Below are 57,671 nucleotides of genomic sequence, written 5' to 3'. Positions count from 1 at the left end.
AATTCGGTTAGCAATCTCAATTCCTCGTTTAACACCTAATAAAAGAATTCCTAATATAATGACCCAAACAACGATTAAAGGAATGAAAACATCTGGTACTAAGCTGCCAATTTCTCCTGCACTAGCTACCTGTAGATGATTTAGAAAGAAATTTTTTGTATCACTACCCCATTGTAATTTGAATGAAAATAAAGAATAGGAAATTGCCCAGGCAATAATCACTGAGTAATAAGTAGAAATGACAAATGCGACTAAGACACCCCACCAACCAACAAACTCAGTTTTTTTACTCATTCTGCGAAATGTGAGTGGGGATGAACCACGATATTTATGCCCCAATGTAAATTCCAAAATTAAAATAGGAATACCTGCTGTTAATAGAGCTACTAAGTAAGGAATGAAAAATGCCCCTCCACCATTTTCATAGGCGACAGCTGGAAAACGCCAAATATTACCTAGTCCTACTGCTGATCCAACTGCCGCCAATATAAAACCTGCCCTTGTACCCCATTGTGATCGCTCTTCCATTGCTTCTCCTCCTTTTTATTGTCATATCATACCCGAATAGCGCAATCTTGTAAAACTTAACTATTTTCAGATATATTTGTTTTGTATTATACAAGGACTTATACAAGATGTCAAAGTATTTTTATTGGAAAAAAAGAAACATATTCCTTTGCTATGTTTCTGTAAAGGAATATGTTTTAGCAAATTTTTTTGAATTACGACAATCGCTTACGAAACAGCTGATAGAGAGCTACAATTATTGCTAAGATAAGAATCGATACAAGTAAGCCAAAACCCACTTGATTTGTGAATCCGATAAATAGGTAGCCTAGCCCAGCTGATAATGCAGCAATGATGGCATATGGTAATTGTGTCACGACGTGATCGATATGGTGAACACCCGCTCCGGTTGACGATAGAATTGTTGTATCTGAAATCGGTGTACAATGATCACCAAAGACCGCCCCAGCAAGGACTGCACCTAATGTTGGCAATAATAAACTCATATCCGTTACAACGAGAACATCTACAGCAATCGGTAACATAATTCCGAACGTTCCCCATGACGTTCCCGTTGATAATGACATGATGCTAGCGATAAGAAAGAAAAGAAATGGTAAAAATGCCGTCTGCATCTCCGCTTCTGTAACGAGACTTGCTAAATATTCACCTGTTTGAAGCGTACCAATAACAGATCCTATCATCCAAGCGAGTAGTAAAATAGTAATTGCCGGAACCATTGTAAGCGTCCCTTCTTTTGCGATTTTCACCAATCCAGCTTGGCGTGATGGCAACTTCAAATATAGGCCTAGAGCAACAAGGACAGATAGAATCCCACCTATAAAGAGTGATATATTAACATCCGTATTGGCAAACACCGCCAGTATACTTGTTCCTTCATCGCTTGCCATCCATCCTGTTACAAGCATGCTTGCAATGGTTGTTACTAGTAAAACGACAATCGGAATAAATAAGTGATATGCCTTTCCGTTTGCATTAGCTGTGAATGTATTTGATAAATCTCCAGGTGGCAAACGGTCTTGACTAAGTAACTGACCTTTTTTCAATGCCCGCTCCTCATGTCTTTTCATCGGACCAACTAAAAAGTTTACATAGATAACGACAAAGACGAGAATAAGAGCGATGATCGCATAGAGATTATACGGTATGATTTTAATAAACGCTTCTAACGGTTTATATTCAGTAATTTCTTTAGCAGCGAATAATCCGCCTAATATCCCGATTATATAAGCACCCCAACTTGAAATAGGCGACAACACTGTCACTGGTGACGAGGTGGAGTCTATTAAGTAAGCAAGCTTTGCTCGTGATACTTTATGGCGGTCCGTTAATGGACGTGAAATCTGTCCGACTGCTAAACTACTGAAATAATCATCAATAAAAATAATAAAACCTAAAAGTACGGTCATAAATTGTGAGCCAGTCCGAGTACGAATACGTTTAATCATCCATTCACCAAATGCCCGGCTCCCCCCTGATGCTTGTAAAAATGCAATCATGACACCTAAGAGCACTAAAAAGAGTAATAATAATATATTGCCTGTTTCAATTCCTTCACTACTATAAAAAATAGCAACAAAGACTTGAACAATTTCCTTTAGTGCATCGATTACATTAAATTCATGGATAAATAATGCTCCAATCCCAATCCCTGTTCCAAGCGATAAAAGTACTTTTCGCGTTAATAAAACTAAAACCAGCATGACGAGTGCTGGTATGATTGAATAAAATGTCCCTACCATTTAAACACCCTCCATTATCTCTTTTTACACATTTAGTATGGAGGGTGGAGGATATACTTTCAAAAATAAAAGGCAATGATAGAAAATAACTTGTCATTGCCTGGCAATTAGCGTTATCCTCCATTTCGATCAGTAGTCCTCCATACACAATGTGTATGACAGTGCGCCTCTTATTCAAAGACACCCCAGTAAGTACTAGTTAGACACTTGTATTACTTCGGCAAACAACCCTTTTAGCTATCATCATTGTTGTCATCCTCAGATAGTTTACTCATGTTGCCTGCGCCTCTACCTCACCGACGTGATAAGGTATTATATTTAATTTGTTACCCTTCATTATACACATATTACGGGAGATCTTGCAAGTCTTTTTTTGGAACCGCAATCGATGGCCCCTCCTTTCCACCACCATAGAAATTCGGTACTTGCCCCATGACTAAATGCTTATCAATCATGATCCGTGTTTTTACAGTCGTCACTTCCGTCGTAAAAGGTACAATGATTTGGACATCCGCTTCTACTAAGACATACAGTGTGACAAACACATTATTAATACCAAATTCTTCTCTTTCCTCTTGAATATCCGTGCGAACACTCCCAATCAGTTCTAAATTTACCGGTATCTTGGGGCCTAAATTGGCTAAAATAGCATTTCCTGTTGCTTGACCAATTGGGATTTCTACTACAGTGGGATCTTTTTCAACTAGTTCATCGACCGTATCACCATATATTTCCGGTTCACTTAAGGGATCTTCATAATCTGGTGGTTCCCCACGATTCATACTACGAAAGAATTCTTCAACACGATCAGTTGCCGCCCGATTTATCTTATTAACAACAGACGAATCCCAACCAACAATGGAGACATTACCATTCTGGTCTGTAATCGTTCGGGCAATTTGGTCAAATGTATAATTTTCGGCGAATTTAACAGCCGAATTAATCGCTCTTGTAGCAAATTCGGTTGTCTTTCTTTTAGCAATCTCCATTAGTACTGGTTTAATTTTTGTGTCGATATACCAAATACTAAGAAGTGTACTAATCATCACAAAAAGAAAAGAAATAAATAATAGCTGGCTCATGGGAGGTGGTGTTCGTGATTTAAATCGTGTTCGTTTTCGCATTTTAAAACCCCCTTAACACAAAATTATGCTTGTTTATGGGGGTTTAGAAGGTAACTTATGCAATTTTTAATAACGCTTCTTTTCCGGTCATGCCGACTCTCCAATCATATTCCTTTGAAGCATCAGTAATCATTTCTAACGGTGCATGCAATAAATCATCAATTGTGCGAACACCCGATGCCCTTCCTGCAATCACTTTCCTCTCTTTAAGCCTTTCATTTAGGACGTTAACATCTAAAGCCGCACACATAATATAACCAATTTCATTTGCTATGATTAATAGATTCGTTTTTGGTAATTCAACACGTATAGCCGTAAAGATAATTCCTTCTACATCAAGTGGATTAATTGTAATCATTAAAAAAATCCCCCTTTGTCATAATACACACTATATGACAAAGGGAGATAAACTGTTCAAATACCTATTCATTTGTTCCATAATAAGTCACTAATGTTTCTAAAAGAAGATTTCTTAAAAATTCTGGTAAGAAGTACGTCTTCTGTTTTGCTTGTGATATTTCAGGTAATAACGCACCAAACGTAAACGAATCAGCCGTTGCAATATTGTAAGTTGTATTTTCTTTTAGCGCCCTACCACGAATCGCAACATCTGTTATAATAAGACCTTCTTTTTCATCTGTTATTGGTGTAAATTCGATATCGGAAAAAATCATTTTCCCTAATACTTCACCACGGAAACCAAATCCTTTCAATTTCATCTCAGTAAATGATCGTTTTAATGTTTTCTGGATGACCTTGATTAATTCACTACCATAAATACTGACAATACAAGGATTAATGGGATGTGGACAAATACGGTGTATATCACCATAAGTAATATATCCCGGATTAAAGTCTTCCAACAATAGCCCTGCATTCAACATGGCCCCGTCTGCATTTGTCCATTCTTTTACAGTGTCTGTTAAATATTTCATAATTTCCGTTTCTTTAAACCATCTAACTTCCAAAGGTTCCTCTAAATAAACGACCTTTTTTCCTAAGATATTTTGTGCTTTAAGTTCTAATTGATTAAGCATTTCTTCAGTTGCCAAATCTCTTGGAACATGTGATACGTCGGTAGCGATAGCATCTTTATGGTAAAGCTTTTGTTCTTTATGATCCCAGACAAGATGTAATTCACCAACATAGTAACAGTTTTTTCCAGCTGCCGTTATGAGTGTTTGATGTGCTAACTCTCCTTGTTTAAATAAATGATGGGTATGCCCACCAATAATGACATCAATTTCTGGAAACTGTTTAGCAATTTGTCGATCAACCGTAATGCCAAGATGTGATAATAAGATAATTACATCTACTTCAGACTTTAATTTTTCTATATATTGTTCAAGTGCATCAAACGGTGATGTAATATGCAAATCTAATAAATGATAGAAATCATTGAAGGGCACAGTTAAACCTAGAAAGCCAATTTTCACTCCACCGACTGATTGGACTGTTGTATATCGTCTAAGCCAGTCTGGTTCATCTCCAGCCGTACTATGTAAATTCGCACAAACAACATCAAACTGCGCCTCTTCATATAAATCGAAAAAATCATCCCGTGCTAATGTAATCCCTTCATTGTTACCAAAAGTGACAACATCATAAGCTAAATCATTCAATAATTCTACATTCGCTTTTCCCATACTTGCTTCTGTAATAGGATGAACCCGATCCATATGATCACCGATATCTACAAGATAATAAGAATCACCGTCTATTTGATGCTTTATTTTCTTCCCTTTTAAAAAATTTGCTACACGTGACCATTGTGAAAAATGACTATGAAAGTCATTCGTATAATAGAAATGAATATGTTCTAGCATCTCCTACTCACCTTAGCCCAACCCTTCAAAAATTAATTGTATCCCTACAAGAATTAGTATGATCCGTAAAATCCACTTAACTGCATTTCCTGTTAATTTTTGATTCGTATATGCCCCTAACTTACCACCAATCCATGCCGCTGGAATAAAGACAAGCACATACTGCCAATCAATATGACCTAAAAACACATGTGTCGTTGCACTAAATAAGCTGACAAAGAAGATCATAAACATCGAAGTCGCTGTTGCAATTTGTGGCGGAAAGCCAAACAAGAGAATCATCGTTGGCACCATAATGGCCCCACCACCGATACCGAATAAACCTGATAGTATCCCAACAATAAATGATATGGATATAGCTAGCCACTTATTCACAGCATATTGGTATTCCACTCCATTTAAAGTGAATATCCGTTTTGAACCTGTAGAAATAAATGGCTGTGCCTTTTCTTCACGTTTAATAAATAGTAATAATGACATGACAATCATCAATAGACCGAAATACAATGTAAACTTTTCAGCAGGGACGAATTGATTAAGCCACGATCCTATTATCCCCCCTGGAATACTTCCTAGTAAAAACAGCAATCCAGACTTTTTATCAACACGTTGTTGTTTAATATATGAAATGGTCGATGAGAGCGCTGTAAAGACGATTAACACTAAAGAAATCCCGACAATCGTATGTGGTGTTGCCCAAGAAAAGCTAGGAATGAATTTATGAAGCGCCAGCAAGAGTGGAATTAAAATCATCCCACCGCCTAAACCGACCAAACTTCCGATAAACGAGGCAATCATACCTGCGATTAAACTGATTAAATAAACCAAATGAAAGCTCCTTTTATGAATTTAAGTTACATATCCATAGTAGCATGATTGAAATCTGATTCCTATTAGAATGAGTCTTATTATTGTAAAGAGTCTATGAAGAGAACAAAGAAATTTTATTGTGTTAAAGTAAAGCTTGTATTATGATATATATAACTGATATATGCCTCATTTTATGCTACATGCACTTATATCTTCTACAATAATTCTACTAAAGCCTTATCTTCTTACATCCTAATTCAATGTGAGTGGGGGAATATCTAAAAATATGGAGAAAGGATGGTATTCGTGAGTGAAGCTGTGTTAAATCAAATTTTATCAGGTTTAAAAACGATTAGACAAGATATCCAAACAACGAACAAAAAAATGGATGCCAAGTTCGAACAGATTCATGTGACGTTCGGACACATTGATCAGAAGTTCGGAAAAATCGACCAGAAATTTGAGCAAATTGATCAGAGGTTCGAGCAAATCGATGCGAGATTCGAACAAATGGATCAGCGATTTGATCGCTTAGAAAAGAAGTTGGATGGAATTATGGAACAAGTAGCTACTAATGCTGAAACCTTAAAAACAGTTACAGATCTTCAAGCAAAACAAGATAAGATTATTGAAACGCTTGCCTTTCGTTCCATTGAACACGAAACAGAAATACGTTATTTAAAAGGCGCTGTATTTGCATAACCTTATAAATCGGGTGTCTCATTTTATTTCGAGACACCCGACTTTTTTATGTTTTTTTCATATCATTCTCCGATTCTTTATCAACGTTTTTTAAACCGACAGTTTAAATTTACTGGCTGCTTAGGAGACTATACATTTCCTCCTCAATCCTTTAAAGCATTAATTAATCATGAATTTATCTATGATTTCAGTGCAGGATAAGCATAATAATGTTTATTACATTTTGTTTTAATTAACATTGACTCCTTTATAAGTTAAAAGACTTGTCCATATATTCGTTATATCATCTACAGGAGGAACAAACTTTGAGGAAAATGAGCCCAGTTTTTTTTATCTCAATTACACTTGCCATTTTATTCATTTTGTGGGGAGCATTCATCCCAGAAAACCTTGAAAAAGTCTCATCAGCAATCCAGACATTTTTGCAAGAAAAGTTTGGTTGGCTTTACTTAATCACTGCAAGTGCCATTCTTTTATTCGCTATTTTCCTTGCATTTTCAAAATATGGCAATGTTAAACTAGGCAAAGAAGATGACGAACCAGAATATAGTACATTTAGTTGGTTTGCGATGCTTTTTAGTGCTGGTATGGGAATTGGGCTTGTATTTTGGAGCATAGCTGAACCAATTTCTCATTTTAATATTCCACCATATAGTGTGGGTAATGGTCCTGAATCAGCAGAGACAGCACTCAGATTTTCTTTTTTTCATTGGGGTTTACATCCATGGGGTATTTATGCTGTTATCGCCTTAGCACTAGCTTTTTTCAAATTTAGAAAAGAGGCTCCTGGAACAATCAGTGCTATTTTTTATCCTTTACTCGGAGATCGTATCAACGGTCCGATCGGTAAAATAATTGATACGATTGCCGTTTTTGCAACGGTGTTTGGTGTTGCTACTTCCTTAGGTCTTGGGGCAATTCAAATAAATGGTGGCTTTCATTTTCTAAACGAAAACATTCCGAATGGATTCATAGCCCAATTGATTATCATTGTAGCAGTGACCATTTTATTCATGTTATCGGTTATTTCAGGACTTGGGAGAGGAATTAAGTGGTTAAGTAATGCCAATATTGTTTTGGCTATCTTGCTTATGCTTTTCTTCCTATTCATGGGACCGACGACGTTTTTATTGAACCTTTTTACAACATCCTTAGGTAATTATGTAGAATACTTGCCACGGATGAGCTTCCGGCTATCACCTTTTGATCAAGAAAACAGTGAGTGGATTCAAGGTTGGACCATTTTTTATTGGGCTTGGTGGATTGCTTGGTCTCCATTTGTTGGTACATTTATTGCTCGAGTGTCAAAAGGACGGACTATTCGAGAATTTGTTTTCGGTGTATTAGCCGTTCCTACGTTATTCTGTGCGCTTTGGTTTTCAATCTTTGGTGGTACAGGTATTCATATTGAAATGTTTGGTGAAGGTGGTATTTGGGAAGCAATGAATTTTGGAGAAAACACGGAAATTGCACTATTTGCGACATTACAGCATTTACCTCTAAGTACAATCGCTACAATTGTATCCATTATACTAATCGCTTCCTTTTTCGTTACATCAGCGGATTCTGCAACGTTTGTAATCGGCATGCAGACAACAAATGGCATGCTAAATCCTCCTTTACACGTTAAAATCATTTGGGGATTAGTCCAAGCCGCAGCTGCTGCGGTTCTACTATGGTCAGGTGGTTTGAATGCTTTACAAACAGCATCCATTGTATCTGCATTTCCGTTTGTGTTTATTTTAATATTCATCATGATCTCTCTTCATAAAGGATTAAAAGACGAACAAATTATAAAGAAAAATAGGAAAGTATTTTAAATGGAGGGAACATCACAATGAAACTGATTAATGTCAGAAAAGGACAATTTGTATATTATCAAAACAAATTACACAAAGTTTACTCAGTGAAACCCTTTTATAGACAATCCGTTCACCTTATTCGACTGGAAGATTTAGAGCAACAACTCGCGACAGCTAAGGAAATTGATTTATATAAGCCAAAACATCTCGACAGTTTTGTATGTAATCATACGCGCTATACTCTAAACAAGGATGTACGTGCAAAAGTTGGGGACTATATTTTAGTCATTCAACCACGCCCTGATTCACTTGACCGCCATTATCTCCATGCGATTGAAATGGTTTCTATCATTGAAGAAGAAGGAATCGTCAGTCATAAATCAAATGGCATTAAGCATCATGAATATTGGGTGATGGAACCTGGACTAGCCGAAAATGCTACGATTATTGATAAACAGGTTCCTGATTCTGATGACGCTCATCAAGAGCGTACAAAAGAAACATTTATGCCTGAAACACGAACACCGAAAATCGGTGATATATACCAAAAAAATGATAGTGACCCTGTCATGCAAGCCATGGTTATTGCTATGGAGGGAAATACCGTCTATCTAGGTGGAAATTTAGAAGTTACAATCGACGAACTCATCGATTCAAACAACTGGACGTATATGCATCAAGCCCATCACTGATTCCGCTCACAGAACGGGGTGCTTTTCTGGTGACAATGCGGACATAGGGGCAAGCAATTTCCCTGACAAAACAAGTTCATTCATACTCCTCTTTATCTGTGAATACAGCTTAAAAGAAGTCATAAATAGGGAAGATATTGAGATATGCAATTTTATTATGGAAATCAGATGCCTTTAAGGGTATTAGATGAGTGTGAGTTTTGGAAGCATCAAGAAGAACATACCGTTGCCAATCGGAAATTAGTAAAAAACTTAGAAAAAACATGTAACCGCCTTACATGAATGGCAAAAAGCACTAAATGAGACTCAGCAACGAGTCGTACGCTTTATTGAAACAGTGATTCGTTCAGGAAATGTTATCACACCATCTTTGTATGAGGATGTTTTAAGATTAGTCTCCTTTTGCTTAGATCAAAGTCAAAAATTCATTGATCTGTGTAGACAAATAAAGAATGAAAGTGAAGTCATCAAAAATAATATGACTGCCAAAGTTGTTTTAAATCACATTATCGTAGAATCTGAATATTATATGGGGATTGCCCAGACAATTCTATATGACAAAGCTTAAGTAATGAGCTGTCCAATAAGCTAACTGACAAATGGACGCTCTTATTTTTTGTCTTGTTTAAGGTTTACACTATTATCCGCTGAAATATGTTAACCAACTATGATTGAAATAGCTAATACGATATAACTCATTAATGAAGGACAGACTTATACCTCATTGAAACATCTAATGTGATGTAACTTATTGCTGAAGGTTAGACTTATAACGCATTGAAGCTTCCAATGTGATGTAACTCATTGTTGAAAGAGAGACTTATAACGCATTGAAGCTCCTAATGTGATGTAACTTATTGCTGAAGGCCAGACTTATAACGCATTGAAGCTCCAATCCGATGTAACTCACGCCGATAGATCAGACTTGTATATAATTGATGGTGCCCTCATTGGACAAAACATAAAACACCGTCAGATCTATAAAAATATAAGGAAACAAAACAGCGGAGATTCTCCAAACTTTCTCCGCGTATTTCATTTCAGATGCCTTTCAACATCCCGCTTCCATCTATATAGAGAAATAAAATCACTTGCTATGCTATTCAAGAAATTGATTTCCGAAAAAATGTAAGTAACCCAAGAGCAAAGAATATAATAAAACTTCCACAAGTAACCAATAAAAACTGTGTCAACGGCACGAAAAACATTCCCGACTCATCATTCACATACATCATAAAAAATGCTTGTGCCCAAGGGTAATACGGACCGAATCGTTCTGAGTTAATTGCTAAAATAGATGGCAAAGTCAATACAACATTTATCGTAAACGCAACAGCAAAACTACGCCAGTTCATCGCGGCCCACAATTGAATCGCGATCATCGGAAATGTTGCTAACCAACCACCTATAATCATCTTCAATACAACTAGCAACGGAAACGCTTCTTCATAGCCATTGATTGTTCCAGCAAGATAAACAACGATTCCATATGTTAATTGAATGGCTAGGACGATTAATGCGATCATAATAAATTTCACAACGTAAATATTTGCACGATTCACAGGCAGTGTAGCGAGTTGTTTCCATCCTCCAGCCTGATGTTCATAACGGCAGATTATTCCTGCAATAACACCTGTTACAAGTGGTAAAAATAAAAGCGCATAAGGCAAGTTCATAAACAAAAGTAACATATACCAAGGGTCGGCTTCATCGATTTCTTTAAACATCGGATTCATAATCCCAATCAATAATGATAATAATGGCCCTACCAAAAGCAAACCATAAACTTGCGTCCTTCTCAGCTTATGCCATTCTGCTTGTAAAAGAGAATACATCATTTACTTCACATCCCTTCTGTAAAAATCGTAAATTCCAATAATAAAAATAATTAAACCAAACATCATCCCTAATCCGACATTCAGCCGTGGTTCTGGTAATAATACCCATTTCCATGGTGTCCAGTCTGGTAACGAATAAGCGGAATATGTTAATAAAAACTGGACAATGCCAGCAGTAGTTGGAATCGACGGTGTTCTACATACGAGTGATAGCCAAAGCTGAAAAGCCAAAATTGGCATCACAGCAAACATAGGATAAAAGCTCTGCCGAAGTAACTCTTTGATTGGAACAGCCTGAGTGAAATCAAGCGTCAGCCCATATATAAAAGTAAAAATTGCCAGAAGAAACGAGGCAACAGCAAGAAAAAAACTTACCGTTAAAAACTTAGCCGTGTATAATCCTATCTTTGAAATCGGCAATGCTAATTGTTGTTTCCACGCATTCGTTTCATCTTCTATATTCGCAATTTGATACGTTAAAATCGTAACACCAAGAACAATCGCTATCGGAATAAAGGATTGTACATTGAGTAAATAATAACTCCAATCATCTTCACTTAAGGACAATAAATAATCCTTGCGAACGCCATAGTTCACCATTTGTAAAGCGACAACACCAAATGCACCAAGACATGCTAGGAATAGAAACCCTTTACGACGGATTTTTATAAATTCTGCCCGCATTAATGTCATCATTGTTTATTCGCCCCATTCACCATTTGTAAATATATGGACTCAAGAGAGCGTTTTTCCTCCTCAACACGATATATACTTATATCATGTTGAACAAGCTTAGCAATTAGCTGGGCAACTTCTTGATCCGTTTGACTTTTCGTATATAGCCATTCATCCTTAACCATGCCTCTGATTAGTTTTTGGGCTTGAAACATATCACTTACGCGTAAACGGATACGACTTTTAGCAAGTTTTCGTAACTCCGACATATTATTTTGATAAATTAATTTTCCTTTCACAATGACCCCTATTGTTGTGGCAACTTGTTCAATTTCTGATAGCATATGGCTTGAAACAAGAATCGTTATGCCTTGATTTGCTAGATTTTTCATCAATGTACGGATTTCAATAATACCTTCTGGGTCGAGACCATTTGTAGGTTCATCTAAAATTAACAATTTAGGTTGATGCAATAAAGCCGCAGCAATCCCGAGACGCTGTTTCATCCCAAGCGAGAAACCTTTCACTTTCTTATCTGCGACATGCTTTAAACGGACCAACTGTAACACAGCAGAAATTCTCTCTTTCGGTACTTGTAATACTTTACGTACAACTTCTAAATTTTCATAAGCTGTTAAATGTGGATAGTACGACGGATTTTCAACGAGTGAACCAACATGATGTAATATTTTGATACGATTTTGTTTTAAGTCCTGACCGAAAATGCGAATGTCCCCGCTTGTCGGATATGTTAACCCTAATAACATCCGGATTGTTGTTGATTTTCCTGCACCATTAGGCCCAAGAAATCCGTATATGTCTCCCTTTTGAATATTTAAATGAACATTTTCTACCGCTTTATGTTTATTAAAAGCTTTTGTTAAATGTTTTGTTTCTACAATATATCCCATGAATTGTCACCTCATAGTTAACTATACGGAATAGAGGTTAAATTCACGGTATGCTTTGTTTAAATTTCGTTTAAAATAAAAAATAAGCCACCAGAGTGACTTATTTTCCAATACGGACTGTTGTCCCTTCTTTAGAACTAGCTATTTCCACTTGTAAATCCATTTTATCAGCCATTAAACGAACAATTGACAAACCTATTCCTGCACCTTTTGTTTGCGCATTGGTCTGAATCCCTTCTCCGTTATCTTGAATAATAACAGCATCTACACTAACTCTGATTCCAACATATTTACCTTTGTCTGCATGCCTTAATACATTTTGTAATAAATTATCAATGATTCGCTCGAACCATATGGCATCAACTGTCCACATTGCTTGTGTTGTTTTAAGTTCAACATAAAATCCGGCTTGCTCAAAGGCAGGATACCATGATGCTACAATTCGATTAACTAACCGATCAATGCGTACGTCTTCTGGTTTATAAAGCATTTTATCAGCCGTTAGTAACGTATAGGCCATTAAATTCTCTATTAAAGCACTCATCTGATCAATCGACGCATCAATTTCCTTTGTTTCTTTCTTATCAAAGTGACGTAGCTGTGCGCGCATTTTTGTAAGTGGTGTTTTCAAATCATGTGATAAATTAGCAATTAATTCTCGGCGAAGTTGTTCCTCACGTCGCTCTTGTTTTTTTGCCTCTCGCAACTCATCAACCATCTGATTAAACGCTAGTTCCACTGCACCAATTTCATCTTTTTTCTTCACTTCGATTTTAATGGGTAATCCGTCTACTTCACGAACCGTCATTGCATTTTCCAGTTGAACGAGACGTTTTAAAATACGTAAAAAGAAAAGGATTGATACAAAGATAAATACAATGAATAAGACAATCGCAATAATGATAAATCGGTCATCAAGTTTATTCGTTTCAAAAATCGCACGATCGATTTCCAGTACTGCAAAACCATTATCTAAATCGTCGCCAATAAATTGGATCACTGTAAACGGATCACTGTCATATCGTGATTTAATAAATTTTGTTGTGCGCATCGCATCCCACTGTTTTGGTAAGTCATCACCGTCTTTTCGGTACCATTGCTTTTTTAACATACCACCTCCATCTACATAAAAGAAGCTTGCTGATGGATACTCATGATGCCATTGCGTTACAACATTTTCTAATGTTTCCGGAGATGCATGTTTCATATCTTTAGCCCAACGTTCCTCAATATCTACACTTGTTGGTTGCTCTTTGAATAATCGATCGACATTTATCGTGAGCATATACAACATAACTACTATTTGAATAAAACCGATGGCAAAGAGAAATAAGAATATATATTTTAATAAGAGAGAACGTCTTATTTTTTTCATGTTCTTACCCGATAGCCAATCCCACGCACTGTCTCAATAATCGTTGGGTGGGAAGGATCCTTTTCAATTTTCTCACGTAAATAACGGATATGAACCATCAACGTTTTATCCCCATCTATGTACGGCTCTTTCCATACCGCTTCATATAATTGTTCCTTCGTTAATATTTGCTTTAAGTGCGTAATAAAATATTGAAGCAGTCCATACTGTGTCTGTGTTAAAACGATTTCTTCACCAGCATCCATATCAACAACTTGAAAGTCTTTTAAATCGATTTTTAGATGTTGTAAATAAAGTACATCATCTTTTTTATTAAAACGTCTGAGCAATACTTCAATTCGTGCTATGACTTCAGCGGGGTGAAATGGTTTCGTCACATAATCATCTGCTATCTGTAAACCATCCAATTTATCATCTAACATCGATCGAGCTGACAATAATAAAATCGGAAGTTCAGTGTGTTTTCGCTTTAATTTTCTTGCAATCGAAAAACCGTCTAACCCCGGTAACATAATATCAAGAATGACAGCATCGAATTCAACACTTTCCCCACTTTCTTCAAATGCTTCAAATGATTCATACGCATAGACGTCATACCCATATTCAACCATTTCCTCTTTTAACCAAGAGGCAATCTCTGGCTCATCTTCAATATATAAAATTCGTGTCATTGAATCACTTCCTACTTGCATGCTATTATTTAATACTTTCGGTTATATCGTATCATATTTAGTTTAGTGCACTATTTATTAAATCATGGTAAATATAAAAAAAGAATTATATCTGAACATTGATATAATTCTTAACACCCTCTTGCATGTTCCTCCTTAAAATAACTTATCTCAAATAGGATTCAAGCTATTAAATAATAAAGCGGGCTACATGACTTATTTCGGTTTTTTAAAGTTAATTTAATTTTTATATATCATTATCATTTCCACTTTCTAGCTGTTCAACTAATTCATATTCAACAGAGATGGATTTGCTTTTTGGTTGAATTTGCATGAGTTTTTCCATGATTTGTTTCCGTTCTTGAGATGATAAAGAATCTATTAATTGAAGTTCGACTATAATAACACCGTTTCCGATATTATAATGGCTACTAACATCTACAATGTTATCAAGCTGATAAACCTTATCGTGAATAGTATCGCGTTCTTTTTCCAATTCCGATTCAGAATAACCAATTCGACCTACGACCTCGCTATTACCAGGTAATTGATTCACTAAATCAATGGCTGCTTTAGGAATCTCTCCTTTAAATCCGAACCATGCTCCTCTATTTTCATTGAAAGTAGCTCCAGTAAATGTATCAGGATAAGTTTCTTCAAGTTCATTCGCTACACGGACAAAATCACTCTGCCAACCGAAACGCTCAATCGCTTCCTCCAAAGTAATCCCTTCACTTTCAGCTATTAATGTCAGATCTTCTAGCTCTTCATTCGTGATTTCTTGATGTTTATCTGCTTTATCATTTGATATAACGATCCTCTGTGTGTCTAATTCAGTTTGTTTATCCGATTCTTCGGCATAATAGGAAGGCAATTTCAGCGCAGTAGCGATTAAAGCAATAACTAAAACAGTTAAAAGCTTTTTATTCATTTTTCGATTCCTCCCCCTAATGTTATAATATTCCGAAAACTAACTCAAGATATCATCCTTTGCTTTTATCTCACCTCTTTACTCAAATATTCACTATAGGAATTTATATGACTTTTCTTTGTTGAATATAGCTTAATATCATTATACATTTTTCTGAAATGTTTTTCATCTAAGAAGCAGCTTAGTAATCATGCTTCTCGATATATTGTTTTGGAAGCTTTTTTAGATGGTGTTGAAGGTATAGTTTCTATAGTTGAAGTATTTCATTTATCCTAGTGAGGCGCTACCAATTCAACTTTTATTCGATCTGGGTCTTCAAAATAAACCGCATAGTGTTCCTCTCCACCTGCAAAAGGATGCTTTTCTGTGTAAAGAATTTGAACGTCTTTTTCTTTTAATTTACTAGTTATGTCATCAACGTGTTGACGTGATTTTGCATAAAAGGCTAAATGATTTAAGCCTACTCTTTTCCTATGGTATGGAATATCTAAAAAACTTTCATCTGCTTGAACAAAAACGATATATGTTCCCCCCTTTTAAAGCTTTGTCCACTTTTCCATTGCTGATAAGGGTTGTAACCTAACTCTCCTAAAAACCAGCTCCAAAAATCACATGACTTTTTTATATTCGAAACGTACAATTCTATATGATGAATCAGTCTGTATGACAATGAAAGCCCACCTGCTTCAATACGATATTGTTATAGTTTTCGAATAAAAATTTCACCATTCTATTTACACATCTTCTAACCGTTTCTCTCCCAATATATTTCTATCATTAGCATTGTGATTTTTAAATTCTTCAAATATTTGCTGTAACACCTATAATTGTATCTCATTATATGTACTGAAAATTTAAATATCAAGGCTCTTTATTCATTTTTAAAATTAAATTGAACGTTTCTTCTCCGTCGTTTGTATAGTTAGTGAAGGCAAGAATAGAAAGGAGACAATTAATCATGCTGCAAATAGAAAATCTTGTAAAAAGATATGACACCAATACTGTCTTGGACGAAGTTTCAGCAACATTTGAAGAAGGAAAATGTTATTTACTACTCGGAGCAAATGGTGCTGGGAAATCTACTTTAGCAAAATGTATTGCAGGTGATGAGGGATATGAAAGTGGTTCAATTCAGTGGCATAACTCATCCACTAATGTATCGGACATCGTCGCTTTACAATATCAATTTTTTAATAGTTATCCACATTTAAAAGTACGAGAGGTCATCCAATTATTCCAACGTCTAATTGTAAATGCATACGATATCAATGAACTTTACACATTATTGGATGTTTCATCATTTGAACAAACACTAATAAAAAATATATCAGGCGGACAACAAAAAACACTCTCTATTATTCTGGCATTTTTATTAAATAAAAAAATCATCATTCTTGATGAACCTTTTGCAACTTTAGACTTGCAACGAAAAAAAGTCTTTGCTGAATTTATAAAAAATCAAATACACCAAGATCGTTTATTCATTATCATTAGCCATGAAATTGCAGGTTTTGAAGATTTGTTTGATTCCATACTGATTTTACACAATGGAAAAATCACGGAACAAGGAACAATGAATGATTTGAGAAAGAAGTATAAGGAGACTACTTTTCCAGGAATCGAAGGTATTTATTTTGAAGTAACGGGGCAAGTGTTAGGAGGGTATAAGAAATGACCAATCAAATTGCACGAAGTTTTATCTTAGAACAAGTTCGAAATAGAGGAGTACTTTTTGGAAACTTGTTTCCAGCATTCATATTTATTATTTGTTCATGGATATCCAAAATCAGTTTAATAAATAATCCAGATACGGTAGACTATTTGATAAAAGGACAATTCTTACCCATTTCATTGATGATGCTTCTTTTCACATTTTCTCTGTCAGGAGCAACAATCTATTTAGCGGATTTGAAAGCCAACAAAACATACCATTGGTTAAAACGAACGAATGTGTCTCCATTTACCTATTACTTCGGTATGGGGATTGGTGTTTTCCTATTAATGAATGTTTCATTAGTTTTTATTTTATTAGCATATGCCATCATCATTCACATTTCATTACCATCCTTTTTCATTATTCTATTAATATGTAACTTTGTATTTCTAGCATTCTATCCAACCAGTTTTATCTTAGCTGGTATCTTCAAGAATGGAAAAATTGCACAAAGCATGCTTGTTCCGGTTTTAATTACATTCATATTTTCAATTACAATGCCATCCATGTTTTTAACAATTAGTGGGAAAAACCCACAAGACTATTATATTTTTCTTAGTTGGAATCCAATGCTGTATTTAAATGATATGTTACAATATCAACTCAATATAATACATGATATGTGGCTATCCTACGGCAAATATGCAGTTATTTTATTATTCTTTAGCTTTGTACTCAGTCTATTAGCGAAAAAAACATATCAAAAGTAGGTGGAAACAATGGATATAGGTTGGATTATATCCTTAATTGTTACGGGAATTTGGATAATCTTGATACTAATGATTGCCATTCCAATGAATCGAAAGTATATTGTCCGAGAGAATGGAAAAATCAACTATAAAAAGACAAAAATTCTTTTGCGTTGGAATGTGTTTGATACGTTAACATTAATTGTCGCGATTTATACCATTATTTGTGTGCAAGCATTGAATTTCCTTCTATCATCTGGAGAAACAATTGAAAATCCGTTCGTTCAATTCTTTACAAATCAATCACAAGCATGGGTTATTGTTACTATTTGTTATCTCGTTTCACGTGTGACCATGACTTTAAAAGCAATCAAAGCCCATATGAAGGATGCGAATAATGAGAACGAATGAAGAATGGATGAAAGCCTATCAAAGTGGTGATGTAAGAGGATTAACTGTGTTGTATGAACGACTATACGAGACATTATATTCTTTTCTCTACCGATATACTCGTGAAGAACAACTCAGTATTGACATCGTTCATGACACGTTTGAAGTATTACAAAAGAAGAAGCATCAATATAATCAGCATAAGGGTACGGTGAAAGCATATCTTTTTCAAATTGCATATCGCTTACTAATAAATAAATTAAACCGTCGAAAAAAATGGCGTACAATCTTACCATTTTTGGCCCCCACTCCTACACCCGTATTCTCTATGGATGAGAAATTGGTCATTCAACAAGCCATTGCTCGTTTATCTGAAAAGCACCGCGCTGTTATTTTATTAGCATATTATGCAGACTTACCGCAAGATGAAATGGCGCAAATTCTAGATATTCCAATTGGCACCGTAAAGTCACGATTATATCATGCAACAAAAATATTAAAAGAACAATTGAAGGAGGATTTTAATGGCAAAAAATGAATTCATAGATGATGATTTACAAAAGTGGCTAGATGAATATCATGTCCCCATACCAAGGGAAAAATTACAAATAAGGACCACGAGATGGGAACGTTTGATTCGTTACTTGGCATCACCAACCCAAAATCCACTCGACAAATTTCACGAGACCTCATTCGGGTTAAAGTTGTTTCGGAGTATTCCACTTACAGGAGCGGTATTAGTCGGGGTCATTCAAGTCATATCCCAACTATAGTATGATTATATTTTTTGATACAGCGAGACTTCAATCAGGGGGACTTTTCTCGTTCCAACTAATTGTGAACGAATCGAGCGATTACTTGTTCAAAGGGGAATACATTCAATTATTAGATGATTTTTCAACAAAAATGAAAGATCTATTAAATAAATTATTCGAACCGTTTATTACCATGTATCGTGAAAAGCAAACACACATTGCATTGGAGCACCCAATGTGATATAACTCCAAGCGAATAGATCGACTTGTAACACATTGAAACAGCGCGGAGAGACAAAACCTTGTTTCTCCGCTTAATTAAGCTTAAGAAATTTCCAAACGCCCCCACTTATCGCTCAATTCTGGGATGTCTTCCGCTCATCCAACTTCTCCTTATCCCGCATCAAAATAAACGTGCTCATCCAGGCAGAAATAGGAATAATTAAGGCAATACCAATACCCGCACAAAAGATAGTTATCATTTCTCCACTAAACACTTTCGAGTTGACAATCTCTCCAAATGAATACTCTAAATCTTTAAACCAAATGAGCAGTCCCAAATAACCACCAAAGAAGGCGAAGAATATCGTGTTCGCATCTGTTCCAAGAATATCGCGACCAATATTTAAGCCGGATTGAAATAATTCTTTCCTAGTAAGTAACGGATTCAACCTAAACAAATGGTGCAGTGATGATGAGATGGATATCGCAACGTCCATAATCGCACCAATCGTACTCATGATGATAACGGAAGTAGCTATTTTAACAAAATCAACACCAATATAAAGAGAATACCCACTGATTTCATCTGTTTCTTCTTCACTAAACCCTTGAATTAACGCATACTTTGTCATCAAATGGATAAAGAGAAGTAAGATGGTGACGGTAATGATTGTTGCAATGAATGCTGCTATTGTTTTGTCATTTATTTCATTGATAAAAAAGAGATTGATACAACTAATCAAGACACATGCGATCAATGTAATGATTAGCAGATTAATTGATGTATTCAATATAAAGAATACCGTTAAAATAACAACGAGTAAGTTTAAAAACAATGCAAAGAAAGAACGTACGCCTTGCTTTCCACCCACAAAAGCCATTAATGTAAATAAAATAACCGATAATAGTCCGATTGCATTCATACTCTCGCCCTCTTTCGCTGAACAAAGAAAATCGCTGTATATAAGCTAATCGGTATCGTTAAGACGACGCCAATACCACCAGCTAAAGCTCTCGCAATTTCTAATGATAGATTCATCGAAAGCGTAAATCCAAAAGGAACACCATTTTTCAAATATAAAATAAGCATCGGAAGCGAACCACTCACATAGGCAAAAAATAAAATACTCGTTATTGTCCCCATCACATCTCTTCCGATTTCCAGTCCCGTTTCTTTAAGCTGTTTTACAGATATATCTTTATTCTTTTCATACAACTCAAAGATGGAAGACGACATTGTAATCGCAACGTCCATCACAGCGCCAAGTGATCCAATGAATAACCCAGCCAAAAAGATTAATCGATAAGGACGTGTTAAAAAGGACATCCCTTCATAATAGATCCCACTATCAGAAGTCATCGATAAGACAACATATGTAATTAATAAAGAAGCAAACGTCCCAACTAAAGTGGTCACAATCGCAGCATATGTCTTTTCATTCAAGCCGCTCACAAATAATAGTGATATAATCGTAAACAAAATAACCGTCATCGCACTGATCCATAATAAATTCGATTGGGGGTTTTCCACGTAATAATCAAGGACGAGTGATAATAGAGCAATGTTAATACCTAAACTCATCACCGAAAACAAACCCTGTCTTCTTCCAATCATGAGTAACGTAAAAATAAACACCCATGCCGTTATGACAACATATTTATCACGTTTCACATTCATAATATAACCGGTCAATGCCTCATCTTCTGTCTGGACAATCTTAACAAATAATTCATGTCCTGGTTGAAACGCTTGATCATACGCACCAGATGATGAATACTCATTCGTTAAATAAATTGTTTTTCCTTTATGTTCACCGTTTTTAACGACAGCCTCTATTTTCTGTGTAAAGCGTTCATCTTCATTTTGTAATCCATCGATTATTCTCTCTGAATCTGTAATCGTCGTGTCAATGACTTTCGCAATTGGTCGATCATAAAATGAATGATTATGATAAACAAAAATAAAAGAGGCCAGGCAACTCACAATAACGATGCTATAAAAAATGAGTCGACTTTTAGGTGCCTCTTTTAATTGATTGATTAACATAAAACAATCCTCCACCTATCTGATAAGATTCAGTTTACCACGTCATTTTATTCGTTTCGAGGATTGTCTATGCTTACTATCTAAGTAGGACTTAATGAATTAAATACAAATTACCAATACAAAAATAATAACTAATATTTAATTGGTAATACACTCGGTATGTTCTCTATTAATTCTAAAAAAACTAATAGAGGACAACTTACTACGAGAGTTGTCCTCATGTATTCCAACACTTTATGGTTTTATTACTCAATTACAATGATAAAAATAATGATTATTATTACTAATAAATTATTTACATTTTAATCAGCTATTTTGTGCATTGACCAAACGGTTCCATTTGCAGAGGTGCCACCTATATTTATTCCGATATTCAAACCACTAGCTTCATAAAAAATACCAATTTGATCACCCTGCTCTAGAAAAACATCTCCAGATAACATTACTGTGGAACTTCCTAATATGGCTCTAAGGTTTAATACTAAAGCAATATTTGTATTAATCATCGGGAACAACCCTGACAATAAGTCTGTCGTTGTAGGTGCTATTCTTCTTACAACAAAAGATGGATTAACTGATGGACCTAAACCAACTGAAATCGCAGCTGTAGTATTATAATTTATAATAGCATTTATATTGTATCGCCCATCCTCTGGAACAGTATAAATTCCTGTTGTTGGATTAAAACCTGACCCTCCATAAAATGGTGTAGTTGCAGTCCAGTTATCTAACTGCTGTGATGATGAAACATTAGACGCATTTCTACGTGCTGAGAAGCCAACTTCACCAACGACAGGACCTGGGGGACCTTCGGGGCCTGCTGGACCTTCGGGACCTGCTGGACCTTCGGGACCTGCTGGACCTTCGGGACCTGCTGGACCTTCGGGACCTGCTGGACCTTCGGGACCTTCGGGGCCTGCTGGACCTTCGGGACCTGCTGGACCTTCGGGGCCTGCTGGACCTTCGGGACCTGGAGGGCCTTCGGGACCTGCTGGACCTTCGGGACCTTCGGGGCCTGCTGGACCTTCGGGACCTTCGGGGCCTGCTGGACCTTTGGGACCCGCTGGACCTTCGGGACCCGCTGGACCTTCGGGACCCGCTGGACCTTCGGGACCTGCTGGACCTTCGGGGCCTGCTGGACCTTCGGGGCCTGCTGGACCTTCGGGACCCGCTGGACCTTCGGGACCTGCTGGACCTTCGGGGCCTGCTGGACCTTCGGGACCTGGAGGGCCTTCGGGACCTGGAGGGCCTGGGGGGCCTTCCGTGCCATTTACATCATTTGGAATTAGCGATACTACCTGTTTAAGTTTATTATCCAGCACTAATTCTTTTCTCATTATTGCTGCTAAAGTTTCAAGTACGCTGTCATTAACTTTTAGGACATCGTCAAGAGTCACATCTTCTTCTAAACCAGGCAAAGTACCTAATGCATATTGTATTTTTTCCCCTTCTGCATTTACAATGTGAGCTAATCCTAGTTCTTCCATTGCTATGGATAACAATAATAAATTTATTGCATCATCACGTGTGACACTAATACTAGGTGTTATATCTGGTATATTCGGTTGTGACATCATTCATCTCCCCTTATATCAATATTCAATACACTTTGTATCTAATTCATCTTATGCATTCTCTAATCATTTGTATGGGGTATTGTTACAAACAATAATAATATTGTTCACCACAAATTAGCCTAAAGAATATAATAAAGAAAATGCACGTAATAATATGAGGTGATTGTTATGTCCTTACCAAATATCCCAGATATTGATCCTAATATTACATTAGATAGATGTGAGGTCATTAATTTATTATTAAGCTCAATTGCAATGGAGGAAATTGGTATTTCACATATATTAAATGCAGAGGGAGAAAAGATTCAACGTTTACTAAAAAATAATAATATTTGTGTTCATGACTATTTTAAATTAAACAAAGAAATTAATCAGATGCTTCGCTCAATAGTGAAATCCCAATTACTATTACAAATGAAATTAGAAGATGTCGTTACTATATTTCAAAATCATTCATGTAAACACTTAATAAGTAATTGTAAATGTAAACATGATAAACAAAAATGTAAAAAATCACGGAATCTCCATAGTACATGTAATTGTAAACGCTGTGAAAACAATCATGGTGATAATTGTGGATCATATTCATAGCACATTAATAAAAAACAATCAATCGATGCTACAATTTTTACCAAAATATATAATGTTTTTGGAGAACTACTTAGAATTAATTAATAGTAATAAAGTTCATATGGCAGCTATATATAACCAACTGTGCTCATCTTTTTTTATAATAAAACAATTAAAGGAAAATCACTTAACAAATAATTTAATGTTGAATTCTTTTAATGAAAATAAATCTTTTAACGATGGAATGATAAACTTATTTTCTAGTGAATTAATATCTCTTTGGTCATCAAATAACCACATAAATGACAAATTAAAACTAATCGGATTCTCCTTTTTAAAGGATATTACTAAAGCTAACAAGCTTTATCTTTCAGATCATAATTTATCATCTAATATATGGTGGAATAAAACCCTAGATTACTTTATTTACTACCACTAGATTTCAATTTTATTGACTGTTACGAAAGATTAATGTTGAATAAGAACAGATATATTAAAAAGGCTTCTATTAAAGTTAACAATAGTAGCCTTTATCTCTTTTATATGTGTTATATAGACAACTGTTATATCTCATAGAATCATGAAAGGGATTTATAAATGCCCGGGAAAACCTTATCCATTCCCACTGTCAACTCATCAAGAATAAGTATATAAGCATGATGAGAAAAACTTACTGCGAGTGATACTAACTACTAGCATTTCATTCCTTTTTCAAAAACATTTTTTGATGTGTACGGCAAATTCATTCATAAAATACTAATAGATTATCTCACATAAAGAAAAAAAATCAAAAGGTACAATTCTAGCATCTATTCCACCAGGTATTTCAGTACCTACTCCTGCATAATCTGGATTCAATTCTGTTTTTTCATGCGATGAACAACCAACTACAATTGAATTAATTAGTAATAAAATAGATGTTGTCAGGAAATCCTTTTTCAATAAAAATCCTTCTGATAAAATAATATTCCTATTCATCTAAATCGTCTTTTACCTTTTGTTAAGATGGAATTCTAGACATAAAAATCTAATTTAAACCCATTCGAAAAACTAACCGCCTATTCTGTGTAGTTAATTTTCTCCCGCAAATCTTCCTTATTTATCATTAGTTAGGTGCTCAATCCAATAAGCTGAAATTCTAGGTGGATTCGATTCCATTAAATAATCACCATATATACGTACTTTTTGGTTTATCTTCAGTTCACTAAACAGGTTCAAATTTCTAGCATCATCGTGTTTTAACACCTGAACACTTCCAACACCATAGTTTGATGTGATATAGGCGAATAATCTATTCCCAATACTAATTGGCTCATCGGCCAACCATATCATCCCAAATCTCTTGGAAACAACATACCCCTCTACTGTCAAATAATCATTTGGTAAATCGACATCATTTAATGTGATTTCTATTTTAGGTACTCGTTTAATAGAAGCTAAAGTGAGTGCCCAAACGAATAAACAGGCAAAAAGAAATTTTTTATAGGGTAAATAATCTGGCATATTAATCTCCCCTGTAATTATTTTACCTTCCCTCCTGAAAATTGACACTATTACATCACAATTTACACACTCACGTAAAATAACAGATAGCTTATGAGTTTTATGATATACTTTTCCTAAAGGAGGAATCCGTATGGGTACACGTAACTTAGACAAAATCCTTCTCTCATAATCAAAATATGATAGGAGGAACAATAAATGAAATTAGAAGAAGCGTTAAATTTTTATAAAAAACAGTTTCACGATTTTAAAAACGTTATAAATTTAACAACCATATTAGACAAAGAAGTCGATGAAATTGAACAACAAATCGGGAGACACTTTCAAACTGTATTAGAACTCGGAGCTGGAAATGGCCAATTAGCAAGAAGTATCGCACATCGAAAAAAAGATGTCACAACAATTGAGCTCGTTCCAGAAATGGTCGAATTTGCTAAAACGATTCCTTCATCGGTAAAATCACTTTGTGGGAGTTTTAATGATTTACCACTTAATGAAACGTTCGATGTCATCCTCTATATTGATGGTTTTGGCGTAGGTAATGATGACGATCAATTATTACTATTGCACCGAATCTATGAATGGATGAATAATGATGGGGTTGCACTGATTGATATTTATCAACCAAACTATTGGAAAAAGATAGATGGAAAGAGTATGTATCCTTTAGGAACGAAAGAAGTAGCCCGTAAATACGGGTTTATAGAAGAAACAAATGAGATGACAGATACGTGGTGGCATGAGGATAATCCTGAAAACGTGTATACACAAACATTGACATGCTATTCACCAGATGACATTGTAGCACTTGCCAATCAAGCAAACCTAAAAGTAAAAGCATTCTACCCCGGTGGTGCAATGGATTTTGACACATGGACATACAACGAAACCGTGTCACTTTCTAGTTGTCTCAGTTATCGGGTGAAGTTAGTGAAATAAAAGAAAACTCCTGTCACATTTTAGCAGTGGCAGGAGTTTTTTATGATTGGTTGCTTCAGACTAAATGATGGTTGTATGTTCTTCCAAAACCTGGGCAATTTCTGCTAATGAATATTTGTAAGTCACTATATCCACTGAGCCTTATTTGAATTGGATGTCATTTTATAGTAATTATACTGCATTATATACGAAGATAATTTATTTCTGAAAATACCAAAAATAAGTCTCAATAATAATAGAGCTATTGAATTAGGATCCACTTGCATGACCTCGGTATTTATTAAATCACTCAGGATGTCTATCAGCGTTCTAAATTAAATTTTTAAAATATATTGCATTTTCTGCAACCAGTGCTACAATCTAATCTAAAAGGGGTGATTGAAATATCTATACTTGTGTTGCAGGACGTCCATAAAAAGTACAAATCCCACCAGGTCATTGATCACGTCAGTTTAACGATTGAACAACCAGGGATATGGGCATTAGTTGGACCTAATGGGGTCGGCAAAACAACATTGCTAAACTGTATATGTAACATCATTCCGATTAATTCGGGGAAAATTGAGTTGCTAGGTGAGTCGAATAAAAATTTTAAGATCTTTAAAAAGGTTTCCTATTTGCAAGACAACACGATTTTATTTCATTACTTAACAGGTTACGACCACCTAAAGTATGTATGTGATGTGCATGAATTACCAAAGAGTCGTATTCAAGAAGTCGCTGAATATGTAGGTATGGAAAGTTACTTACATAAAAGGATCGGCACATACTCTCTTGGAATGAAACAACATTTACTTGTAGCTCTTTCAATAGTCAACAAACCTAAGCTCTTATTCATGGATGAGCCATTAAATGGTCTCGATCCATCAAGTGCGATACTGATGCGTAAAATCCTTCTTGAACTAGTGAAACATGGCACAACGATTATTTTATCCTCTCACAACTTAGCTGAAATTGATCGTGTAACCAATCAGATTATCTTTTTAAAAGATGGAAAATTAATTGAAGTTGATCGTCGCGAACATACCAAAACAGAGTATAGATTCAAACTATCTCATCAATCGATGGCAAAACAAATATTAAAAGATGCCGGATACAACATCATCGATGAAAATGAAACAATCCATGTCATAATAGGAGAAAAGGATTTAAATGAATGCATTCAACAGATTCAGAATAACGGTATGACGATCTTAGATATACAAAAAGAAGTTTCTGGCTCTGAAAAATTGTATGAAACGTACTTTGAGCGAGGCTAACGAGCGATGCATATGATCAAATTCGAATGGAAAAAACTATGTCGCTTAAGAGTTTTTATCTTCTTTCTCCTAATGACGATCCTTTTAATAGCCTGTTTATTTATTCGTAATGATATGCAACAAGATATGGTCAAAGCTGAACGTGTGGAATTTTTCCGTCATCACTCATCTGAAGTAACATCACAGTTGGTCACGGATCAAAAGAGACAATCTGAAATTGGTGAAGGTGCTGATTCAACACTTGAAGAATCAATAGAAGTTGGTAAAACGTTATATGCTAAACTACAAGATTTAATCACACATATAACTGAGGATGGACATATGAAGGCACTACAATTAGAAAATGATGTGTATGAATTAGCTATGCATTACCAATCATTAGACAAACGCTATCCGATGTCACAACCTGAAATGGAAGATGAAATCAAATTAAATAATAAACTATTAAAAAACGAATTACCGAAAGAAAATCTTGCAATTTCTATTCAACCGGCTGTGTTTATGAAACAAACTGTTCAATTACTTGTCAATACGTTTGGATTTTTTATCTTATTAGTCATCATCGGGACACCAATTGCGAGAGAGTTTGATGATAAAACGATTAAATTAACCTATGTTTTACCTATATCATCTACTCGTATGGTCGTATCAAAATGGATCAGTTTAGTATTAGCAGGAATGGCTTGGTTGTTTGTCGTCTTCTTGTCAGCTTATACGATTTCTCGTTTATTTGGTAGCGAGGTAAAGAGTCTATTTAATTATCCGTTTTTCACTAAGGATATGACATTTATTTCAGCAGGGGATTACGTACAACAATCGATTATTTTTAGTGTCATTTATCTATTCGTACTGATGAGTGTTTTTATTTGTCTTTCTTTTCTTGTAAAAAACACATTGATTGTCCATATCGTTTTATTCATTTTATTTAGTATAAATTTATTAATCATTAAAAACGGAGGCGCACACCCATTACTTCCTTGGAGTTATCAAGATTTAGATTTTACAGTGTTACAGCATGAAGCAGCTTCCTGGTTGGGAGCCATTTTCAGCTTTTTGGTCACGATTATCATGCTCCTTCTAGCCATTAAAGCTAGTCAAAGGAGGGATTATCAATCATGAGGATATTTTCATTTGAAAGTAAAAGATTGATAAAAAAGAAAACAACACGGGTCATGCTCATGTTGAGTATATTAGCTGTTTCTACAATTTACCTACTTCACTTCAATCTGGCTGAACAGGTGCAAAAAAAGGTGACAAACCATAACGATTTTTTAATTGATTTATATAAACAAGATCAAGTAGATTGGGAAATCAAAAAGAAAGAAGCACAACGAGCTAAAGATGAAGAAGTATTGGAAGAGGCCACATTTATGGAAGAACATGCTCGTTCAACGCATGAGCATTACCTAATGATGAAAGAAGCCTATCAAAACGAAGATTGGAAAAAGATTTTTCAACATGAATTAAAGCAGCTCAAGCTCTTTGCCTATCCTCCCCCAGAGGAACCAGCAGATGCTAATTTTGAAAATCAAGAAATTACAAATTTTACACTTCGAGCTTCCTATGAGGAAGTCAAATATATGCTAGAAAATGATATTAAGCCGTTTATGCAAAATATCACAACTAACATGTATTTACCGACAATCTATGATAGTTTTAGTGGAAGAACATTGGCATTGTGGCAAGAAGAGACAAAGCGATATGGAAGAGAAGGTATTTACTATTTGTATCAGCTTATTCAATCATTATATATTCCAATTATCATCTTAATTGGTAGTTTTATATTTGGAAATACATTTTCTTCAGATACAAAGAAAAACAACCATATTCGTTTTTATCAAGTCTTACCACTACATCGAACAAAATTATTTTTTACCAAGTATGTCACTGGTTACTTAGGAATATTACTCTTTGTCTTAATCATGTTGGGCGTACCCATAGCAGTCGGCACAATCATGCATGGATTTGGTGATTTGAAATATCCTATTCTTGTTTATGATGGATACACAACAGAATACATGAATCGAAATATCGTCGAAGATACGTTTCATTTTATCCCTTTGCAAAAATATTTAACTCAGACTCTAGTTTTGGCCATTGTTATGAGTCTACTGATTTATACGATGTATTTTCTCGTTTCTCAATTTATAAAAGAACCTATATTTAATATGATCATCGTTGGAATTCTCACCTTTGTAGGAACCTTGATTTCACACCCGTACAACCCATTTAGTTATATAGATACAGATAAAGTCATCACACATGAAATTCAATTACAAACACTGAATACAGATTTCACAATGACAATGGGAATCATTGTGACATTAGGACTTAGTTTAGTATTTATGGCCCTTAACTATATTAGTTTTAAATACAATTCAAGAAATGATGGCGGAGGATAATTTCCTCCGTCATTCTATAAGATAATGATTATTTTTTGGCTCTAGCATTTTTGTGATTTTAAATTAGTTTATCACAAGATACTTCTACAAAACTCAAATCTTCTACTTTTAAAACAAGTATCGCCCCGCCATCATAGGCACCACCATCTATACAAAGATGATGTCCACCGTGATAATATCCTTCTCCATTCCAATCAGAAAAATATTTAACAGGTGTATGACCGTGAATAATTAATTTATCGTTTAAAACGTCTCCGGAAATTGCTTTGAATTGTTTATAAAATTCATGACGAATCCACAGCATATCTTCACGCTTTTGCTTCGAGAGAGGAACACCACTTTTAAATCCCGCATGAACATACACGCATCGATTGTCATCGTCTATTAAATACAGCGGGAGATCATTCATTTTCTGTATCAGATCAACATACTTCTTATTTAACATCTCATAAAGATCATAATAACTTTCAAAAGACTCATCGAACATCGACTGAACTGTTGCTAGGCCGCCATTCCGAATCCATCTTTCACCAGATCTCATCATCTCCATATAATCGAATTGATTGTCCGGTTTCGGCCGATTGACAAAATCTAAAAATATCTCCTCATGATTTCCCATTAGATAGGTGACTTGACTCGGGTACTTTTCCATCAACTTAAAAACATACGTCAAACATTTCAAACTCCCTTTACCTCGATCAATCAAATCACCAATAAGAATGAGTCGATCACCAGCCTCTAAATTCAATTTGCTTTTCTTTAAAGCCTGCATCCATGCTTCATACTCACCATGAATGTCAGAACAAACAAATGTATTCAAATCACCACATCCATTTTATTCTTTGTAAGAATCTATTAATCAATAGACTTTCTATGATCGTGTTTTAAACACGTAATGATTTCAATTTACCATACAAACTTAACATTACTTATCGTGTAAGTGAAATAGGAAAATCTCTAATTCCATTATTTATTAGTCTTAGTAAGTCTATTGATTAGTTAATAATAGCTTTTTAAATTAGATATCTATTCAAAACAATCTTCCAAGATAAATGATACCTAATCCAATAAAAAAGATAATTGCTCCCCAAAAAAACTGACTAAACATGCTGCGATCACCAAAGAAAAAACGAATATATGGCATTTGTTTACCGATACCAAATATGATGAGTCCAATAATCGCTATAATAAACCCTATACCACTTATTATACCTTCTTCAAATACTTCCATTTCTTCACTCCTAAAATACCTATTTATAGATTGCTTTGTTTATCTTCTAACGTATTTTTATCGTATCAGATTTCTAAGATGTTTCCCGAACTAGCATCATGAATTGGCAATTTCGTCCATAATTATAACATATATGTTTGTTGTTTCTGAACGAAGTAAAACAGGACATGAAACAGTACTATATTCGGAATGTATTTACTAAACCTCTGGAAGCACAGAATATGGCACTCTTTACAACTAAAAACCCCGCCACACCACAGTGACGGGGTTTATTTTACTAATTAACCAATAGATCCTTCCATCTCGAACTTAATCAATCTGTTCATCTCAACCGCATATTCCATCGGTAGTTCTTTTGTGAATGGTTCGATGAAGCCCATGACAATCATTTCTGTTGCTTCTTGTTCGCCTAGGCCGCGGCTCATGAGATAGAATAATTGTTCTTCAGATACTTTTGATACTTTCGCTTCGTGTTCAAGTGAGATGTTATCGTTATATACTTCGTTGTATGGAATTGTGTCGGAAATCGATTCGTTATCTAGAAGTAACGTATCACACTCGATTGTTGCTTTCGCGTTGTCTGCTTTACGACCGAATTGGACAAGACCACGGTAGTTTACTTTTCCACCTTGTTTTGAAATAGATTTAGACACGATGGATGAAGATGTATTTGGTGCTAAATGATGCATTTTCGCACCAGCGTCTTGTGTTTGACCTCTTCCTGCGATAGCAATCGATAATGTGTTACCTCTTGCACCCTCACCTCTTAGTAAGACCGCAGGGTATTTCATCGTTACTTTAGAACCGATGTTACCGTCAATCCATTCCATTGTGGCGTTCGCGTCACATGTTGCACGTTTTGTAACGAGGTTATAGACGTTATTTGCCCAGTTTTGGATGGTTGTGTAACGGCAATATGCATTCTCTTTAACGAAGATTTCAACGACCGCTGAGTGTAGTGAGTTTGTTGTGTAAACTGGTGCTGTACATCCTTCAACATAGTGGACAGATGCACCTTCATCAACGATAATTAATGTTCTTTCGAATTGCCCCATATTTTCCGAGTTAATTCTAAAGTATGCTTGTAATGGTGTCGTTGCTTTTACACCTGGTGGAACGTAAATAAATGATCCACCTGACCATACAGCTGAGTTTAGTGCTGCGAATTTGTTATCAGTTGGTGGGACAACTTTTCCGAAATATTGTTTAAACAGTTCTTCATGCTCTTTAAGGGCTGAATCTGTATCGGTAAAGATGATTCCCATTTCTTCTAAATCTTCTTGTAAGCTTTGATATACAACTTCTGATTCATACTGTGCGGATACACCTGCTAGGTACTTCTGCTCTGCTTCAGGGATACCTAATTTATCGAATGTCTGTTTAATTTCGTCAGGCACTTCATCCCATGTACGCCCTTGTTTTTCTGATGGTTTAACGTAGTAGACAATCTCATCAAAATCAAGTTCTGATAAGTCGCCTCCCCACATTGGCATCGGCCGCTCGAAGAAATGTTCTAATGATTTCAAGCGGAATTCAAGCATCCACTCTGGCTCTTCTTTCATCTTAGAAATTTCTTCAACGACTTCACGTGTTAAACCTCTTTCAGTACGGAAAATCGAAACGTCTTTATCACGAAAACCATATTTATATTCATCAGACACTGGCAAATCTTTCGCCATTGCTTACAACCTCCCTTAAATATTTTTCAATGTGTTCAAAAAACGCATTGACTTAGTCTTCTTTCTTCACACCTTGTTCCATCGCTTTCCAAGACAGTGTGGCACATTTGATGCGGGCTGGGAATTGTGATACACCTTGAAGTGCTGCAATATCGCCAGAATCCATTTCATCAAAGTCAATATCTTTACCGAGCATCATATCAGAGAAAAGCTCTGACATTTTCAGTGCTTCGTCAACTTTTTTACCTTTGACGGCTTCTGTCATCATTGATGCAGAGGCCATGCTGATGGAACATCCTTCACCTAAAAACTTAACGTCTTCAATGACACCATCATCGACTTTCATTTGTAATTCAATTCTGTCACCACATGTCGGGTTATTTAAATCGACTGTCAAAACATCGCCTTCAAATTTACCGCGATTTCGTGGACTTTTATAATGGTCCATGATGACTTGTCGATATAATGTATCTAGGTTATTAAAAGACATGATTGAAATACTCCTTCGTTTTTAGAAGTCCTTCTACTAATCGATCGATATCTTCAGTCGTATTATATAAATAAAAACTTGCTCTTGCGGTTGCTGTTACATCTAACCATTTCATTAATGGCTGAGCACAATGGTGACCCGCACGGACAGCGATTCCTTCTGCATCTAGAACGGTTGCGACATCATGTGGGTGGACATCATCTAAGTTGAATGTGACAAGAGCTGCTCTTTTCTCAGGCCCGTAAATCTCGATTCCATCAATGGTGCGCATCTTTTCTAGTGCGTAGTCAGCTAATTTTTCCTCATGTTGTAAAATGTTATCCATTCCAACATCTTGAAGGAAATCAATTGCCGCACCTAACCCAATGGCACCTGCGATTATTGGTGTCCCACCTTCGAATTTCCATGGGAGTTCTTTCCATGTTGAATCATATAGATCAACAAAGTCTATCATCTCGCCACCAAATTCAACAGGTTCCATCACTTCTAACAAGTCTTTCTTTCCATAGAGGACACCAATGCCTGTTGGAGCGCCCATTTTGTGACCTGATAGTGCGTAGAAATCACAATCTAAATCTTGTACATCAACTTCCATATGTGGTGCACCTTGAGCACCGTCAACGACAAGAATAGCACCGTTTTGATGCGCGATTTGAGCAATTTCTTTAATCGGATTAATCGTTCCTAGTACATTCGATACATGTGCGATGGCAACAATTTTTGTGTTCGTTGTCACCGTCTTTTTCACATCTTCTAAAGTAACAGTGCCATCTTCTTGTAATGGAATATATTTTAATGTGGCGCCTGTTGCTTTCGCAGCTTGTTGCCATGGAATAATATTACTATGATGTTCCATTGGCGTTAGAACAATTTCATCACCTTTTTTTAATTGATGACGTGCATAGCCATAAGCGACCATATTAATCGAAGTGGTCGTTCCCCGGGTAAAGATAATTTCCGCCGTACTTTTAGCATGGAGAAACTGACGAACCTTCTCACGTGCCCCTTCATATTGATCAGTAGCACGTGAGCCCAATGTATGCACACCGCGATGAACATTTGCATTGTTTTTGCGGTAATATTCATTGACAGCTTCGATAACTGTAATCGGCTTTTGAGCCGTTGCAGATGAATCGAGATAGACTAACGGATGACCATTGATTTCCTGGTTTAAAATCGGAAACATCTCGCGAATGGCTTTAACATCCATTAGTTTATCTTCCTTTCAATAACTTGTTTTAGTTGTTTTTTCACCGATTCAAGTGGTAATTGTGAAACAACTGGCTCAAGGAATCCGTGAATAATGAGCTTTTCCGCTTCTTGTTTTGTAATTCCACGACTCATTAAATAGTATAGCTGCAATGGGTCCACTCGACCGACTGAAGCCGCGTGACCTGCCATAACGTCATCTTCTTCGATAAGAAGGATCGGGTTCGCATCACCGCGTGCTTTTTCACTCAACATGAGGACACGTGATGTTTGCTCAGCGTTAGAACCAGATGCTCCGTTTTCGATTTTACCAATGCCATTAAAGACATTACTTGCGCTATCTTTCATGACACCGTGTTGTAAAATATAACCTTCTGCATTTCTACCCCAGTGGATTGTTTTAGCCGTAATGTTTTGGATTTGTTTCCCACGACCAACCGTCACTGTATTCGCATGACATAATGAATTGTCACCAACAAGTTCTGTAATGTTTTCAAAGATCGTGTTTCCATCGTTCATTTGTCCGATTGACCAATTAATCGTTGCATCACGATGTGCAACACCGCGACGGTTCGTATAAATCGTAGTTCCTGTCGCAAAGTTATCAACCGCACCAAATGTGATTCTTGCGTTATCATGGGCAAAAACTTCCGTAACAATATTTGCAACTGTTTCATCTTCATTGTTTGAAATATAGTTTTCCACATAATTGACCGAACTATTAGATTCAGCAACAACAATCACATGGTTGAAGTAGGCAATTGTTGGATCTTCTTGCCAGAACACGACTTGTAATGGGGTCTTGACTTCTACGTTTTTAGGAACGTATACAAAGATACCACCATTCATAAGTGCTGCATGTAAAGCAGTTAAACGATGTTCGTCAACAGAGACAGCATCTTTCATGTAATATTTTTTCACGAGATCTTCGTGTTCTTGTAAGGCTGTGAAAATATCTGTAAAGATAACACCTTTTTCTTTTAGTTCATTGCTTAGTGATGCATATGCAATGGAGTTATTTCTTTGAATGAGTAAGTTCTCAGGTAAATTCTCCGGGTCAAAGAAATCTTTTATTTCTTCAGGTAGATGTTCCAATGATTCGATTGATTCACCTTGTACATAATCATGTTTAAAGCGACTGAAATTCCATCTGACAATACTTGTTTTATCAGGTTTAGGCATTTCTAGAGTCGCTGACTGTTCCAATGCTTCAAGGCGTAACGTTTTCATCCACTCTGGTTCATTTCTATCCTTTGAAAACTGCTCAATATAATCTTTCGTGTAAATCTGTTCCGTATCAACAGTCATGCTACCCCTCCTAACTTAAGCTTCTTGTCCAACAGTTTCATCTTTAATACCGAGTTCATCTTTTAACCATTCGTATCCTTCTTCTTCTAGACGTTTTGCTAACTCAGGTCCACCTGATTTAACAACACGACCTTGCATCATCACATGCACATAATCTGGTTTAATATAATTTAATAGTCTCTGATAGTGTGTAATAATTAATGTTCCGAACTCTTCACTACGCATGTCGTTAATCGCATCAGAAACAATTTTAAGCGCATCAATATCTAATCCAGAATCAATTTCATCGAGGATAGCAATTTTCGGTTTTAAAAGGCTCATCTGTAAAATTTCATTACGTTTTTTCTCTCCACCAGAGAACCCTTCATTTAAGTAACGCTGTGCCATATTTTTATCAATTTCAAGTGCGTCTAATTTCTGATCCATTTCTTTAATAAATTTCATGAGTGGAATTTCATTACCTTCTCCACGAATCGCATTAATAGATGAACGTAAGAAATCTGATGTCGTCACACCGCTAATTTCACTTGGGTATTGCATTGCTAAGAATAATCCTGCACGTGCACGCTCATCAACTTCCATATCAAGTACTTCTTCACCATCTAGAAGAATGCTTCCTTTTGTTACTTCATAACTTGGGTGACCCATGATTGCGGATGCTAATGTTGATTTACCCGTTCCGTTCGGTCCCATGATTGCGTGGAACTCGCCACCCTTTATCGTTAAGTTAACTCCCTTTAATATTTCATTCCCTTCAACTGAAACATGAAGGTCTTTAATTTCTAATGTAGATCCAGCCATAATGATACCTCCAATTAAAAATAGTTATGTTTGAGAACCATTATCACCAATTCTCAATTTATTATCATTATCATCTTAAATCATCTAGCAATTAATAGCAAATGATTGAGATAACCTTCTCTAAAACATTATAACATATATATTTTCACGCTTTAATTAGTTGAAACATTATTGTTATTATTTTATTGTTCATTTTCAATTACATAAATAAAAAGGATAGTTATTGATACAAAAAGAGAAGCCGAGACAAAATGTATTGAGCTGTCCCCCATCAAGTAGATTGATGAGATCATAATAATTGATTCAAGTGGTTTTAGCTCTGAATTTAAAAGAATAAAAGCTGTTTTTTTCATAATATTTGATTTTGTTTATGAGGAACCTTCGAAAATTAGTTAACGTTTCATTTCATGGGGTTGTTTAATCATAGGTAAACCGTCAATGTTAGTTGAAGTTAGTTTGCATTAAAGCGTTCAATCGTATGTAAGTCACTGATAGTTGGTGAAGTTACCTCGCATTAAAGCGTTCAATCGTATGTAAGTCACCGAGGGTTGTTGAGGTTACCTCGCATTGAAGTGTTCAATCGTATGTAAGTCACCGAGGGTTGTTGAGGTTACCTTGCATTGATGCGTTCAATCGTATGTAAGTCACCGAGGGTTGTTGAGGTTACCTTGCATTGATGTGTCCAATCTTACATATGTCGATGATTTTACTCGGAGTTACATCACATTGAATCATTCTAAGAAAGGCAAGACTGTACTTTGGTGGAATGACCGCGCACCTATAAAATAATCCACGCCTAAGAAATAGGTGTGGATTATTATTTTTATGCTTATTAAATTATTTTTCTTTCCAATCGCAAAATCTTAGATTCCGTTTTAGCGAACAAAATTTGATGTACTAATCTCTAAGTACTCATCTTGTTCCAGACTCTTTACAGTAACCATTTATTGACATTTGTCTCTGATAATTATTCCCCATCAACTGGGACAACAGAACCGTTATATTCTTCTAAAATAAAGTCTTGGATTTCTTTTGAATGAAGAACGTCTACTAATGTTTTAATCGCTTCGTTATCTTTATCTTTGGATTGGACAGCAATAATATTCACATACGGTGAATCTGAATCTTCTAGAGCGATTGCTTCTTCAATTGGATTAATTTCATGATCAAGGGCGAAGTTTGAGTTAATTAGTACCGCATCTCCCTCATCATTTAAATACATTTGAACGAGCATCTCAGGTGATGTTGAGTCGTCAAACTTAAAGTTCTTTGGATTTTCTACAATATCATCCACAACAGCTACTGTTTTATCAATACCTTCTTTTAACTTAATTAATCCTTTTGCTTCAAGTAGAGCTAACATCCGTCCATGGTCAGCGACTGAACTACTTAATAAAATCGTCGCACCTTCAGGTAAATCTTCTAGGCTTTTATGACGTTGTGAATAAATACCGATTGGTTCGATATGGATGCCACCAGCATTTTCTATATCATAACCATGTTCTTCTTTCTGAGCTTCGAAAAACGGGATATGTTGATAGAAGTTGGCATCTAAGTCACCAGCATCTAAATCTTGATTTGCCATGACATATTCTGTATACGTCTCGATTTTAAGTTCTATTCCTTTTTCTTCTAAGATCGGTTTTGCTTTTTCTAAAATCGGAACATGCGGATTTGGTGATGCTCCTACTTTAAGGGTTATTGTTTCACCTGATTCACCATCTTTTGAGGCTGAACCTGTGTCATCTTTTTTATCCGCTCCACATGCAGCAAGCGCGATAGCAACAAACGCGATAATTGTAAATTGTAACCATTTCTTCATGTGTGATCTCTCCTTGTATGTTTTATTTTTTATATGAGAACTAGATGAACTAGTCTGTTAACGTTTATCAACTTTTGCGGTCATCGTGTCACCAATCCACTGTATGAGAAAAACAATTAATAAAATAATGACTGTGGCGACGAGCGTGACATCAGGACGGTTGCGTTGAAATCCATATAAAAAGGCCAAATGACCTAATCCACCAGCACCAATTACACCAGCCATCGCTGTATAGCCAACAAGTGCGACGGAAGTCACGGTAATGCCAGAAAATAAAGCAGGACGTGATTCCGGAATAAGCACTTTCCAAATGATGGTACTCGTCTTTGCTCCCATTGATTTCGCTGCTTCGATAACTCCTTTATCAATTTCACGTAAAGCAATAAGAACCATTCGAGCATAAAATGGAGCCGCTCCGATAACCAATGCAGGAAGGGCAGCATTCGCTCCCCGGATCGATCCAAAAATGAGCTTCGTAAATGGAATCAGTAAAATGATCAAAATAATAAATGGAATCGAGCGAAATATGTTCACGAAAGCTCCTGTTAGAAAATGAACAATGCGATTCGCCCATATATTATGTGGCGCTGTTAAAAATAGAAGAAGTCCAATTGCCAAGCCGAATATGAACGTAAATACCGTTGATAAAACGGTCATATAAAGCGTTTCATAAGTCGCTTCCCACATTTGCAACCAATCTACATTTGGGAAAATCTGTTCGATAAATGACGTTGTATCATTCGATGTTTGTTGACCCATTGCTTAAAACCTCTGCTTTCACATCAATTGATTGTAAATACTGTAATGCTTGATGAATTTGATTTTCTTCACCGTCAATATGCACGATTAATGTGCCATATGGTCCATCTTTCGTTTCTGTAATATTCCCGTGAACGACACTTGCTGATACTTGAAAGTTTCGAATCAGTTCAGTTAATATCGGTTCTTCTGTTTTTTGACCAACAAAAGTGAGCTGAATGAGCGAACCACTTGGGTAATTTTTGAATAGCATTTCAAGTGTCGGTAATGTATCTTTAACGCCTGTTAATTGAGAGACAAAACGTTTTGTAATAGGTTGTTGTGGATTTTGAAACACATCAAGTACTTTCCCAGATTCAACAATCTTTCCATCTTCCATCACAGCGACACGGTGACAAATCTTTTGAATGACATGCATTTCGTGCGTGATAAGAACGATTGTAATTCCTAACCTTTCATTAATATCAACAAGAAGATCTAAAATAGAATCAGTCGTTTCCGGGTCGAGTGCACTTGTTGCCTCGTCACCAAGTAAGACATCAGGTTTATTTGCTAAAGCTCTAGCAATGCCAACCCGTTGCTTCTGTCCACCTGAGAGCTGGCTCGGGTATGCTTTTTCTCTTCCTTGTAAACCGACAAGTTCAATAAGATGCTGAACTCTTTGTTTTCTTTCCTCTTTTGACACACCAGCAATTTCTAACGGAAATTCAATATTCTCTTCAACTGTTCGCGACCATAGTAAATTAAAATGTTGGAAAATCATACTGACCTTTTGTCGTGCCAGGCGTAAACTTTCACCTTTCATATGGGAAAATCGTTTACCATTGATGAAAACTTCACCACTTGTCGGTTGTTCTAATCCATTTAACAGGCGAATAAACGTACTCTTTCCAGCGCCACTATATCCAATCACACCGAAGATTTCGCCTTTTTCTATATCTAATGTCAAATCATCAACCGCAACAATTTTCTTATCATCAACGGTAAACTCTTTACGGAGCTCTTTTATTGAAATCACTAAAATCCATCCTCCAATCACATGTTGTCATATAAACAAAAACGCCTTCCTGCTCTAGAGAACAGAAAGACGATTATCATTCATCTTCGTTCTCTCATCTTCCAAAGCATGGCTTTGCAGGAATTAGCACCGTTTTAGGAAAGTCCTAAAGGTTGCCGCGGTTTCAATGGGCCTGTCCCTCTACCGCTCTTGATAAGAGATTTCGCTTTTATTCTTTTTCCTAATAAATGTTATCATACGCATTCTAATGCAAAATGTCAACTATTATCATTATAAAAGCATTTATAAATTTAATCTTGTTGAAACAGTTCTGGTTTATATTTATATAAATATTGATAAATGTTTCCTACTGAACGGAATGCATAAATCTTTTCTTTTATTTCATTATCTTTTTTGATGAATAAACATGGGACACTTTCGATTTTATTGTCCTGCATAAATTCCGGATGAAGGGACGCATTCATCTCATAGAAAATATCTTGTTTGTGAATGGATTCAATTTGTTCGAGCATTTGGCGTGCGACGTGACATGTCCCGCAAAAAGGACTGTATATATAAAGTAAAATATTCTCTTCTTTCAATTCATTGTCTGTTATTTTTATCATTCGATCACCCTAATTTCCAAGCTTACAGAAAAATAGGGTTTACTTCAATGTTTTTACTCACTAAGGCATGAGCTATTTCATGTAACGGTGTTGTTGCTACTTCTTTATAGTCTGGATGGATATAGATATGTTCAGCATGCGGTAGTTCGCGTTTCAGTTGTTTACGTAATTTCCATCCTGCTTTATCTTCATCAGCCATAATATAGACATCACGATCGTCCAGTTGGTATGTTTCTAATAATTCATCAAAACGTTCAATTCCAAGTGTGCCGTTTGTACAAATGATTGTTACATCTTCCGTAATGACTTTTTTAATTTGCTGTTTATCGGTTAATCCTTCAACAATAATCACTTTAGGAAGCATGCTAAGCACCTCACCATGTATCATCATTCAAAAATATAAAAAAGATTTGGTTCAGACGGAGTATTTACTCCACCCTCTACTTGAACCTTAGTCGCAACTCCCGCCTATAGAGGCGCGAGTCCTAGTATCACCGTGAAGACGAAAAGAAGGTTGTATCGTTCACAAAAACGACCAACCTCCTTGAAAAACGTCATGTTAAATTAGTCTTCTTCTACCATTGCTTGGTATGCATCAGCAGACATAAGCTCATCCAATTCAGCTTCATTAGATGGCTCAACAACAATCATCCATGCTTTTTCATATGGTGATTCGTTAACAAACTCAGGGCTATCTTCTAGCTCTTCGTTTACTGCAACAACTTTACCACTTACTGGAGCATAAAGTTCGGATACCGTTTTAACAGATTCAACACTTCCGAAAGGCTCGTCTGCTTCAACTTCTTCTCCAACTTCAGGTAACTCAACGAATACGATGTCGCCTAATTCATCTTGTGCGAAATCAGTAATTCCTATACGTACTTTGCCGTCTTCCTTTTTAACCCATTCATGTTCTTCAGAGTATAATAATTCCTTTGGTAAATTCATTCCAATTCCCTCCATTCAATCATTGCAACTTCCAACTTAAATATACAAGTTTACAGAAAAATATGCTAGTAAATCATTGCTTATTTTTATTTTATCATAAGATGCCTAGAACATTAACTCCAAGTTTCTTCAAATGCCTCTTCTTTAAAGCCGACAGTGACACGTTCACCATCTGTCGCGATAGGTCTTTTAATGAGCATACCTTCTTGTGCTAATTGTTCGGCCATCTCTTCTTTCGTCATATCCTTAATTTTATCCTTCATATTAAGTTCGCGATATTTTTTCCCACTCGTATTAAAGAATCGACGTGGCGGCAGACCGCTTTTATCCATATAATCTAATATTTCTTCTTTTGTCGGTGGATTTTCTACAATATGTATATACTCATATTTGATTCCTTGCTCATCAAGCCACTTCACAGCTTTTTTGCATGTACCACAATTCGGATAACAATATAGCTTCATGAATAGCCCTCCTTCTACTTCATTACTTATCTTTATCTTAGCATGTTCTGGGGTGGGATTGAAGTATGTTGGTGTTAGGATTGTTAATTGTCTGTATGTAGTTGTTTTACGTTGAAATGGATAATAGAAGAAAAATCTTGAAATAAGTAATATATAGAATTTACGTTACTACCCCTGCTCCTTCAGATTATTGATAGATATTCAAAGTAATGGTAAAATTAAAAAATGAATATTTTTGATAATTGTTATGAATCCCTTAATTCAAATTTTGAAATTTCAGGAGTGTCATCATATGATTTCAGCCATCGAAATATCCAAAACGTATCACAATTCTAGAACAGCAGCACTAAAAAATACAAATATCGTTATTGATGATGGTTCAATTAACGTTATTATGGGTAAAAGTGGGTCTGGAAAATCAACACTGTTAAATATATTAAGTGGGTTAATTAAACCAAGTACTGGTACTGTTTATATGATGAATAAAGATTATTATAGGTTATCAGAAAAAGAAAAAGCACAGTTCCGCGGTAAATATTTTGGTTATGTATTCCAATCCTTTCAACTCATTTATGAATTGACGGTGTATGATAATATCATCATGCCACTACATATTACAAATCAAAAAGTAAATGAACAAGCCGTTTACCAACTACTAAAAGATTTAGAGATTCATCATTATATGCGTTCTTTTCCTAGTGAATTATCTGGTGGGCAACAACAAAGAGTGGCCATTGCAAGGGCAATGATCCACAATCCAAAAGTCATTTTTGCGGATGAACCTACAGGTAATTTGGACTCTGAGAATTCATTAAGGGTAATTGAATTATTAACTCGTCTCTGTAAAAAAAATCAAACGACATTACTCGTTGTCACACATGATAAACATTTAATTAAAAATCCGGATCATCTATTTATACTTAAGGATGGAAAACTCGTATAGAATGAAGGGTAAACAATGAAATCGGTAAAACTATTATCTTACGCATGGAAATTATTATGGAATAACAAAAAAATTTTCTGGTCAGTTGTTAGCGCTCTAACATTTATACTCGTATTTATAACGATTGCCATTGGGATATTGCATCACTATGTGGATCAAGCAAAATTAACCGCTTATCAAACATATGGTGACCACACTTTAATTGTAAATTCCGATGAACCCATGACTGGAGAAAATGCACTAAGGGAAACTGGACATTTCCGCATTTCTGGCAATATATATACATCAGGTCTCTTAAACAATGATCAAGATTTGGATTTCACAATCGGGTGGATGGACGAGCACGCTTTGACTCAAATGAATCTCCTCCGTGGAAGAATGCCAGAATCAGATTATGAAGTCCTAGTTGAAGAATTTACTATTGGACACCTTGCTAGGGGGTCCAAGCAAACTGACATCAAGCTTCCTTTCACATTCAATATAGAGAGAGAGGAGTTTACTGTCGTTGGGATTGTTAAAAACTATTCCGGTATTTGGTCTAGTTCAACGATAATTGAAAAAGGGAAAAATACATATCCAAATATCATTTTGACTCGTGATTTTACACAACTCTTTCCAGATATTCAACAACATATGATATTAATCAAAGACAGAACAGAGTCACTTACTCTCGATTTTGATACAATTGATACTTTTTTTAAACATAATGATTTGCAGGAATTGGATTATGACGCAATTGTCATTAATACAAATTTATATGATGATCATTTAAAGCAAGTCAATCAGGTTTATGTCTTAACAACACTATTTTTGTCAGTAATCACAATAACTGCTTTGATTGTCTTCACATACATTTTTTCATTCTATTATTCAATACGATTTCGCAGTCATTTTAATCTTTTTTCAAATTTAGGTTTTACACCATGGCATATCTATAAATTGGCTTTCTTTCAAGGTTTAATTATTGTATCCATAAGTGCCTTTTTCATGTTTCTTATCCATATCATGTCTGTCTATATCTTTAATATTTTGCCTAAATTAAATATGCTTTTACTTATGACAATCACCCTAATAGCGATTTTATTAATGGGATGTTTAATACTAATTGTTTGTCATCGTACATATTCAACTTCAAGGGATAACATTCGACATTTACCTGTGTTTATAGAACAGTGGATAAAGAATTGGCATGTGAAATGGAAATTATTTTATTTAAATCTATTCCATTCGTTGAAATCATTTTTCTTAATCATCGGGCTGTTGACAAGTTTACTCGTGTTAATATTTTTAAGTGAGCTTATAGCAAATGAAACATTATATGAAACGGATGAAAAAGTGGCCGATTATATTTTTAGCTCCAAAAGGTCAGATGCATTTGTGCATTTACAGCAATTTGAAATCTTTTTCACACCAGAATATATTCCTATCCATTTAGTAGATGAAATAGAAAATGAAGCAGTAGCCTTCATGGATAAAGAACCGAAAACACTTGGAACGAGCTTGTTGTTAAAAGACGATTCATTAAACGCACCAATCATTAATCGTTTTCACGAAGATGTGGAAGATTCGGGTGTTGTTTTTACTGAACATGATCTATTAGAGTTAGACATGCCGCTCGACTATGTTCCTTTATCTAATATTCATTATGTCGTTTTAAATGATAACAATTGGTCACTTTTTAATTCTCAACTCAAATTTAGTGATCGCACATATCATAAATTGCAAGATTCTCTATCTATGATACTTATCATTCCAGATGAAACGATTCAGTTCGATCAACCTGATACATTATCCATTGGGAGAATTGAAAATCTCAATAATGAATTAGAGTATAAGCAGTGGGATTTACAAGTTTTAGAATCCGTAAAGAAAACGATCGTTCACCCAATAACAAAAGAAGCATTTTCTAACATAATCATTATGATTCATGAGAACACCATGCAAAAATATGATATCTTCCCTGGTTATGGAAACCTGGAAATTTACCGAGATGCGCAAGCTAATATAAATGAAATTAATCAACTAGAAAATAAGTTGGCAACTTTAGCAGCTATGTATCCAGATAACTTATACTACATTGAAGAGGCATTTATTGAAAAAAGCAAAGACCAAGCTAGATTTATAAGCCGACTTGGCATTCTGTTATTTAGCATATTGGGTTTATTTGTGGGAACGATTATATTTATAATCTTTTTAATGAAGTTTTATCAACGTGAAAGAGAGCTTCTTATTTATAAATCTCTAGGAGCGACCACTCGAGATATTATAAAAATATTTTTAACGGAATTACTTGTCTATTATATTCTCTCGTTATTCTTAGCAACAGGATTAATTGCTTTACTCCTAATCATCACACCAGCACCTGTTCAATCGACTATAGATGCTATTTATCTTGATATCCGTTTATTTATCATATTGGGGATTTCCACAGCAGGGCTTTGTTTCGTAATGATGAGGAAATTGAACATGTCACATCTTTATAGTATACAAAATAAATATGGTTCATAATTAGTAGGTACGTTACAACAATATCTAAGATAGATGGGGAATGATGCAAGTTGTTGTCAGAACAGGATGAATAATAGCCTTTGGTCTCTATTTACTCATTTTAACAAAGCTCATTTTATTTAAACATTTGCCTGCTGGAGAAATTATCAATCATTTTACCTTTAAATTTGATGGTATCTATTGGCCTGCCCATATTGAAGTCATTATCTCAGCATCATTTTCTGAAATTCCCATTTCCACAAGCGTTTCTTTGTCGGCAGTAAATTTAACATTTCCATTTGCGTCTTCTTCAAAGAAATTTTGATAGATTTTCTGCCAATTCAATCAGTTCTTTGTCTATTACGATAGCATCGGAATTAACAACCAGAATTTCCGAATCACATCCCAATCAATAGAATCTTCCTTTTTACCGTAGCTAATTCCATTAGCACTTACTGAAGTAGAAAAAGCCAAAATAACCATAGCGACAACAATTAATACAGTAAAGAACTTTTTTAACACATGAACCCTCTTGATTTTTTATTGGAAGCGTATACATGATGTTTGATTTACAATATACTAGTAAATACAAAAAAAAACAAGGGGGAAATAGTAAAAAATGTATTTTCTTTTATTCACTATAATTTATTGTTTAATAACGCAGATTTTGAACATGGACTATGTGCTTGCTTTGGGAATTTATTTAATCGGCCTATGCTTTATCAAAGGTATGCTTAAAGAAATGACTAACGGTGAAGGAATAAAAGATGTTTTTAACATAAAAAAAACGAAGCACATGTATGAAGAAAATGGATTTAAAAATTCTTTAATAGAGTATTTATCTCTATTTCTAGTTTTTTTAAATTCTTATTTAATTGATTATGAGCCTTTCACTCCTTTTGAATATATTTATATATTTTTTCTTATTGGGATTGTATATCGCTTTATATTTTGGGGGATGATACGTTCCTTTAAGGAAGCAGACTTCAGGAAATTGGAAAAATAGTGGGGGAAAGGGTTAAAAAAACTCCTCACTATATTCAAGTCTTCATCCACTAATAAAACTGAATGTTGTTCACTTTTTCTTGTGGTTTTCCCACCGAATTAGGTGGGGTTGTTGGATATTTGCCGATCCATTACTTTTATCGTTTTTATTTACGTAGAAGTGAGGGTCAGGCTTGATGGGATAACTAAGACACGACCTCTCAGGGAGAAAAAGCGTAACGAGACTATGCATTGAACCGCCAACACGGCCTCTCACGGGAGAAATAATGAACGAGACAATCCATTGAACCGCCAACGCAGCCTCTCGCTGGAGAAATAATGAACGAGACAATGTATTGAAGCGCCAATACAGCCTCTCGCAGTAGAAAAGCATAACGAGACAATGCGTTGAAGCGCCAACGCGGCCTCTCGCAGTGGAAAAGCATGACGAGACGATGCATTGAAACTCCAACGCAGCCTCTCGCGGTAGAAATAATGAACGAGACAATCCATTGAACCGCCAATACGGCCTCTCACGGGAGAAGTAATGAACGAGACGATGCATTGAAGTGCAAACGCACCCCATTCATACATAAAACCCAAAACAAAAGAACGAGCGGAAAAAGTCTCCGCTCATTCTTTTTTAGGGGCAAACGATATGAACTTGATTAGTTATAGGACATATTTTTCTGCGTCAATAATTTTGTCTGCGATTTCACGCTTTTTCGCGATCACGTTTGTTGGTGTATGACGTGTTAGCTTTCTTAATGATGACAACATCATACGGAGTGTATCGCCTTCTTCAACGGCAATGAGAATTTCTTTTGCATCTGCTTCAATGCGGTTGAAAGCTTCTTGTACGTATACTTGTGTATAGAGCAGCTTTTGTTTGTTTTTCTCTTCGCCTGATTTCTGAATCGCTTTTTCAGTTCGTAAGACAGCAGATTCCATATTGTATACAGATGCTGCCATATCAGCTAGGTTAGCTAAAATTTCTTGTTCTTCTTCTAGTTTTTGCATATATTTTTGTGCGGCTAATCCTGCGGCAAGTAAGACGATTTTCTTAGCGTTTCTCACTAAATGCTTTTCTTGTTCGAGTGCTTCTGTGCCGACTTCTTCTGGCATCATCATGAGTAGCTCTTCTTGTAAGCCTTGAGCTTTTTGTAGTAACGGCAGTTCACCGCGCATTGCTTTTTTCAGTAATGTTCCTGGAACGATGAGGCGGTTGATTTCATTTGTTCCTTCAAAAATACGGTTAATCCGCGAATCACGGTACATGCGCTCGACTTCATATTCTTGCATAAAGCCGTAACCACCGTGCATTTGAACAGCTTCATCAACGACATAATCAAGGCATTCTGTTGCTGTGTATTTATTCATGGAACATTCAATTTGATATTCAGCAATAGCTCGTGCAACTTCACGGCCGTCTTTCAGTTGCTCTTCACTCATGGATCCCATACGCTGTTCAAAAAGCCCGACTGTTCGATAAACAGCACTCTCATTCGCGTATGTTTCTGCTGCCATCGTGGCTAACTTTTCTTTCGTTAAACTAAAGCTTGAGATAGAACGACCGAATTGTTTACGCTCGTTAACATATTTTGTCGCTACTTCAAGCGCACGTTTTGAGCCTCCGACACCGCCGATGGCAAGCTTATAACGACCAACATTAAGAATGTTAAAGGCGATATGATGACCTTTGCCTTTTTCACCTAATAAGTTTTCAACAGGCACTTCTGCGTCTTCTAGGACTAATGTACGTGTAGAAGAACTCTTGATTCCCATTTTTTTCTCTTCTGGCCCTGTTGAGACACCTGGGAAGTCTTTTTCAACGATAAATGCGGAGAAATGTTCACCATCAATTTTTGCATAAACGACGAAGACATCGGCAAACGCAGCATTCGTAATCCATTGTTTTTCACCGTTTAAAATATAATGTGTACCTGCTTCATTTAAAACAGCCGTAGTTTTAGCTCCTAATGCATCGGAACCTGAACCTGGTTCTGTTAAAGCATAAGCAGCTAATAACTCACCTGATGCAAGTTTTGGCAAATATTTTTGCTTCTGTTCTTCATTACCAAAGAAAACAATCGGTAACGTTCCAATTCCGACATGTGCACCGTGTGTGATTGAGAAACCACCTGCGCGGGCAAATTTTTCAGTAATTAATGATGAACTAATTTTATCTAAGCCAAGTCCGCCATACTCTTCTGGAATATCAGCGCTTAGTAAACCGAGATCACCAGCTTTTTCTAATAGTTTAACAGAATGTTCGAATTCATGATTTTCAAGATTATCAACAAGTGGTAATACTTCACCAACGACAAATTCCTCAGTCGTATTGGCAATCATATGATGTTCATCTGAAAAATCTTCTGGTGTAACGATGTCTTCTCCATTTAATTCCTCGATTAAAAACGCGCCACCTTTAAAATACTTTTCTTTTATTTCACTCATGTTTATCTTCCTTTCGACACTTTTTTATAATAATTCAAAGACGCCTGCTGCACCCATTCCGCCACCAATACACATCGTCACCATACCGAATTGGACATTTCTACGTTTCATTTCATGAAGTAATGTCAGTGTTAACTTTGTACCTGTTGTACCAAGTGGATGACCAAGTGCAATCGCTCCACCATTGACATTGACTATTTCTGGATTTAAATCAAGCGCTTGAATGACACGCACGGATTGTGATGCAAATGCCTCATTTAATTCAATGAGTCCAATATCGCTCAGCTCTAAATTAGCCATTTTAAGTGCTTTCGGAATCGCAGCGACTGGCCCTACTCCCATGATTTCCGGTTCAACACCAGCTACAGCAAATGAACGTAACTTAAGAAGTGGTGTTAACCCTTCTGCTTCTGCTTTTTCACGATCCATAACTAAAACTGAAGCAGCACCGTCACTCATTTGTGATGAATTCCCTGCCGTAACAGTTCCGCTTAGACTGAAAGCAGGACGTAATTTCGCAAGAACTTCCATATTGGTGCCCGGTCTAACACCTTCGTCCATGTCAAACATCTTCGTTTTTTCAACAACTTTTCCGTCTGGACCGACAACACGCTCTTTTACTTCAACTGGAACAATTTCATCTTTGAACTTACCTTCTTGGATCGCTTTGGCTGCACGTTTATGACTTTCAACAGCAAAGGCATCTTGCTCTTCACGAGATATGGAAAAACGTTTTGCGACTTCTTCTGCTGTATGTCCCATCGTCATATAATATTCTGGTGCATGTTCAACAAGTGTTGGGTTCGGCTTAATAACATGCCCTCCCATTGGAATTAAACTCATTGACTCTGCTCCACCAGCTACAATCGTATCTGCGTAGCCGAGCATAATGCGTTCTGTCGCATAGGCGATACTTTGCAATCCAGAAGAACAGTATCGGTTAATCGTAATGCCTGGTATTTCATGACTTAAACCTGCTAATCCCGCTATATTACGTGCCATGTTCATTCCTTGTTCAGCTTCCGGCATGGCACAACCTATAATGACATCATCAATGTTTCCATCATATCCATCTGCACGCTTTAACGTTTCTTTAATCGTTAAGGCAGCAAGGTCATCTGGTCGTGTATGGGCTAATGATCCACGAATTGCTCGACCGACTGGTGTCCTTGCTCCTGCTACAATTACCGCTTCTTTCATTTTCCTTCCCCCTCTTTCTATTAATTTCGTAATGGTTTTCCTTTTAATAACATGTGTTGCATGCGCTGTTGTGTTTTTGGTTCGCCAATTAAACTTAAGAATGCTTCTCTTTCAAGGTCTAACATAACTTGTTCATCTATAAAACTATTTTCCTTAACCCGGCCACCTGATAAAACATAGGCGAGTTTTTCTGCAATTTTCACATCGTGTTCTGATGCATAGCCACCAAATTGCAATGTCTTAGCTCCCATCACCATCGCTGCATAACCTGGGTCACCAACGACTGGGATTCTTTCACGTTTTGGTGCTTGGTAGCCTGCTTTATTTAAAGCGAGCACTTTCTGCTTTGCATCGTATAGAAGATGGTCTGGGTTAGCACTGACACCATCAAAGTTATTGAGAAAACCTTTTTCACGTGCTTCTTCAGCAGATGTGGATACATCAGCCATAGCTACACGTTCAAATACTTTATTCGCGACCTTCATTAAGTCTAAATCCACACCTTGTGGTAAGTCACGTAGCATCTTTAAGTACAATTCTTTCGTTCCACCACCACCTGGAATGAGTCCGACACCGACTTCAACTAAACCGATATATGTTTCTTGTGAAGCTTGCACAGCTGCTGCTGGTAAGGTCACTTCAGCCCCACCGCCAAGTGTCATATTAAATGGTGCTGTCACAACCGGTTTTTTCGAATACTTAATGTTCAATGTCATATTTTGAAACTGGCGAACGACCATATCTAATTCAAAGAAATTATCATCTTGTGCTTCCATAAGCATCAACGCTAAGTTCGCACCGACACAGAAGTTTTTACCTTGGTTTCCAATCACGAGTCCTTCGTAATTTTTTTCTACTTCTTCGATGGACTTATTCACCATTTGTACGACATCTAAACCGATTGCATTATTTGGTGAATGGAATTCTAGTAAAGCAACACCGTCGCCGATATCAATTAAACTAGCACCTGTGTTTTTCATAATGACACCTTGTTTATCTTTCAGGCGTTTAATATGAATTTGTTTCGGATTAACTTGGTCTTCTTGATATGTGTCACCATCATAGTAGTGAATATGTCCATTTTCTTCTTTATAAAATTGTTCGTGTCCGTTTTCTAAAAGGTCAAGTACCCATTTCGGTACGGAATCACCTTCCGTTTGCATCCGTTCAACTGCTTTTCTTAAGCCGATGACATCCCATAGTTCGAATGGACCTAATTTCCAACCAAAACCCCATTTCATTGCTTTGTCGATAGAAACGATGTCATCAGCAATGTCACCTAGTAATTCTGCTGAATAGAGAAGGACTGGTTTTAAAATCGACCAGACAAAATCACTTGCTTTGTCACCTGGCATGGATAAAAGCGTTTTCAATTTATTGAAACCTTTTTGTTGTTTGGCCATTTCGGTTGCTTTTGTCTTTAATTTCTTCCGTTCTTCGTATTCCATCGTTTCAGGGTTTAATTCTAAGATGACACTGCCATCTTTACCTTTTTTCTTCAGATAAAACCCTTGTTTTGTTTTTGCACCTAGCCAGCCTTTTTCTTGCATTGCTTGCATAAAGTCTGGGATTTCAAAGATGTGCTTCTCTTCTCCTTCGACTTGATCATAAACGTTTTTAGCGACATGAATAAATGTATCTAAACCAACAACATCGAGCGTTCTAAATGTCGCACTTTTTGGACGCCCTAATAGTGGACCTGTAACGGAATCGACTTCACCGATTGATAAGTTCGCTTTAAGCATCTCTTGTACAGTGACTAATAAGCCATATGTTCCAATTCGATTCGCAATAAAGTTTGGTGTATCTTTAGCTAAGACAACACCTTTTCCTAACACATCTTCAGCAAAAGTTTGCATAAATTCTATAACTTCTGGCTTTGTATCTTTTGTTGGAATAATCTCTAATAATTTTAAATAACGTGGTGGATTGAAAAAATGTGTTCCTAAAAAATGTTGACGAAAGTCTTCAGAACAGTCCTCTGCCATTTCCTCAATTGAAATGCCTGATGTATTTGAGCTAACAATCGTTCCTGGTTTACGATATTGATCTACTTTAGCAAAAACGCCTTTTTTAACTTCTAAGTTTTCAACGACAACTTCGATAATCCAGTCCACATCTTTTAATTTTTCCATATCATCTTCCATGTTACCGGTTTCAATTAAGTCTAAACTTTTTTTGGACGTAATTGGTGACGGCTTTTGTTTTAAAAGCGCTTGCTTATTTTGGACAGCAACTTTGTTACGAACGACTGGATCTTCTAATGTTAATCCTTTTGTTTCTTCTTCCTTTGTCAGTTCACGTGGTACGATATCTAGTAATAATGTCGGAATGCCGATATTCGCTAAATGAGCAGCAATACCTGAACCCATGACACCCGAGCCTAATACCGCTACACGTTCAATGGATTGTTTCATTTTTTTATCCCCCTATCATTAGTTTGAATGAATACCCCTGTCATTAATTATCTGCCCTTGAATGAATACTCATTCATTTTTTGACCTAAAAGAAAGAGGCATCTCATCCTCGTTACTTATACTATAAAATACTTTTAAATTTTTCGCAACGATAATGCATTAATTATTTGAAAAAAGTGTTTTATTAGTGATTTTAGCTGACATTTGTTTTTAAAAAATCTGGCATAACTCAAAGTGGTGCTTGATGCACTATTCTAATCGTATATCTCTATGGACTTTCTATGTTAATATCTAATTATAAAAAAACAAAAGTAAAATGAGGCATATCATATGTACGGATACTTACCTTTCCATCTTAGAACCAAGGCATGCTGGAGAATTATTTCAACTCATTGATGAATATCGTGATTACATTAGTAAGTGGCATGTAGGGAAAGGATTGGCTACATCTGCTTGTAACAATTCATTAACCATGTATTTCATGATTTACAGTTAAGGAAAGTAGAAATTAACATGGCAACAAAAAACGTAAAAAATAGAGCCATTCCTGAACGTTCTTTAAGAAAGAAGGAATCATACGTCATTATGAATATTTAAATGATGCGTATCAAGGTTGAGTTATTTTCGAATTGTTAAAAGAAGAACTGTATAGCAGTTGACATACACGAAGACTCCTGCGGGAAAAGCGAGGCTAGCTAGACCCCACAGAAACATCTAAGGAACAAAGGCTAAAAACGCCACGTCCTGTGGCAACGCCTTTGTGACCAACGTCCTGTTGGCCCGAGTTCGAGGAGGCTCGCAGACCGCCCGCGGAAAGCGGAGTGTATGTCAACTGCGGGTTCTTAGTAACACTCATAATGAAAATATTTTGTTTTAAAATTTTACAAATCTTTATTTATAGAATTTACATACTCTCTGGTGCGCTGACACCGATGATTCGTAAGGCATTCGCAATCGTAATCTTTACAGCTTCCATTAATGCTAAGCGCGCAGACGTCAATTCACGATTCTCTTCATCTAATACTTTTTCTGCATTATAAAAACTATGAAGTAATGTTGATAAATCAAATACATATTGTGTCACTTTATGCGGTGTGCGTTTCTCAGCTGCTTCAGCAATCATTTGTGGGAATTCCCCAAGTTTGACTAAAAGCTCTTCTTCTTTTTCTGACGTTAATAATGAGTAATCCAGAGTTTCATCTACCATAAAACCTTTTTTATCTGCTTGTTTAAGCAACGTACAAATACGTGCATGAGCATACTGGACATAATAAACAGGGTTTTCATTAGACTGGGAGCGCGCTAAGTCCATATCAAAATCTAAATGCGAGTCCCCTGAGCGCATGCTGAAGAAATAGCGCATTGCATCTTTCCCAACTTCCTCCATCAGCTGTCTTAATGTGACGGCTTTTCCTGTCCGTTTACTCATTTTAACGCGTTCGCCATCTTCATATAAATTAACCATTTGAATGACAGCTACTTCTAACGTATCTTCATCATAGCCTAACGCTTGAATCGCTGCTTTCATACGTGGAATGTAGCCGTGGTGGTCAGCACCCCAAATATTAATGAGCGTATTAAAACCACGATCAAGTTTATCTTTATGATAAGCAATGTCTGGTGTTAAATATGTGTAGCTACCATCTGATTTGACTAAGACACGGTCTTTATCATCTTTGTATGCTGTTGTTTTAAACCATGTCGCCCCGTCTTGTTCATAAACGAGATTAGATTCTCTTAAACGGTCTAGCGCTTCATCGATTTTTTTATCTTCATATAATGTTGTTTCTGAGAACCAGTTATCAAATGTTACGCCAAATGCAGCGAGGTCTTGTTTTATTTTATCAAGTTCACGTTCGAGTCCGTATTGACGGAAATACTTTAGACGTTCTTCTTCAGCGACATGAACCCATTTATCACCGTCACGCTCTTTTAACTCTTGACCAAATTTTTGGACGTCCTTACCATGATAACCATCTTCTGGTATATCCCAGTCTTTTCCTAAGGCCTGCATATAACGTGCTTCAACCGAGTGAGCGAGCTGGTCAATTTGATTTCCCGCATCATTAATATAATATTCACGTTCCACATCATATCCTGCAACATCAAGCACATTGCATAACGCATCACCATATGCTGCTCCACGGGCATGCCCTAAATGTAAATCACCTGTTGGGTTAGCAGAGACAAACTCAATTTGAATGCGCTCTCCTTCTCCTGCTTCAGAGCGACCGTAATTATCACCCGCTTGCAATATACTTGGAACGAGTTTTGTTAAGAACGCATGGTCGATAAAAAAGTTAATAAAACCCGGTCCAGCGATATCAACTTTTGTCACATGTTCACTAGTAAAATGTTCGACGATTGCTTCAGCTGTTTTTCGTGGTGCTTGTTTCGCAATTTTTGTTAATTGCATCGCAATATTTGTCGCGTAATCACCATGTTCTTTACTCTTCGGTTTTTCTAAAATAATATCTGGGATTTGTTCTGCTTCTGTTATCCCAGCTTCTACAACAGCTTGTTTCAGTGCTGTTTTAATTTCCGTTTCAATCTTTTCTAACATACTCATCTATGATTTCCTCCCTAAGGATAGCTTAACCAGTTATAAAAAATAATATATGTATAACAAAACTCATTATAGCATTTTTACATCGTATTAATCGAGTATCTTTCCTAAATTATGATTATATCACTAATTATATATAAACGATTCATCCCCACCCATCATTAGTGAGACTTTCTCAGTGAATGATAGCATATAAAAACACATAATCGTAATGATTCCTATTTACAAATCGTATTCATTACGATATGATATTAATTGACGAATTTAAGGGAGGATTTATTTTGAAAAGACTGTTTACGATTACTGCTATTTTATTTACTGTATTACTAGGTGCATGTGGGAAAGATACGAATGATGCAAAAGAACAAAAAGATCTTATCTATACATCAATATATCCAATTCAATATTTAACAGAACAGATTGTTGGCGACGAAGCGACGGTAAAATCAGTCATTCCACCAGGTGTTGATGCCCACTCTTTTGAACTTTCTTCAAAAGAAATGACCGACATTGCTAAAGGTGACGCCTTTATTTATCTTGGTTCTGGTATGGAAAGTTTTGCAGAAGCTACAGCTGATGCCCTAAAATCCCATGATGTCACATTACTGGAGATTGGAAAACATGAAGAATTGTTTATTGAAGGTGATGGCCATGATCACGGACACGACGGTCATGAAGATGATGAACATGCTCATGAGGAAAACGATCATCATCATGACCACGGAGATTTAGACCCTCATATCTGGCTAGATCCATTACGAATGATTGACATTGGTAAAATCATTACAGCACAATTAAGTGAGCTTCATCCCGATTATAAAAAGCAATATGAAGAAAACTTGAAGAAACTTGAAGAAGAGTTAACAGCTTTAGATCAACAGTTTGTCGATACCTTATCAAAAAAGAAACATAAACATGTATTAGTTAGTCATGCAGCTTTCGGTTATTGGGAAGACAGATATGGCATTGAGCAAATATCGATAAGTGGCCTTTCTTCTAGTAATGAACCATCGCAAAAGGATTTGGCGAAAATCACGAAATTAGCAGAAGAAAAACAAATGAACTATGTTCTATATGATCAAACAGGCACTAATCGTGTGGCAAAAATTGTCCAAGACCAGATTGGTGCAGAAGAACGTGTGCTTCATAATTTAGAAGTCCTGAGGGATGAAGATATTAACAATAAAGATGATTATATTAGCTTAATGCAACATAACCTAAAAATCCTTGATGAAGTGACAAAGTAAACTTTAACATAAAGGGAGTTGAGTAAATGCAGGATTCTGTTATCCGTTTGGAAAACATTGATTTTTCCTATGGTGAACGTCCAATATTGAAAAATGTTAATTTAGAGATTAAACGCGGGATGTTCATGGGCTTAGTCGGTCCTAACGGGGGCGGTAAAACAACCTTAATTAAAATCATTCTCGGTCTTTTAAAACCAGATAACGGATCGATTTACTTATTAAATCAGCCGATGAGTGAATTTAAAGACTGGAATCGCATTGGATTTGTATCGCAAAAGGCGAACTCATTTAATAAAGGTTTTCCAGCAACTGTTTTTGAAGTTGTTGCCATGGGCTTAACAGCAAAAATCGGCTATTTTAAGTTTTTTAAGAAACAACATAAAGAAAAGGTTTTAGAAGCTATTCGATCCGTGGGGATGGAGAAATATATACATCGAAATATTGGTGATTTGTCTGGCGGACAGCAACAGCGCGTGTTTATTGCACGCGCTTTAGTGAGTGACCCAGAACTATTAATTCTTGATGAGCCAACAGTTGGGATTGATTACCAAAATGTTGATCGATTTTATAAACTTCTATACGAACTAAATGCCAAAAACGATCTTACACTACTGCTCGTCACCCATGATACAGGTGTTATGACTGAATATGCGACAAATGTCGCCTGTTTAAATCGGACATTACATTTTCACGGTGATTCAGAGGAATACACCGCACTAACAACAGAACAATTATCAAAAATTTACGGTCATCCTGTCCAGGCGATCATTCACGATCATGATTAAGGAGGTGTCTTATGCTAGCTGATTTATTACAGTTTGATTTTTTACGTCATACGTTTTTAACTGGTTTACTCGTCGGGATTATCGCACCGCTGCTTGGTGCATTTCTCGTTGTACGTCGACTATCACTTTTAGCTGATGCTTTATCACATGTGACATTGGCGGGAATTTCTTTCGGCCTATTACTTGAAAAAATGATGCTACTTCCGTTTTTAAATCCACTATATAGTGGGATGGCTTTTTCTGTTATTGGAGCTATTCTAATCGAAAAGTTAAGACATATCTATAAAGGTTATCAAGAAATTGGGATACCGATTATTTTAAGTGGTGGTGTCGGATTAAGTGTTATTTTTATTGCTTTAGCGAATGGATTTAATAATGATTTATTTAATTATCTATTCGGTTCTGTTTCAGCAGTCAGTCAGCAAGATTTCTGGACCATTGTCGGCATGGCGACGTTGATTATCTTCGTGATACGTATCTTTTATAAAGAACTACTCACTCTATCATTTGATGAAGAACATGCGACAGTTTCAGGTATTCATTCGAAACGCATTCAT

At 36.1% G+C, this 57,671-nt stretch carries 55 protein-coding genes, 2 pseudogenes and 2 riboswitches (2 of these 59 running past the window's edge); of the genes and pseudogenes, 20 read left to right on the top strand and 37 right to left on the bottom strand.

The features are described from left to right. The 6 genes from VIG73_RS13100 to VIG73_RS13075 all read right to left on the bottom strand — a co-directional run. Nucleotides 1–528: the start of a sodium-dependent transporter gene (locus tag VIG73_RS13100; protein ID WP_331642711.1), read on the bottom strand. Its footprint begins 999 nt before the window's first position; the window shows 528 of its 1,527 coding nt (coding positions 1–528); it begins with the start codon at nucleotides 526–528; its stop codon lies off the left edge, out of view. 194 nt (nucleotides 529–722) lie between these two features. Then, entirely contained in the window at nucleotides 723–2,270 is a 1,548-nt protein-coding gene (locus tag VIG73_RS13095) for a Na+/H+ antiporter NhaC family protein (RefSeq protein ID WP_331642709.1), read from the bottom strand. A gap of 125 nt (nucleotides 2,271–2,395) precedes the next feature. Continuing rightward, nucleotides 2,396–2,569, bottom strand: a riboswitch (Lysine riboswitch). 48 nt (nucleotides 2,570–2,617) lie between these two features. Further along, nucleotides 2,618–3,394: a sporulation protein YunB gene (gene yunB / locus VIG73_RS13090; RefSeq protein WP_331642707.1), complete on the bottom strand. Its 777-nt coding sequence runs from the start codon at nucleotides 3,392–3,394 to the stop codon at nucleotides 2,618–2,620. A 55-nt stretch (nucleotides 3,395–3,449) separates the two neighbouring features. Next, on the bottom strand, nucleotides 3,450–3,752 hold the full coding sequence (locus tag VIG73_RS13085) for a YunC family protein (protein WP_331642705.1): 303 nt from the start codon (nucleotides 3,750–3,752) through the stop codon (nucleotides 3,450–3,452). 64 nt (nucleotides 3,753–3,816) lie between these two features. Beyond that, nucleotides 3,817–5,220, bottom strand: coding sequence for a bifunctional UDP-sugar hydrolase/5'-nucleotidase (locus VIG73_RS13080; RefSeq protein WP_331642703.1), 1,404 nt, complete (start codon nucleotides 5,218–5,220; stop codon nucleotides 3,817–3,819). A gap of 12 nt (nucleotides 5,221–5,232) precedes the next feature. Next, on the bottom strand, nucleotides 5,233–6,048 hold the full coding sequence (locus tag VIG73_RS13075; RefSeq protein WP_331642701.1) for a sulfite exporter TauE/SafE family protein: 816 nt from the start codon (nucleotides 6,046–6,048) through the stop codon (nucleotides 5,233–5,235). Between the two features lie 288 nt (nucleotides 6,049–6,336). Between VIG73_RS13075 and VIG73_RS13070 the strand changes: the two genes are divergently transcribed. The 4 genes and pseudogenes from VIG73_RS13070 (at nucleotide 6,337) to VIG73_RS13055 (ending at nucleotide 9,794) form a co-directional block, all read left to right on the top strand. Further along, on the top strand, nucleotides 6,337–6,732 hold the full coding sequence (locus VIG73_RS13070; protein WP_331642699.1) for a hypothetical protein: 396 nt from the start codon (nucleotides 6,337–6,339) through the stop codon (nucleotides 6,730–6,732). A gap of 305 nt (nucleotides 6,733–7,037) precedes the next feature. Next, nucleotides 7,038–8,552 carry a glycine betaine uptake BCCT transporter gene (locus tag VIG73_RS13065; RefSeq protein ID WP_331642697.1) on the top strand — a complete coding sequence of 505 codons (1,515 nt, stop codon included), beginning with the start codon at nucleotides 7,038–7,040 and terminating at the stop codon, nucleotides 8,550–8,552. A 17-nt stretch (nucleotides 8,553–8,569) separates the two neighbouring features. Continuing rightward, nucleotides 8,570–9,226, top strand: coding sequence for a hypothetical protein (locus VIG73_RS13060; RefSeq protein WP_331642695.1), 657 nt, complete (start codon nucleotides 8,570–8,572; stop codon nucleotides 9,224–9,226). A gap of 144 nt (nucleotides 9,227–9,370) precedes the next feature. Continuing rightward, nucleotides 9,371–9,794 (top strand): annotated as a pseudogene (locus tag VIG73_RS13055) (DUF2935 domain-containing protein). 535 nt (nucleotides 9,795–10,329) lie between these two features. Here VIG73_RS13055 and VIG73_RS13050 read toward each other — a convergent pair. The 7 genes and pseudogenes from VIG73_RS13050 to VIG73_RS13020 all read right to left on the bottom strand — a co-directional run bounded on the left by VIG73_RS13050 (nucleotide 10,330) and on the right by VIG73_RS13020 (nucleotide 16,297). Next, nucleotides 10,330–11,064: an ABC transporter permease gene (locus VIG73_RS13050; RefSeq protein WP_331642693.1), complete on the bottom strand. Its 735-nt coding sequence runs from the start codon at nucleotides 11,062–11,064 to the stop codon at nucleotides 10,330–10,332. After that, a complete protein-coding gene (locus VIG73_RS13045) occupies nucleotides 11,065–11,760 on the bottom strand; it encodes an ABC transporter permease (RefSeq protein ID WP_331642691.1) in 696 nt (231 codons plus the stop codon). Then, nucleotides 11,757–12,650: an ABC transporter ATP-binding protein gene (locus tag VIG73_RS13040; RefSeq protein WP_331642689.1), complete on the bottom strand. Its 894-nt coding sequence runs from the start codon at nucleotides 12,648–12,650 to the stop codon at nucleotides 11,757–11,759. Before VIG73_RS13040 ends, VIG73_RS13045 begins: the two co-directional genes overlap by 4 nt. Before the next feature lie 100 nt (nucleotides 12,651–12,750). After that, nucleotides 12,751–14,025, bottom strand: a complete 1,275-nt coding sequence (locus VIG73_RS13035; RefSeq protein ID WP_331642687.1) for a HAMP domain-containing sensor histidine kinase — start codon at nucleotides 14,023–14,025, stop codon at nucleotides 12,751–12,753. Continuing rightward, nucleotides 14,022–14,696 (bottom strand): response regulator transcription factor, encoded by a 675-nt coding sequence (locus tag VIG73_RS13030; protein WP_331642685.1) that lies wholly within the window; start codon nucleotides 14,694–14,696, stop codon nucleotides 14,022–14,024. Before VIG73_RS13030 ends, VIG73_RS13035 begins: the two co-directional genes overlap by 4 nt. A 247-nt stretch (nucleotides 14,697–14,943) precedes the next feature. Continuing rightward, entirely contained in the window at nucleotides 14,944–15,627 is a 684-nt protein-coding gene (locus VIG73_RS13025) for a hypothetical protein (protein WP_331642683.1), read from the bottom strand. 272 nt (nucleotides 15,628–15,899) lie between these two features. After that, nucleotides 15,900–16,297: pseudogene (locus VIG73_RS13020) on the bottom strand (VOC family protein). A 288-nt stretch (nucleotides 16,298–16,585) separates the two neighbouring features. Between VIG73_RS13020 and VIG73_RS13015 the strand changes: the two are divergent. Genes VIG73_RS13015 through VIG73_RS12995 form a run of 5 tightly spaced genes read left to right on the top strand, consistent with a single transcriptional unit; the run spans nucleotide 16,586 to nucleotide 19,193 of the window. After that, a complete protein-coding gene (locus VIG73_RS13015) occupies nucleotides 16,586–17,302 on the top strand; it encodes an ABC transporter ATP-binding protein (RefSeq protein ID WP_331642681.1) in 717 nt (238 codons plus the stop codon). Continuing rightward, nucleotides 17,299–18,051, top strand: coding sequence for an ABC transporter permease (locus tag VIG73_RS13010; protein ID WP_331642679.1), 753 nt, complete (start codon nucleotides 17,299–17,301; stop codon nucleotides 18,049–18,051). Before VIG73_RS13015 ends, VIG73_RS13010 begins: the two co-directional genes overlap by 4 nt. A gap of 9 nt (nucleotides 18,052–18,060) precedes the next feature. After that, complete coding sequence (locus tag VIG73_RS13005; RefSeq protein ID WP_331642677.1) at nucleotides 18,061–18,441, top strand: group-specific protein; 381 nt, start codon at nucleotides 18,061–18,063, stop codon at nucleotides 18,439–18,441. Between the two features lie 7 nt (nucleotides 18,442–18,448). Next, the gene (locus tag VIG73_RS13000; RefSeq protein WP_331642808.1) at nucleotides 18,449–18,958 is read left to right on the top strand and encodes an RNA polymerase sigma factor; all 510 of its coding nucleotides are present in this window, start codon (nucleotides 18,449–18,451) and stop codon (nucleotides 18,956–18,958) included. Next, nucleotides 18,945–19,193: a hypothetical protein gene (locus VIG73_RS12995; RefSeq protein WP_331642675.1), complete on the top strand. Its 249-nt coding sequence runs from the start codon at nucleotides 18,945–18,947 to the stop codon at nucleotides 19,191–19,193. Before VIG73_RS13000 ends, VIG73_RS12995 begins: the two co-directional genes overlap by 14 nt. 338 nt (nucleotides 19,194–19,531) lie before the next feature. Here the strand turns inward: VIG73_RS12995 and VIG73_RS12990 are convergent, their stop codons facing one another. The 3 genes from VIG73_RS12990 to VIG73_RS12980 form a co-directional block, all read right to left on the bottom strand. Beyond that, nucleotides 19,532–20,320, bottom strand: coding sequence for a YibE/F family protein (locus tag VIG73_RS12990; RefSeq protein WP_331642673.1), 789 nt, complete (start codon nucleotides 20,318–20,320; stop codon nucleotides 19,532–19,534). After that, on the bottom strand, nucleotides 20,317–21,444 hold the full coding sequence (locus VIG73_RS12985) for a YibE/F family protein (protein WP_331642671.1): 1,128 nt from the start codon (nucleotides 21,442–21,444) through the stop codon (nucleotides 20,317–20,319). The genes VIG73_RS12990 and VIG73_RS12985 overlap by 4 nt, the downstream gene beginning before the upstream one ends. Nucleotides 21,445–21,746: 302 nt before the next feature. Continuing rightward, a complete protein-coding gene (locus VIG73_RS12980) occupies nucleotides 21,747–23,018 on the bottom strand; it encodes a hypothetical protein (RefSeq protein WP_331642669.1) in 1,272 nt (423 codons plus the stop codon). Nucleotides 23,019–23,189: 171 nt separating this feature from the next. Here VIG73_RS12980 and VIG73_RS12975 point away from each other — a divergent pair, with 171 nt between their 5' ends. Then, nucleotides 23,190–23,612, top strand: coding sequence for a hypothetical protein (locus tag VIG73_RS12975; RefSeq protein ID WP_331642667.1), 423 nt, complete (start codon nucleotides 23,190–23,192; stop codon nucleotides 23,610–23,612). A 735-nt stretch (nucleotides 23,613–24,347) separates the two neighbouring features. Here the strand turns inward: VIG73_RS12975 and VIG73_RS12970 are convergent. Both VIG73_RS12970 and VIG73_RS12965 read right to left on the bottom strand, forming a co-directional pair. Beyond that, the gene (locus tag VIG73_RS12970; protein WP_331642666.1) at nucleotides 24,348–24,569 is read right to left on the bottom strand and encodes a hypothetical protein; all 222 of its coding nucleotides are present in this window, start codon (nucleotides 24,567–24,569) and stop codon (nucleotides 24,348–24,350) included. Nucleotides 24,570–24,686: 117 nt separating this feature from the next. After that, entirely contained in the window at nucleotides 24,687–25,094 is a 408-nt protein-coding gene (locus VIG73_RS12965; RefSeq protein WP_331642665.1) for a DUF3221 domain-containing protein, read from the bottom strand. 198 nt (nucleotides 25,095–25,292) lie between these two features. Between VIG73_RS12965 and VIG73_RS12960 the strand changes: the two genes are divergently transcribed. From VIG73_RS12960 to VIG73_RS12945, 4 genes are all read left to right on the top strand, one after another. After that, nucleotides 25,293–26,033, top strand: a complete 741-nt coding sequence (locus VIG73_RS12960; protein ID WP_331642664.1) for a class I SAM-dependent methyltransferase — start codon at nucleotides 25,293–25,295, stop codon at nucleotides 26,031–26,033. Nucleotides 26,034–26,407: 374 nt separating this feature from the next. Further along, nucleotides 26,408–27,292, top strand: coding sequence for an ABC transporter ATP-binding protein (locus VIG73_RS12955; RefSeq protein WP_331642663.1), 885 nt, complete (start codon nucleotides 26,408–26,410; stop codon nucleotides 27,290–27,292). Between the two features lie 12 nt (nucleotides 27,293–27,304). Next, the gene (locus VIG73_RS12950) at nucleotides 27,305–28,411 is read left to right on the top strand and encodes an ABC transporter permease (RefSeq protein ID WP_331642661.1); all 1,107 of its coding nucleotides are present in this window, start codon (nucleotides 27,305–27,307) and stop codon (nucleotides 28,409–28,411) included. Then, the gene (locus tag VIG73_RS12945) at nucleotides 28,408–29,694 is read left to right on the top strand and encodes a hypothetical protein (RefSeq protein ID WP_331642659.1); all 1,287 of its coding nucleotides are present in this window, start codon (nucleotides 28,408–28,410) and stop codon (nucleotides 29,692–29,694) included. Before VIG73_RS12950 ends, VIG73_RS12945 begins: the two co-directional genes overlap by 4 nt. Before the next feature lie 58 nt (nucleotides 29,695–29,752). Here the strand turns inward: VIG73_RS12945 and VIG73_RS12940 are convergent, their stop codons facing one another. From VIG73_RS12940 to VIG73_RS12875, 14 genes are all read right to left on the bottom strand, one after another. Further along, complete coding sequence (locus VIG73_RS12940) at nucleotides 29,753–30,514, bottom strand: metallophosphoesterase family protein (RefSeq protein WP_331642657.1); 762 nt, start codon at nucleotides 30,512–30,514, stop codon at nucleotides 29,753–29,755. Nucleotides 30,515–30,724: 210 nt separating this feature from the next. After that, a complete protein-coding gene (locus tag VIG73_RS12935; RefSeq protein ID WP_331642655.1) occupies nucleotides 30,725–30,925 on the bottom strand; it encodes a hypothetical protein in 201 nt (66 codons plus the stop codon). Between the two features lie 281 nt (nucleotides 30,926–31,206). Then, on the bottom strand, nucleotides 31,207–32,604 hold the full coding sequence (sufB, locus tag VIG73_RS12930; RefSeq protein ID WP_146934182.1) for a Fe-S cluster assembly protein SufB: 1,398 nt from the start codon (nucleotides 32,602–32,604) through the stop codon (nucleotides 31,207–31,209). Between the two features lie 52 nt (nucleotides 32,605–32,656). Further along, complete coding sequence (gene sufU / locus VIG73_RS12925) at nucleotides 32,657–33,094, bottom strand: Fe-S cluster assembly sulfur transfer protein SufU (protein ID WP_331642651.1); 438 nt, start codon at nucleotides 33,092–33,094, stop codon at nucleotides 32,657–32,659. Continuing rightward, nucleotides 33,084–34,304: a cysteine desulfurase gene (locus VIG73_RS12920; RefSeq protein WP_331642650.1), complete on the bottom strand. Its 1,221-nt coding sequence runs from the start codon at nucleotides 34,302–34,304 to the stop codon at nucleotides 33,084–33,086. Before VIG73_RS12920 ends, sufU begins: the two co-directional genes overlap by 11 nt. Further along, a complete protein-coding gene (sufD, locus tag VIG73_RS12915) occupies nucleotides 34,304–35,611 on the bottom strand; it encodes a Fe-S cluster assembly protein SufD (protein WP_331642649.1) in 1,308 nt (435 codons plus the stop codon). The genes VIG73_RS12920 and sufD overlap by 1 nt, the downstream gene beginning before the upstream one ends. 15 nt (nucleotides 35,612–35,626) lie before the next feature. Then, nucleotides 35,627–36,412 carry a Fe-S cluster assembly ATPase SufC gene (gene sufC / locus VIG73_RS12910; RefSeq protein WP_331642647.1) on the bottom strand — a complete coding sequence of 262 codons (786 nt, stop codon included), beginning with the start codon at nucleotides 36,410–36,412 and terminating at the stop codon, nucleotides 35,627–35,629. Between the two features lie 967 nt (nucleotides 36,413–37,379). Next, entirely contained in the window at nucleotides 37,380–38,234 is an 855-nt protein-coding gene (locus VIG73_RS12905; RefSeq protein ID WP_331642645.1) for a MetQ/NlpA family ABC transporter substrate-binding protein, read from the bottom strand. Nucleotides 38,235–38,291: 57 nt separating this feature from the next. Beyond that, nucleotides 38,292–38,993 (bottom strand): methionine ABC transporter permease, encoded by a 702-nt coding sequence (locus tag VIG73_RS12900; RefSeq protein WP_331642643.1) that lies wholly within the window; start codon nucleotides 38,991–38,993, stop codon nucleotides 38,292–38,294. Then, entirely contained in the window at nucleotides 38,971–40,011 is a 1,041-nt protein-coding gene (locus VIG73_RS12895) for a methionine ABC transporter ATP-binding protein (RefSeq protein WP_331642641.1), read from the bottom strand. The genes VIG73_RS12900 and VIG73_RS12895 overlap by 23 nt, the downstream gene beginning before the upstream one ends. Nucleotides 40,012–40,102: 91 nt before the next feature. Next, nucleotides 40,103–40,210: riboswitch (SAM riboswitch) on the bottom strand. A gap of 91 nt (nucleotides 40,211–40,301) precedes the next feature. Continuing rightward, nucleotides 40,302–40,616 carry a thioredoxin family protein gene (locus VIG73_RS12890; protein ID WP_331642639.1) on the bottom strand — a complete coding sequence of 105 codons (315 nt, stop codon included), beginning with the start codon at nucleotides 40,614–40,616 and terminating at the stop codon, nucleotides 40,302–40,304. 22 nt (nucleotides 40,617–40,638) lie between these two features. After that, nucleotides 40,639–40,980 (bottom strand): toprim domain-containing protein, encoded by a 342-nt coding sequence (locus VIG73_RS12885; RefSeq protein WP_331642636.1) that lies wholly within the window; start codon nucleotides 40,978–40,980, stop codon nucleotides 40,639–40,641. A gap of 200 nt (nucleotides 40,981–41,180) precedes the next feature. Further along, entirely contained in the window at nucleotides 41,181–41,564 is a 384-nt protein-coding gene (gcvH, locus tag VIG73_RS12880) for a glycine cleavage system protein GcvH (RefSeq protein WP_331642634.1), read from the bottom strand. A gap of 113 nt (nucleotides 41,565–41,677) precedes the next feature. Next, a complete protein-coding gene (locus VIG73_RS12875; RefSeq protein WP_331642632.1) occupies nucleotides 41,678–42,028 on the bottom strand; it encodes an arsenate reductase family protein in 351 nt (116 codons plus the stop codon). A gap of 292 nt (nucleotides 42,029–42,320) precedes the next feature. Between VIG73_RS12875 and VIG73_RS12870 the strand changes: the two genes are divergently transcribed. Then, nucleotides 42,321–42,971, top strand: a complete 651-nt coding sequence (locus VIG73_RS12870) for an ABC transporter ATP-binding protein (protein WP_331642630.1) — start codon at nucleotides 42,321–42,323, stop codon at nucleotides 42,969–42,971. Nucleotides 42,972–42,986: 15 nt separating this feature from the next. Next, nucleotides 42,987–45,479 carry an ABC transporter permease gene (locus tag VIG73_RS12865; RefSeq protein ID WP_331642628.1) on the top strand — a complete coding sequence of 831 codons (2,493 nt, stop codon included), beginning with the start codon at nucleotides 42,987–42,989 and terminating at the stop codon, nucleotides 45,477–45,479. Nucleotides 45,480–45,818: 339 nt separating this feature from the next. Here the strand turns inward: VIG73_RS12865 and VIG73_RS12860 are convergent, their stop codons facing one another. After that, complete coding sequence (locus tag VIG73_RS12860) at nucleotides 45,819–45,980, bottom strand: hypothetical protein (RefSeq protein WP_331642626.1); 162 nt, start codon at nucleotides 45,978–45,980, stop codon at nucleotides 45,819–45,821. A gap of 151 nt (nucleotides 45,981–46,131) precedes the next feature. Between VIG73_RS12860 and VIG73_RS12855 the strand changes: the two genes are divergently transcribed. Further along, on the top strand, nucleotides 46,132–46,464 hold the full coding sequence (locus tag VIG73_RS12855) for a hypothetical protein (protein WP_331642624.1): 333 nt from the start codon (nucleotides 46,132–46,134) through the stop codon (nucleotides 46,462–46,464). A 650-nt stretch (nucleotides 46,465–47,114) separates the two neighbouring features. Here VIG73_RS12855 and VIG73_RS12850 read toward each other — a convergent pair. The 4 genes from VIG73_RS12850 to argS form a co-directional block, all read right to left on the bottom strand. Further along, complete coding sequence (locus tag VIG73_RS12850; RefSeq protein WP_331642622.1) at nucleotides 47,115–48,899, bottom strand: acyl-CoA dehydrogenase family protein; 1,785 nt, start codon at nucleotides 48,897–48,899, stop codon at nucleotides 47,115–47,117. Between the two features lie 24 nt (nucleotides 48,900–48,923). Beyond that, complete coding sequence (locus VIG73_RS12845; RefSeq protein ID WP_331642620.1) at nucleotides 48,924–50,099, bottom strand: acetyl-CoA C-acetyltransferase; 1,176 nt, start codon at nucleotides 50,097–50,099, stop codon at nucleotides 48,924–48,926. A gap of 20 nt (nucleotides 50,100–50,119) precedes the next feature. Next, on the bottom strand, nucleotides 50,120–52,516 hold the full coding sequence (locus VIG73_RS12840) for a 3-hydroxyacyl-CoA dehydrogenase/enoyl-CoA hydratase family protein (protein ID WP_331642618.1): 2,397 nt from the start codon (nucleotides 52,514–52,516) through the stop codon (nucleotides 50,120–50,122). A gap of 904 nt (nucleotides 52,517–53,420) precedes the next feature. Next, complete coding sequence (argS, locus tag VIG73_RS12835; RefSeq protein WP_331642616.1) at nucleotides 53,421–55,085, bottom strand: arginine--tRNA ligase; 1,665 nt, start codon at nucleotides 55,083–55,085, stop codon at nucleotides 53,421–53,423. Between the two features lie 278 nt (nucleotides 55,086–55,363). Here argS and VIG73_RS12830 point away from each other — a divergent pair, with 278 nt between their 5' ends. The 3 genes in view from VIG73_RS12830 to VIG73_RS12820 are tightly spaced (at most 26 nt apart) and all read left to right on the top strand, a layout consistent with a single transcriptional unit that may run on beyond the window. Next, a complete protein-coding gene (locus tag VIG73_RS12830; RefSeq protein WP_331642614.1) occupies nucleotides 55,364–56,329 on the top strand; it encodes a metal ABC transporter solute-binding protein, Zn/Mn family in 966 nt (321 codons plus the stop codon). Nucleotides 56,330–56,355: 26 nt separating this feature from the next. Then, complete coding sequence (locus VIG73_RS12825) at nucleotides 56,356–57,114, top strand: metal ABC transporter ATP-binding protein (protein ID WP_331642612.1); 759 nt, start codon at nucleotides 56,356–56,358, stop codon at nucleotides 57,112–57,114. An 11-nt stretch (nucleotides 57,115–57,125) separates the two neighbouring features. Beyond that, nucleotides 57,126–57,671, top strand: the 5' portion of a protein-coding gene (locus tag VIG73_RS12820; protein WP_331642610.1) for a metal ABC transporter permease. Its footprint extends 300 nt past the window's final position; only the first 546 of its 846 coding nucleotides appear in the window; it begins with the start codon at nucleotides 57,126–57,128; its stop codon lies off the right edge, out of view.

This window comes from Cerasibacillus sp. (assembly GCF_036516575.1).
Classification (GTDB): Bacteria; Bacillota; Bacilli; order Bacillales; family Amphibacillaceae; genus Cerasibacillus.
The sequence above is the reverse complement of the archived record's forward strand: the minus strand, read 5'-3'. Positions and strand labels throughout refer to the sequence as shown.

Bases quoted from the DNA above. Each gene is read 5' to 3' on its own strand.
- VIG73_RS12900 (WP_331642643.1), bottom strand. From the start codon at position 38,993: ATGGGTCAACAAACATCGAATGATACAACGTCATTTATCGAACAGATT.
- VIG73_RS13025 (WP_331642683.1), bottom strand. From the start codon at position 15,627: ATGAATAAAAAGCTTTTAACTGTTTTAGTTATTGCTTTAATCGCTACT.
- VIG73_RS13035 (WP_331642687.1), bottom strand. From the start codon at position 14,025: ATGAAAAAAATAAGACGTTCTCTCTTATTAAAATATATATTCTTATTT.
- argS (WP_331642616.1), bottom strand. From the start codon at position 55,085: ATGAGTATGTTAGAAAAGATTGAAACGGAAATTAAAACAGCACTGAAA.
- VIG73_RS12845 (WP_331642620.1), bottom strand. From the start codon at position 50,099: ATGAAAGAAGCGGTAATTGTAGCAGGAGCAAGGACACCAGTCGGTCGA.
- VIG73_RS12840 (WP_331642618.1), bottom strand. From the start codon at position 52,516: ATGAAACAATCCATTGAACGTGTAGCGGTATTAGGCTCGGGTGTCATG.
- VIG73_RS13095 (WP_331642709.1), bottom strand. From the start codon at position 2,270: ATGGTAGGGACATTTTATTCAATCATACCAGCACTCGTCATGCTGGTT.
- VIG73_RS13080 (WP_331642703.1), bottom strand. From the start codon at position 5,220: ATGCTAGAACATATTCATTTCTATTATACGAATGACTTTCATAGTCAT.
- VIG73_RS13060 (WP_331642695.1), top strand. From the start codon at position 8,570: ATGAAACTGATTAATGTCAGAAAAGGACAATTTGTATATTATCAAAAC.
- VIG73_RS13010 (WP_331642679.1), top strand. From the start codon at position 17,299: ATGACCAATCAAATTGCACGAAGTTTTATCTTAGAACAAGTTCGAAAT.
- VIG73_RS13005 (WP_331642677.1), top strand. From the start codon at position 18,061: ATGGATATAGGTTGGATTATATCCTTAATTGTTACGGGAATTTGGATA.
- sufB (WP_146934182.1), bottom strand. From the start codon at position 32,604: ATGGCGAAAGATTTGCCAGTGTCTGATGAATATAAATATGGTTTTCGT.
- VIG73_RS12890 (WP_331642639.1), bottom strand. From the start codon at position 40,616: ATGATAAAAATAACAGACAATGAATTGAAAGAAGAGAATATTTTACTT.
- VIG73_RS12850 (WP_331642622.1), bottom strand. From the start codon at position 48,899: ATGAGTGAAATAAAAGAAAAGTATTTTAAAGGTGGCGCGTTTTTAATC.
- VIG73_RS12965 (WP_331642665.1), bottom strand. From the start codon at position 25,094: ATGCCAGATTATTTACCCTATAAAAAATTTCTTTTTGCCTGTTTATTC.
- VIG73_RS13000 (WP_331642808.1), top strand. From the start codon at position 18,449: ATGAAAGCCTATCAAAGTGGTGATGTAAGAGGATTAACTGTGTTGTAT.
- VIG73_RS12985 (WP_331642671.1), bottom strand. From the start codon at position 21,444: ATGTTAATCAATCAATTAAAAGAGGCACCTAAAAGTCGACTCATTTTT.
- sufC (WP_331642647.1), bottom strand. From the start codon at position 36,412: ATGGCTGGATCTACATTAGAAATTAAAGACCTTCATGTTTCAGTTGAA.
- VIG73_RS12905 (WP_331642645.1), bottom strand. From the start codon at position 38,234: ATGAAGAAATGGTTACAATTTACAATTATCGCGTTTGTTGCTATCGCG.
- VIG73_RS12875 (WP_331642632.1), bottom strand. From the start codon at position 42,028: ATGAAGCTATATTGTTATCCGAATTGTGGTACATGCAAAAAAGCTGTG.
- VIG73_RS12825 (WP_331642612.1), top strand. From the start codon at position 56,356: ATGCAGGATTCTGTTATCCGTTTGGAAAACATTGATTTTTCCTATGGT.
- VIG73_RS13030 (WP_331642685.1), bottom strand. From the start codon at position 14,696: ATGACACGAATTTTATATATTGAAGATGAGCCAGAGATTGCCTCTTGG.
- VIG73_RS12975 (WP_331642667.1), top strand. From the start codon at position 23,190: ATGTCCTTACCAAATATCCCAGATATTGATCCTAATATTACATTAGAT.
- VIG73_RS12950 (WP_331642661.1), top strand. From the start codon at position 27,305: ATGATCAAATTCGAATGGAAAAAACTATGTCGCTTAAGAGTTTTTATC.
- VIG73_RS12980 (WP_331642669.1), bottom strand. From the start codon at position 23,018: ATGTCACAACCGAATATACCAGATATAACACCTAGTATTAGTGTCACA.
- VIG73_RS12990 (WP_331642673.1), bottom strand. From the start codon at position 20,320: ATGAATGCAATCGGACTATTATCGGTTATTTTATTTACATTAATGGCT.
- VIG73_RS12995 (WP_331642675.1), top strand. From the start codon at position 18,945: ATGGCAAAAAATGAATTCATAGATGATGATTTACAAAAGTGGCTAGAT.
- yunB (WP_331642707.1), bottom strand. From the start codon at position 3,394: ATGCGAAAACGAACACGATTTAAATCACGAACACCACCTCCCATGAGC.
- VIG73_RS12920 (WP_331642650.1), bottom strand. From the start codon at position 34,304: ATGGATGTTAAAGCCATTCGCGAGATGTTTCCGATTTTAAACCAGGAA.
- VIG73_RS12935 (WP_331642655.1), bottom strand. From the start codon at position 30,925: ATGGAAGTATTTGAAGAAGGTATAATAAGTGGTATAGGGTTTATTATA.
- VIG73_RS13050 (WP_331642693.1), bottom strand. From the start codon at position 11,064: ATGATGTATTCTCTTTTACAAGCAGAATGGCATAAGCTGAGAAGGACG.
- VIG73_RS12970 (WP_331642666.1), bottom strand. From the start codon at position 24,569: ATGAATAGGAATATTATTTTATCAGAAGGATTTTTATTGAAAAAGGAT.
- VIG73_RS12870 (WP_331642630.1), top strand. From the start codon at position 42,321: ATGATTTCAGCCATCGAAATATCCAAAACGTATCACAATTCTAGAACA.
- VIG73_RS12855 (WP_331642624.1), top strand. From the start codon at position 46,132: ATGGACTATGTGCTTGCTTTGGGAATTTATTTAATCGGCCTATGCTTT.
- VIG73_RS13085 (WP_331642705.1), bottom strand. From the start codon at position 3,752: ATGATTACAATTAATCCACTTGATGTAGAAGGAATTATCTTTACGGCT.
- VIG73_RS12865 (WP_331642628.1), top strand. From the start codon at position 42,987: ATGAAATCGGTAAAACTATTATCTTACGCATGGAAATTATTATGGAAT.
- VIG73_RS13040 (WP_331642689.1), bottom strand. From the start codon at position 12,650: ATGGGATATATTGTAGAAACAAAACATTTAACAAAAGCTTTTAATAAA.
- sufU (WP_331642651.1), bottom strand. From the start codon at position 33,094: ATGTCTTTTAATAACCTAGATACATTATATCGACAAGTCATCATGGAC.
- VIG73_RS13015 (WP_331642681.1), top strand. From the start codon at position 16,586: ATGCTGCAAATAGAAAATCTTGTAAAAAGATATGACACCAATACTGTC.
- VIG73_RS12885 (WP_331642636.1), bottom strand. From the start codon at position 40,980: ATGCTTCCTAAAGTGATTATTGTTGAAGGATTAACCGATAAACAGCAA.
- VIG73_RS13045 (WP_331642691.1), bottom strand. From the start codon at position 11,760: ATGATGACATTAATGCGGGCAGAATTTATAAAAATCCGTCGTAAAGGG.
- gcvH (WP_331642634.1), bottom strand. From the start codon at position 41,564: ATGAATTTACCAAAGGAATTATTATACTCTGAAGAACATGAATGGGTT.
- VIG73_RS12960 (WP_331642664.1), top strand. From the start codon at position 25,293: ATGAAATTAGAAGAAGCGTTAAATTTTTATAAAAAACAGTTTCACGAT.
- sufD (WP_331642649.1), bottom strand. From the start codon at position 35,611: ATGACTGTTGATACGGAACAGATTTACACGAAAGATTATATTGAGCAG.
- VIG73_RS12945 (WP_331642659.1), top strand. From the start codon at position 28,408: ATGAGGATATTTTCATTTGAAAGTAAAAGATTGATAAAAAAGAAAACA.